The sequence below is a fragment of the Parviterribacter kavangonensis genome, from assembly GCF_056863335.1.
Genome location: NZ_JBXPJA010000001.1, coordinates 2,044,796 through 2,099,840, shown reverse-complemented (window position 1 = coordinate 2,099,840; position 55,045 = coordinate 2,044,796). Strand labels below are relative to the sequence as shown.

The 55,045-nt window shown below is 72.8% G+C and carries 57 protein-coding genes (2 of these 57 cut by a window edge); 37 read left to right on the top strand and 20 right to left on the bottom strand.

Annotated features, from left to right (window positions below):
- From AC1UE4_RS10765 to thrB, 3 genes are all read left to right on the top strand, one after another.
- Nucleotides 1-1,545, top strand: the 3' portion of a protein-coding gene (locus AC1UE4_RS10765; RefSeq protein WP_482917226.1) for an outer membrane protein assembly factor BamB family protein. The gene continues 321 nt to the left of window position 1, outside the view; only the last 1,545 of its 1,866 coding nucleotides appear in the window; its start codon lies off the left edge, out of view; the stop codon is at nt 1,543-1,545.
- Nucleotides 1,546-1,571: 26 nt separating this feature from the next.
- The gene (gene thrC / locus AC1UE4_RS10760) at nt 1,572-2,588 is read left to right on the top strand and encodes a threonine synthase (protein ID WP_482917225.1); all 1,017 of its coding nucleotides are present in this window, start codon (nt 1,572-1,574) and stop codon (nt 2,586-2,588) included.
- Nucleotides 2,589-2,684: 96 nt separating this feature from the next.
- Nucleotides 2,685-3,536 (top strand): homoserine kinase, encoded by an 852-nt coding sequence (gene thrB, locus AC1UE4_RS10755; protein ID WP_482917224.1) that lies wholly within the window; start codon nt 2,685-2,687, stop codon nt 3,534-3,536.
- A gap of 6 nt (nt 3,537-3,542) precedes the next feature.
- Here thrB and AC1UE4_RS10750 read toward each other — a convergent pair whose 3' ends face one another.
- Entirely contained in the window at nt 3,543-6,041 is a 2,499-nt protein-coding gene (locus AC1UE4_RS10750) for a hypothetical protein (protein ID WP_482917223.1), read from the bottom strand.
- 113 nt (nt 6,042-6,154) lie between these two features.
- Here AC1UE4_RS10750 and AC1UE4_RS10745 point away from each other — a divergent pair, with 113 nt between their 5' ends.
- Together AC1UE4_RS10745 and AC1UE4_RS10740 are read left to right on the top strand one after the other, a co-directional pair.
- Nucleotides 6,155-7,339, top strand: coding sequence for a hypothetical protein (locus tag AC1UE4_RS10745; RefSeq protein WP_482917222.1), 1,185 nt, complete (start codon nt 6,155-6,157; stop codon nt 7,337-7,339).
- A complete protein-coding gene (locus AC1UE4_RS10740; protein ID WP_482917221.1) occupies nt 7,323-8,387 on the top strand; it encodes a glycosyltransferase 87 family protein in 1,065 nt (354 codons plus the stop codon). Before AC1UE4_RS10745 ends, AC1UE4_RS10740 begins: the two co-directional genes overlap by 17 nt.
- Here AC1UE4_RS10740 and AC1UE4_RS10735 read toward each other — a convergent pair.
- Entirely contained in the window at nt 8,378-9,892 is a 1,515-nt protein-coding gene (locus tag AC1UE4_RS10735; protein WP_482917220.1) for a Clp protease/crotonase-like domain-containing protein, read from the bottom strand. The genes AC1UE4_RS10740 and AC1UE4_RS10735 overlap by 10 nt on opposite strands.
- 267 nt (nt 9,893-10,159) lie before the next feature.
- Here AC1UE4_RS10735 and AC1UE4_RS10730 point away from each other — a divergent pair, with 267 nt between their 5' ends.
- From AC1UE4_RS10730 to AC1UE4_RS10670, 13 genes are all read left to right on the top strand, one after another.
- Complete coding sequence (locus tag AC1UE4_RS10730; protein WP_482917219.1) at nt 10,160-10,345, top strand: Flp family type IVb pilin; 186 nt, start codon at nt 10,160-10,162, stop codon at nt 10,343-10,345.
- Nucleotides 10,346-10,424: 79 nt separating this feature from the next.
- Nucleotides 10,425-10,610 (top strand): Flp family type IVb pilin, encoded by a 186-nt coding sequence (locus tag AC1UE4_RS10725; RefSeq protein WP_482917218.1) that lies wholly within the window; start codon nt 10,425-10,427, stop codon nt 10,608-10,610.
- A gap of 79 nt (nt 10,611-10,689) precedes the next feature.
- Complete coding sequence (locus AC1UE4_RS10720) at nt 10,690-10,875, top strand: Flp family type IVb pilin (RefSeq protein ID WP_482917217.1); 186 nt, start codon at nt 10,690-10,692, stop codon at nt 10,873-10,875.
- Between the two features lie 23 nt (nt 10,876-10,898).
- A complete protein-coding gene (locus AC1UE4_RS10715; RefSeq protein ID WP_482917216.1) occupies nt 10,899-11,381 on the top strand; it encodes a TadE/TadG family type IV pilus assembly protein in 483 nt (160 codons plus the stop codon).
- Nucleotides 11,382-11,404: 23 nt separating this feature from the next.
- Nucleotides 11,405-13,732 (top strand): pilus assembly protein TadG-related protein, encoded by a 2,328-nt coding sequence (locus tag AC1UE4_RS10710; RefSeq protein WP_482917215.1) that lies wholly within the window; start codon nt 11,405-11,407, stop codon nt 13,730-13,732.
- A 63-nt stretch (nt 13,733-13,795) separates the two neighbouring features.
- The gene (gene cpaB / locus AC1UE4_RS10705; protein WP_482917214.1) at nt 13,796-14,542 is read left to right on the top strand and encodes a Flp pilus assembly protein CpaB; all 747 of its coding nucleotides are present in this window, start codon (nt 13,796-13,798) and stop codon (nt 14,540-14,542) included.
- Complete coding sequence (locus AC1UE4_RS10700; protein WP_482917213.1) at nt 14,542-15,744, top strand: CpaE/TadZ family protein; 1,203 nt, start codon at nt 14,542-14,544, stop codon at nt 15,742-15,744. The genes cpaB and AC1UE4_RS10700 overlap by 1 nt, the downstream gene beginning before the upstream one ends.
- Nucleotides 15,744-17,084: a TadA family conjugal transfer-associated ATPase gene (locus AC1UE4_RS10695; RefSeq protein WP_482917212.1), complete on the top strand. Its 1,341-nt coding sequence runs from the start codon at nt 15,744-15,746 to the stop codon at nt 17,082-17,084. The genes AC1UE4_RS10700 and AC1UE4_RS10695 overlap by 1 nt, the downstream gene beginning before the upstream one ends.
- Nucleotides 17,081-18,946 carry a VWA domain-containing protein gene (locus AC1UE4_RS10690; RefSeq protein WP_482917211.1) on the top strand — a complete coding sequence of 622 codons (1,866 nt, stop codon included), beginning with the start codon at nt 17,081-17,083 and terminating at the stop codon, nt 18,944-18,946. The genes AC1UE4_RS10695 and AC1UE4_RS10690 overlap by 4 nt, the downstream gene beginning before the upstream one ends.
- A 10-nt stretch (nt 18,947-18,956) precedes the next feature.
- Nucleotides 18,957-19,865: a type II secretion system F family protein gene (locus AC1UE4_RS10685; protein ID WP_482917210.1), complete on the top strand. Its 909-nt coding sequence runs from the start codon at nt 18,957-18,959 to the stop codon at nt 19,863-19,865.
- A gap of 8 nt (nt 19,866-19,873) precedes the next feature.
- Complete coding sequence (locus tag AC1UE4_RS10680) at nt 19,874-20,236, top strand: DUF192 domain-containing protein (protein ID WP_482917209.1); 363 nt, start codon at nt 19,874-19,876, stop codon at nt 20,234-20,236.
- Nucleotides 20,233-20,790: a prepilin peptidase gene (locus AC1UE4_RS10675; RefSeq protein ID WP_482917208.1), complete on the top strand. Its 558-nt coding sequence runs from the start codon at nt 20,233-20,235 to the stop codon at nt 20,788-20,790. The genes AC1UE4_RS10680 and AC1UE4_RS10675 overlap by 4 nt, the downstream gene beginning before the upstream one ends.
- Before the next feature lie 13 nt (nt 20,791-20,803).
- Nucleotides 20,804-21,160, top strand: a complete 357-nt coding sequence (locus tag AC1UE4_RS10670) for an STAS domain-containing protein (RefSeq protein ID WP_482917207.1) — start codon at nt 20,804-20,806, stop codon at nt 21,158-21,160.
- Here the strand turns inward: AC1UE4_RS10670 and AC1UE4_RS10665 are convergent.
- The 3 genes from AC1UE4_RS10665 to AC1UE4_RS10655 are packed head-to-tail and all read right to left on the bottom strand — an operon-like array spanning nt 21,157 to nt 23,301.
- Entirely contained in the window at nt 21,157-21,894 is a 738-nt protein-coding gene (locus AC1UE4_RS10665) for a L,D-transpeptidase (protein WP_482917206.1), read from the bottom strand. The genes AC1UE4_RS10670 and AC1UE4_RS10665 overlap by 4 nt on opposite strands.
- A 9-nt stretch (nt 21,895-21,903) precedes the next feature.
- Nucleotides 21,904-22,686 (bottom strand): ParA family protein, encoded by a 783-nt coding sequence (locus AC1UE4_RS10660; protein WP_482917205.1) that lies wholly within the window; start codon nt 22,684-22,686, stop codon nt 21,904-21,906.
- Nucleotides 22,687-22,722: 36 nt separating this feature from the next.
- Entirely contained in the window at nt 22,723-23,301 is a 579-nt protein-coding gene (locus AC1UE4_RS10655; RefSeq protein WP_482917204.1) for an FHA domain-containing protein, read from the bottom strand.
- A gap of 118 nt (nt 23,302-23,419) precedes the next feature.
- Between AC1UE4_RS10655 and AC1UE4_RS10650 the strand changes: the two genes are divergently transcribed.
- From AC1UE4_RS10650 to AC1UE4_RS10640, 3 genes are read left to right on the top strand one after another with little or no spacing between them, the layout of a single operon-like run.
- A complete protein-coding gene (locus AC1UE4_RS10650) occupies nt 23,420-23,677 on the top strand; it encodes a hypothetical protein (protein ID WP_482917203.1) in 258 nt (85 codons plus the stop codon).
- 20 nt (nt 23,678-23,697) lie between these two features.
- The gene (locus AC1UE4_RS10645) at nt 23,698-24,222 is read left to right on the top strand and encodes an SRPBCC family protein (protein ID WP_482917202.1); all 525 of its coding nucleotides are present in this window, start codon (nt 23,698-23,700) and stop codon (nt 24,220-24,222) included.
- A gap of 14 nt (nt 24,223-24,236) precedes the next feature.
- Nucleotides 24,237-24,812 (top strand): hypothetical protein, encoded by a 576-nt coding sequence (locus AC1UE4_RS10640; protein ID WP_482917201.1) that lies wholly within the window; start codon nt 24,237-24,239, stop codon nt 24,810-24,812.
- A 9-nt stretch (nt 24,813-24,821) separates the two neighbouring features.
- Here AC1UE4_RS10640 and AC1UE4_RS10635 read toward each other — a convergent pair whose 3' ends face one another.
- A complete protein-coding gene (locus AC1UE4_RS10635; RefSeq protein ID WP_482917200.1) occupies nt 24,822-26,492 on the bottom strand; it encodes a penicillin-binding transpeptidase domain-containing protein in 1,671 nt (556 codons plus the stop codon).
- Here AC1UE4_RS10635 and AC1UE4_RS10630 point away from each other — a divergent pair.
- The 5 genes from AC1UE4_RS10630 to AC1UE4_RS10610 all read left to right on the top strand — a co-directional run bounded on the left by AC1UE4_RS10630 (nt 26,422) and on the right by AC1UE4_RS10610 (nt 33,842).
- Nucleotides 26,422-27,684, top strand: coding sequence for a MarP family serine protease (locus AC1UE4_RS10630; protein ID WP_482917199.1), 1,263 nt, complete (start codon nt 26,422-26,424; stop codon nt 27,682-27,684). The genes AC1UE4_RS10635 and AC1UE4_RS10630 overlap by 71 nt on opposite strands.
- A 70-nt stretch (nt 27,685-27,754) precedes the next feature.
- The gene (locus AC1UE4_RS10625) at nt 27,755-29,980 is read left to right on the top strand and encodes a type IA DNA topoisomerase (RefSeq protein ID WP_482917198.1); all 2,226 of its coding nucleotides are present in this window, start codon (nt 27,755-27,757) and stop codon (nt 29,978-29,980) included.
- A gap of 318 nt (nt 29,981-30,298) precedes the next feature.
- Complete coding sequence (locus AC1UE4_RS10620) at nt 30,299-30,478, top strand: hypothetical protein (protein WP_482917197.1); 180 nt, start codon at nt 30,299-30,301, stop codon at nt 30,476-30,478.
- Nucleotides 30,479-30,487: 9 nt separating this feature from the next.
- Complete coding sequence (locus AC1UE4_RS10615) at nt 30,488-32,560, top strand: putative bifunctional diguanylate cyclase/phosphodiesterase (protein WP_482917196.1); 2,073 nt, start codon at nt 30,488-30,490, stop codon at nt 32,558-32,560.
- Nucleotides 32,553-33,842, top strand: a complete 1,290-nt coding sequence (locus AC1UE4_RS10610) for a S8 family serine peptidase (protein ID WP_482917195.1) — start codon at nt 32,553-32,555, stop codon at nt 33,840-33,842. Before AC1UE4_RS10615 ends, AC1UE4_RS10610 begins: the two co-directional genes overlap by 8 nt.
- Here the strand turns inward: AC1UE4_RS10610 and uvsE are convergent.
- Complete coding sequence (gene uvsE, locus AC1UE4_RS10605) at nt 33,839-34,852, bottom strand: UV DNA damage repair endonuclease UvsE (RefSeq protein ID WP_482917194.1); 1,014 nt, start codon at nt 34,850-34,852, stop codon at nt 33,839-33,841. The genes AC1UE4_RS10610 and uvsE overlap by 4 nt on opposite strands.
- A gap of 348 nt (nt 34,853-35,200) precedes the next feature.
- Between uvsE and AC1UE4_RS10600 the strand changes: the two genes are divergently transcribed.
- A complete protein-coding gene (locus tag AC1UE4_RS10600) occupies nt 35,201-35,911 on the top strand; it encodes a hypothetical protein (RefSeq protein ID WP_482917193.1) in 711 nt (236 codons plus the stop codon).
- Here AC1UE4_RS10600 and AC1UE4_RS10595 read toward each other — a convergent pair.
- Entirely contained in the window at nt 35,908-36,378 is a 471-nt protein-coding gene (locus tag AC1UE4_RS10595; RefSeq protein ID WP_482917192.1) for an SRPBCC family protein, read from the bottom strand. The genes AC1UE4_RS10600 and AC1UE4_RS10595 overlap by 4 nt on opposite strands.
- A 98-nt stretch (nt 36,379-36,476) precedes the next feature.
- Here AC1UE4_RS10595 and AC1UE4_RS10590 point away from each other — a divergent pair, with 98 nt between their 5' ends.
- Nucleotides 36,477-39,425: a PD-(D/E)XK nuclease family protein gene (locus AC1UE4_RS10590; RefSeq protein ID WP_482917191.1), complete on the top strand. Its 2,949-nt coding sequence runs from the start codon at nt 36,477-36,479 to the stop codon at nt 39,423-39,425.
- Nucleotides 39,410-42,961 (top strand): UvrD-helicase domain-containing protein, encoded by a 3,552-nt coding sequence (locus tag AC1UE4_RS10585; RefSeq protein WP_482917190.1) that lies wholly within the window; start codon nt 39,410-39,412, stop codon nt 42,959-42,961. The genes AC1UE4_RS10590 and AC1UE4_RS10585 overlap by 16 nt, the downstream gene beginning before the upstream one ends.
- 55 nt (nt 42,962-43,016) lie before the next feature.
- Here the strand turns inward: AC1UE4_RS10585 and AC1UE4_RS10580 are convergent, their stop codons facing one another.
- A complete protein-coding gene (locus AC1UE4_RS10580) occupies nt 43,017-43,283 on the bottom strand; it encodes a translation initiation factor (RefSeq protein ID WP_482917189.1) in 267 nt (88 codons plus the stop codon).
- Nucleotides 43,280-44,221, bottom strand: a complete 942-nt coding sequence (locus AC1UE4_RS10575) for a YihY/virulence factor BrkB family protein (protein WP_482917188.1) — start codon at nt 44,219-44,221, stop codon at nt 43,280-43,282. The genes AC1UE4_RS10580 and AC1UE4_RS10575 overlap by 4 nt, the downstream gene beginning before the upstream one ends.
- A gap of 262 nt (nt 44,222-44,483) precedes the next feature.
- Between AC1UE4_RS10575 and AC1UE4_RS10570 the strand changes: the two genes are divergently transcribed.
- Genes AC1UE4_RS10570 through AC1UE4_RS10560 form a run of 3 tightly spaced genes read left to right on the top strand, consistent with a single transcriptional unit; the run spans nt 44,484 to nt 46,075 of the window.
- On the top strand, nt 44,484-45,215 hold the full coding sequence (locus AC1UE4_RS10570) for a SigB/SigF/SigG family RNA polymerase sigma factor (RefSeq protein ID WP_482917187.1): 732 nt from the start codon (nt 44,484-44,486) through the stop codon (nt 45,213-45,215).
- Nucleotides 45,216-45,217: 2 nt separating this feature from the next.
- Nucleotides 45,218-45,871: an HAD family hydrolase gene (locus AC1UE4_RS10565; protein WP_482917186.1), complete on the top strand. Its 654-nt coding sequence runs from the start codon at nt 45,218-45,220 to the stop codon at nt 45,869-45,871.
- A 9-nt stretch (nt 45,872-45,880) separates the two neighbouring features.
- Nucleotides 45,881-46,075, top strand: a complete 195-nt coding sequence (locus AC1UE4_RS10560) for a hypothetical protein (RefSeq protein WP_482917185.1) — start codon at nt 45,881-45,883, stop codon at nt 46,073-46,075.
- Here AC1UE4_RS10560 and AC1UE4_RS10555 read toward each other — a convergent pair.
- Nucleotides 46,072-46,584 carry a ferritin-like domain-containing protein gene (locus AC1UE4_RS10555; RefSeq protein ID WP_482917184.1) on the bottom strand — a complete coding sequence of 171 codons (513 nt, stop codon included), beginning with the start codon at nt 46,582-46,584 and terminating at the stop codon, nt 46,072-46,074. The genes AC1UE4_RS10560 and AC1UE4_RS10555 overlap by 4 nt on opposite strands.
- Before the next feature lie 7 nt (nt 46,585-46,591).
- On the bottom strand, nt 46,592-47,536 hold the full coding sequence (locus AC1UE4_RS10550) for a GlxA family transcriptional regulator (protein ID WP_482917183.1): 945 nt from the start codon (nt 47,534-47,536) through the stop codon (nt 46,592-46,594).
- A gap of 62 nt (nt 47,537-47,598) precedes the next feature.
- On the opposite strand from AC1UE4_RS10550, the gene AC1UE4_RS10545 reads away from it, so the two are divergent.
- Both AC1UE4_RS10545 and AC1UE4_RS10540 read left to right on the top strand, forming a co-directional pair.
- Nucleotides 47,599-48,189 (top strand): DJ-1/PfpI family protein, encoded by a 591-nt coding sequence (locus AC1UE4_RS10545; protein ID WP_482917182.1) that lies wholly within the window; start codon nt 47,599-47,601, stop codon nt 48,187-48,189.
- Nucleotides 48,182-48,787 carry a type 1 glutamine amidotransferase domain-containing protein gene (locus AC1UE4_RS10540; protein WP_482917181.1) on the top strand — a complete coding sequence of 202 codons (606 nt, stop codon included), beginning with the start codon at nt 48,182-48,184 and terminating at the stop codon, nt 48,785-48,787. Before AC1UE4_RS10545 ends, AC1UE4_RS10540 begins: the two co-directional genes overlap by 8 nt.
- 47 nt (nt 48,788-48,834) lie before the next feature.
- On the opposite strand, the gene rsgA is transcribed toward AC1UE4_RS10540, so the two are convergent.
- The gene (gene rsgA / locus AC1UE4_RS10535) at nt 48,835-49,734 is read right to left on the bottom strand and encodes a GTPase RsgA (protein ID WP_482917180.1); all 900 of its coding nucleotides are present in this window, start codon (nt 49,732-49,734) and stop codon (nt 48,835-48,837) included.
- A 174-nt stretch (nt 49,735-49,908) separates the two neighbouring features.
- Nucleotides 49,909-50,130, bottom strand: a complete 222-nt coding sequence (locus AC1UE4_RS10530) for a hypothetical protein (protein WP_482917179.1) — start codon at nt 50,128-50,130, stop codon at nt 49,909-49,911.
- A 22-nt stretch (nt 50,131-50,152) separates the two neighbouring features.
- On the opposite strand from AC1UE4_RS10530, the gene AC1UE4_RS10525 reads away from it, so the two are divergent.
- Complete coding sequence (locus AC1UE4_RS10525) at nt 50,153-50,773, top strand: C40 family peptidase (RefSeq protein WP_482917178.1); 621 nt, start codon at nt 50,153-50,155, stop codon at nt 50,771-50,773.
- A 4-nt stretch (nt 50,774-50,777) separates the two neighbouring features.
- Here the strand turns inward: AC1UE4_RS10525 and AC1UE4_RS10520 are convergent, their stop codons facing one another.
- The gene (locus AC1UE4_RS10520) at nt 50,778-51,023 is read right to left on the bottom strand and encodes a hypothetical protein (protein WP_482917177.1); all 246 of its coding nucleotides are present in this window, start codon (nt 51,021-51,023) and stop codon (nt 50,778-50,780) included.
- 152 nt (nt 51,024-51,175) lie between these two features.
- Here AC1UE4_RS10520 and ku point away from each other — a divergent pair, with 152 nt between their 5' ends.
- Both ku and AC1UE4_RS10510 read left to right on the top strand, forming a co-directional pair.
- Nucleotides 51,176-52,033 (top strand): non-homologous end joining protein Ku, encoded by an 858-nt coding sequence (gene ku, locus AC1UE4_RS10515; protein ID WP_482917176.1) that lies wholly within the window; start codon nt 51,176-51,178, stop codon nt 52,031-52,033.
- A 12-nt stretch (nt 52,034-52,045) separates the two neighbouring features.
- Nucleotides 52,046-53,116: a DNA topoisomerase IB gene (locus AC1UE4_RS10510; protein ID WP_482917175.1), complete on the top strand. Its 1,071-nt coding sequence runs from the start codon at nt 52,046-52,048 to the stop codon at nt 53,114-53,116.
- On the opposite strand, the gene AC1UE4_RS10505 is transcribed toward AC1UE4_RS10510, so the two are convergent.
- From AC1UE4_RS10505 to AC1UE4_RS10485, 5 genes are all read right to left on the bottom strand, one after another.
- Nucleotides 53,113-53,472 carry an STAS domain-containing protein gene (locus tag AC1UE4_RS10505; protein ID WP_482917174.1) on the bottom strand — a complete coding sequence of 120 codons (360 nt, stop codon included), beginning with the start codon at nt 53,470-53,472 and terminating at the stop codon, nt 53,113-53,115. The two genes, AC1UE4_RS10510 and AC1UE4_RS10505, sit on opposite strands and share 4 nt — an antisense overlap.
- Nucleotides 53,473-53,486: 14 nt before the next feature.
- The gene (locus AC1UE4_RS10500) at nt 53,487-53,903 is read right to left on the bottom strand and encodes a VOC family protein (protein WP_482917173.1); all 417 of its coding nucleotides are present in this window, start codon (nt 53,901-53,903) and stop codon (nt 53,487-53,489) included.
- Nucleotides 53,900-54,292 (bottom strand): hypothetical protein, encoded by a 393-nt coding sequence (locus AC1UE4_RS10495; protein ID WP_482917172.1) that lies wholly within the window; start codon nt 54,290-54,292, stop codon nt 53,900-53,902. Before AC1UE4_RS10495 ends, AC1UE4_RS10500 begins: the two co-directional genes overlap by 4 nt.
- Entirely contained in the window at nt 54,289-54,699 is a 411-nt protein-coding gene (locus tag AC1UE4_RS10490; protein WP_482917171.1) for an ATP-binding protein, read from the bottom strand. Before AC1UE4_RS10490 ends, AC1UE4_RS10495 begins: the two co-directional genes overlap by 4 nt.
- Nucleotides 54,700-54,860: 161 nt before the next feature.
- A protein-coding gene (locus tag AC1UE4_RS10485) for an asparaginase (RefSeq protein ID WP_482917170.1) crosses the window boundary here: on the bottom strand, nt 54,861-55,045 show its 3' portion. The gene runs 802 nt beyond the window's last position; only the last 185 of its 987 coding nucleotides appear in the window; its start codon lies beyond the right edge, outside the window; it ends in the stop codon at nt 54,861-54,863.

Here is a 55,045-nt window from a genome sequence, read left to right as displayed (position 1 = left end):
GACGGTGGTCGGCTCTTCGTGCTCACGCCGGTGCGCGACGACTACCCGAGCGACGTGCGCGCGGTGGCGCTCGATCCCGCGACCGGCGCCGAGCTGTGGCACCGCGACCTGCCCGCGTCCTACGGCCCCGGCTCGGGGCCGGTCGCCGCGGGCGGCCAGCTGTTCTTCCTCGGCAACGCGCCGGGGACGCTGCTCTACGGCCTGCGCGCCTCCGACGGGGCGTCGCTGTGGCCGGCGAAGGACATCACGAGCGGGTCGGGCAGCACGCCCGCGTTGGACGGCTCGACGCTGTACGTGTCGGTCGCGGGTCAGCAGACCTACGCGATCGACCGCGCGACGGGGGCGGAGCGCTGGCACAGCGCCGGGTGCTGCACGGGCGGCGGCGGCGACACGCCCGCGCTGGCGGCCGGCCGGCTCTTCGCGTACGAGCAGCTCATCCACGACGCGGGCTCGGGCGCGGTGCTCGGGAACTGGCGCGGCGCGGTGGTGCCGACGCTCGTGGGCGACGGCGGCGTGCAGTGGGGCGAGTACAAGCTGCGCGCCTTCGGCCCGGCGTACGAGACGACGCGCTGGACGTTCAACCCGCCGGACGGGTACGTCCTCGGGCGGCCGCTCGTCGCCGGGCCGTTCGTCTACACGTCGGTCAGCGACTGGCAGTACAACGCCCGCGACGTCGTCGCGCTGTCTCTTGCCGACGGCTCCCCCGCGTGGTGCGTGCGACTCGACCTGCCGCCCGACACGCCGTCGGACTTCTCGGTGGCGCCGGTCGCGGCCGGCGAAGGCCTGCTCCTCGTCAACGCGGGCGGCGGCCTCGCGGCGTTCGAGAACGGCGGCAGCGGGTCGACGTGCTCGGCGACGTCCCCTGCGCCGGTGGCGCCGCCCACGGCGACGGCCCCGTCGACCACGACGCCGCCTCCGGTGGTCGCCGGGCCCACGTTGACCCTCCGGGCCGGGCGGCGGACGCTCGAGATCGGGAAGCGGACGCGGCTGAGCGGGACGCTGAGCGGGCTGCCCTCGGTGGTGGGGCGGACCGTGCGCATCGAGGCCGATCCGTGGCCGTTCGACGATCGCTGGCGCGCGGCGGAGAAGCTGGTGACGCGTGCGGGCGGGCGGTTCGCCGCGTGGCTGAAGCCGAAGCGCAACATCCGTGTCCGGGCGGTGCTCGTCCGCGACCCCGCGGTGGCCAGCGCGCCAGTGGACGTCTTCGCCGACTTCCCACTCGATGTCCGCGTGCTCGGCGCTCGCGGGCCCCGACCCCGGCTGCGGGTGACGATCGGCGCGCCGCGGACCGCGGCGGTGCGCAAGCGGGTCGTCCACGCCTACCTGGCGCGCGGGTCCGCGACGACGTGGCGCAAGGTCGACGGGCGGCGCTGGCAGGTGCAGCGCCGGCGGTTCGCCCGGGTGACGCTGCGTTATCCGCGTGGACGGCTGGGCCGCCGCGACCACTGGCTCGTCTGCACCCGCGAGACGGTGCCCGACGCGTTCGGGCGGCCGGCCGCGCTCGAGCCGCGCTGCGGCGCGCGGACGTTGCCACGCGGCCGCTGACCGCCGCTCGCGTAGGCTGCACCGCCGTGCCCGGCCTCATCGACCGCTTCCGCGACCGCCTGCCCTTCGACGAAGGGGACCCGATCGTCACCCTGGGCGAGGGCTCGACGCCGCTCGTGCACGCGCCGCACCTGTCCGAGCGCGTCGGGGCGGAGGTGTGGCTGAAGCTCGAGGGGGCGAACCCGACCGGGTCGTTCAAGGACCGCGGGATGACGAGCGCGGTGTCGGCCGCCGTGCGCGAGGGCGCGAAGGCGGTCATCTGCGCGTCGACGGGGAACACCGCCGCGTCGGCGGCCGCCTACGCCGCGAAGGCGGGGCTGACCGGCGCCGTCATCGTGCCCGAGGGGAAGATCGCGACCGGCAAGCTCGCCCAGGCGCTCATGCACGGCGCGCGCGTCATCGCGCTGCGCGGCAACTTCGACCAGGCGCTCGACCTGGTGCGCGAGCTCGTCACCCGGCACCCGATCGCGCTCGTCAACAGCGTCAACGAATTCCGGCTCGAGGGCCAGAAGACCGCGGCGTTCGAGCTGATCGAGGACCTCGGCGGCGGCGGGCCCCACGTGCTCTGCATCCCCGTCGGCAACGCGGGCAACGTGACCGCGTACTGGAAGGGGTTCGTCGAGGCGGGCGCCTCGCCGCGGCTCTTCGGCTTCCAGGCCGCGGGCGCGGCGCCGCTCGTGCATGGGCAGCGCGTCGAGAAGCCCGAGACGGTCGCGTCGGCGATCCGCATCGGCAACCCGGCGCGCTGGGAGGAGGCGATGGCGGCGATGACCGAGTCGCGCGGCCAGATCCGCGCGGTCACCGACGACCAGATCCTCGACGCGTACCGCTTCCTCGCCGCGCGCGAGGGGATCTTCTGCGAGCCCGCGTCGGCCGCATCCGTCGCCGGGCTGCTCGCCTACGGCGCCGACGGCGCCGAGCGCGTCGCCTGCGTGCTCACCGGCCACGGCCTGAAGGACCCCCAGACGGCGCTCGACCGCGCCGGCGCGGTGGTGCCCTGCGAGCCGGAGATCGCGGCGGTGGAGAGGGCCGTCCTCGGGTGACCCCCTCTCGATCGAAGATCGCGGCGGCGGAGAGGGCCGTCGTCGGGTGACACCCTCCCGATCGAAGATCGCGGCGGAGAGGGCCGTCGCCGGCTGATGCAGCGCCGGCGGCTCGTCCGGGTCCCCGCGTCTTCGGCCAACCTCGGCCCGGGGTTCGACGCCTTCGCGGCGGCGCTCGCGCTCCATCTCGAGGTCGAGGTGGAGGAGACCGGGGCGTTCGCCGTCGAGACCGAGCTCGACGTCCCGCGCGACCGCTCGAACCTCATCGTCCGCTCGTTCGAGCGGCTCCACCCGGCCGACGGCTTCACGTTCCGCGTCTCGTCGCAGATACCGCTCAACGGCGGGCTGGGCTCGAGCGCGTCGGCGATCGTCGCCGGCTTGGTGGCCGCCGACCACCTCTTCGAGCTCGACGCCGACCTCCTCGCGCTCGCCACCGAGATCGAGGGGCATCCGGACAACGTCGGCGCCGCGCTGTGCGGCGGGATCGTCGTCTGCGCCGATGGCCAGGCCGTGCGCGTCGACCCGCCGCCGGAGCTCGAGGCGGTCGTCGTCGTGCCGCACGAGCCCGTCCGCACCGAGGCCGCGCGCGCCGCGCTGCCCGCCGAGGTCCCGATGGGGGAGGCGGTGTTCAACGTCGCCCACGGCGCGCTGCTCATGCTCGGCCTCGCGCGCGGCGACTGGACGCTGCTGAGCCGCGGCCTCGCCGACCGCCTGCACCAGCCGCGCCGCGCGCACCTGTACCCGCGCTCGATGGAGCTCGTCCACCGGGCGACGGAGCTCGGCGCGCTCGGCGCCTCGATCTCGGGCGCCGGCCCGACCGTCCTGCTGTGGTCGCACTACGAGCGGACCGGCGGCCTCATGACCGCCGTCCGCCGCGAGTGCGAAGGCTGGGCGGACGTCGTGCGCGCACCGTTCGAGCCGATGGGCGCCGACGTCCGCGAGCTCTGAGCTCGCCTAGAGCTTCGGGCTCTTGCGCTTCTTCTTGTCGTTGGGCCGGCAGGTCCGGTACTTGCGGGTGCCGACCTGCTTCTTGCCGGACTTCGTCCGGGCGATGATCTTCACCACGTAGGTGCCCTTCGGCAGGCCGGTCAGCTTGACGGGAGCGGTGAGCCGCTTCCCCTTGATGACCTTGACCTGGCTGCCGTTGACGAGCACCTTCGCGCTCACCACCGGGTCCGCCTTGTGCGAGACGATCCGGATGTTGAACGAGCGCTTCGACTTGCAGCCGCACGACCGGTACGTCTGCGTCAGGGTCTTGCGCTTGAAGCCGCTGCCCGGCTTGTAGTCGACGACCGCCTTGAGCTTGTGCTTCTTGGTGTCGGTCAGCGACGGGCTGACGTCGAAGGTGAACTGGCCCTTCTTGTTGGCCACCTTCTGCGTCTTGCGCTTCTTGCCGTCGACGTAGAACGTCACCTTGGCGATCGAGCGGCCCTTGATGGCCACGCGGCGCTTGGTGTCGAGGCAGCCCTTGAGGGTGCGGGTGAACTTCGTCGTCGTGTCGACGACGCCGGTGTTCGTGCTCGAGCCCGTGCCCGTGGGCGTCCCGCCGGTGGTCGTCGTGCCGCCGTTGTTGGTCGTGTCGCCGCCGCCGGTGTTGTCACCGCCGCCGCCGGTGTTGTCGCCGCCACCGCCGGGACCCGCGGGCGCGGCCTTGAACGTCGCGCTGGCGGTGGAGGCCTGCGAGAAGACCTGCGTGGCCCCGGCCGTGCCGGCCGCGCTCACCTGGTTGGCGTAGGTGCCGAGCGGCGTGAAGCCGCCGGCCGCCGCCGTCTGCGAGCACGTCCACGTCCAGATGTCGCCGGCGTCGAAGCTGCCGTCGAGATCTGGCGTGGTGCCGTCGGCCTTCGTGCGCCGCGCGGGCGCCTTGAGCGTGCCGTCGGTGTCGTTGATCGAGCAGCCCGGCGTCTTCGTGGTGCCGGCGCTCGGCCCGCCCGCGTCCGGGTCGCTCGTGCCCACGTCGGAGAGCGCGAGGTTCGTCAGCGTCGCCGTGCCGGTGTTCGTCACCGCGATCTCGTAGAAGAGCGGCTGCGTCGCGTCGACGCCCGTCACGGGCCCGGCGGTGTACGGACCCGCCAGCGAGGTCGCGACCTTCTTGGCGACGGACAGCGAGGTCGTCGCTGCGTCGATGAACGTCGTCGTCGACGAGTCGCTCGCTGTGACGGTCGGCGTCTTGTCCGCATCCGCCACGCCGCTGAACGACGCGGTGTTCACGTAGCTCGAGCCCACGGCCGGATCCGGCGAGATCGCCTTGTCGCAGGTCCACGTCCACTGGTCGCCCGGATCGAACGTCGCCGGCGTCGCGTCGGCGTCGCCGTCCGAGTCGCGCTTGCCGCCGGCCTTCGGAGCGAGGTTGTCGCAGCCGGGATCGGCCATGGCCGGGCTCTTCAGCTCGACCGTGCCGGAGTTCGTCGCGGTGATCTCGTAGTAGAGGTGCGGCGATGCGGTCCCGGTCGACGTGTCGTTGGTGAACGGACCCGCCGCCGAGGTGGAGACCTTCTTGACGACCGTCGCCGAGCAGTTGCCCGTTGCCGGGATCTCCTTCGGCGCGACGTAGTCGTCCATCGACGCGGTGCCGGAGCTCGAGACGCGCGAGTGCATGAAGACGGAGCCGTAGGAGAAGCACCGCTGCGCCCCGCCGGCGCCGCCGAGCAGCTCGGTGAGGTTCAGGCCGACCTCGCCGAACGCGTTGGCGGCGATCGGGTCGCTGAAGCCGGCGAGGTAGCCGGGGTTGGCGAGCGCTCCGACGCCGGCGCGCCCGACTGCCGCGCCGGCCTTGAGCGCCGTGATGTTGGTGCAGTCGTCGCTGCCGCCGAGCTTCGTCCCGGTGGCGACGCCGTTTGCGTCGACCTGGTACCAGCCCGCGCCGCCGACCGACTTCCACTTGCAGATCCGGACCGAGCTGAGCTGGTCGTCGAACAGCACCAGGAGGTCGTCGTCCGAGCGGTTCGGGACCTTCTTGCCGAGACGCAGGACCGGCTGAAGCTTGTTGAGCTCGATGCTCATGTTGTTCGTGCCGTTCGTGCCGACACGCTCGAACGCGGCGTAGATGAAGACGTCGTTGCGACCCTTCGCCGCGTTCGGGACGAGGTCGCGGGCGAAGACGCCGGCGCGGAAGTCGTTGTTGGTGCCCGGGTTCGTGGTGAACGTCCACGTGTTCGGGTCCTGGTCCTCCTTCGTGCCGCCCGAGAGGGAGTCGTCGCTGGCGCCCGTGCCGTCGGTCAGCGTGACCTCGTACGGGACGGTGGCGTCCGAGGACGCCGTGCCCTGAACGTTCGACCAGTCCAGATGGCCCGAGCCGGCGACGAGATCGCCGTCTCCTGCCTCGAAGCAGCTGGGAGCGAGGGCGGTGCCCGTGCAGGGGGAGGAGCCCGACGCGACGGTCTGGCTGAGCGTGATGGCGGCGATGAGGAGGCCCAGAACGAGCCCTGACGCGCGCAGTCTCCGGGAGCGCATGCAGTTAGGGTCGGACATCGGTCCAACTTCTTCCACCGTCCATTCGTCCAGAGACCCCCACATCGGGCTCAAGTTCGGCCAGTCGAGCGGGAGCCGCCGGACTGGCTGCAGCGGTGGCGGCCGGCGTCGTCCTACGCCTGATCTGGGCGGGCGACATGGAGTACAAGGGCGACGAGGCCTACCTCTTCGAGCAGGCGACGGGCCCGGATCCCTGGCCCTGGACGGGGCAGACGTCGGGCGTCGGGACGCCCAACCCGGGCATGGGCATCTGGGTCTACTCCGTCCTCGCGCGGGCGATCGGGCTCGACGACCCGGTGTCGATGGTGCGCGGGGTCATGGTCCTCAACGCGCTGGCGGTGCTCGGCCTCGCCGCGTTCGCGCGGCGCGTGGTGCCCCGTGCGCAGCGCGAACCCTGGCTCTGGGCGACGGCCCTGCTCGCCGTCAACCCGCTCGCGATCCTCTTCAGCCGCAAGATCTGGATCCAGTCGGTCCTGCCGCCGTTCGTCCTCGCCGTCCTCGTCGCGTGGTGGTTCCGCACCCGGGCCGCCGCCGCGTTCGCCTGGGGGCTCGGCGGGGCGTGGCTCGGGCAGATCCACATGAGCGGGTTCTTCTTCGCCGCCGGGCTCGCGGGCTGGACGGCGCTCGCGGATCGCGGCGCCGTGCGCTGGCGCTGGTGGCTCGCCGGCTCCCTCCTCGGGGCCCTGACCCTCATCCCGTGGCTCGACGACGCGCTCGGCGACTCCCATCCGGCCGAGCGCAGCATCGCGAACACGCTCTCGCTCGGGTTCTGGCGGCTGTGGCTCACGTACCCGCTCGGCGTCGACCTCGTCGAGTCCGCCGGCTCCGACCTCGGCGCCTTCCTCGCGGCGCCGCGGATCGGCGGCGTCGAGACCCACCTCGTCGGCGTGACGTTCGCGGCGATCCTCGTCCTCGGCATCGCGCTCGCGGTCGAGGCGATCGCGATCGCGGTCTGGCCGCGGGTCCGGGCCCGGACCTTCCCGCTCGGCGGCGCCCGCGCGCCGAGCACGCTGGCGGTGCGGGGCGCTCTGTGGGGATACGGCATCCTCCTGACCCTCAGTGGCTTCCTCGTCTACCGCCACTACCTCATCGTCGCCTTCGTCCTGCCGTTCCTCGGGCTGGCGGCGGCCGCGCTGCTGCGGCCCGCGTTCGGGCGCCGCGTCCTCGTCGCGCTCGTGGTCGCGCAGGCCATCCTGTCGGTCTCGTTCCTCGCGTGGATCCACGCGCACGGCGGTGCGCCGGGGGGCGACTACGGCGTGAGCTATGGCGAGCAGCGCTGACGTCGCGCCGCAGGTCGCGCTGCGCCGGGCGGCCCGCAACGTGCTCACGGTGATCGCGTTCGCCGTCGTGCCGCTGCTGCTGTGGGCGCTCGCGTACCGGGGCGCGATCGACCGCGGCGCGGTCGCCGTCGACTACGACACGTACTGGCGCGACAGCAAGGCGCTGCTCGACGGGGCGGCGCGCTCGAGCGACTACCCGCCGCTCGCCGCCGTCCTCCTCGCGCCGCTGGCGATCCTGCCGCTCGGCGTGGCCGAGGTCGTCGCGACGATCCTCAGCCTCGTCTGCGCGGTCGCCACGCTGTGGGTGCTCGGGGTTCGCGATTGGCGCTGCTACGGAGCCGCGGCGCTGTGGTCGCCCGTGTACTCGGGCTTCCAGACCGCCAACGTCTCGCTCGCGCTGGCGCTCGGCGTGGCGGTGCTCTGGCGCCGCCGCGACTCGGAGCCCGTGGCGGCGGCCGTGACCGCGCTGACCGTCGCCGTCAAGCTCTTCCTCTGGCCGCTCGGCGTGTGGCTCGCCGCGACGCGGCGCTGGCGGGCGGCCGCGCTGACCGCCGTGGCCGCCCTGGTTGCCACCGCCGCCGCATGGGTGCTCGTCGACGTCGGCTCGGTCGGCGCGTTCGTCGACGCGCTGCAGGGCGCCATCGACCAGTACCGCGACAAGGCCTACACGCTGTCCGCGCTCGTCGCGGACCTCGGCGGCCCGGACGCGCTCGGGACGGCGCTGGTGTGGGGCGCAGGCGGCGCGCTGCTCGTCGCCGCGGCGGTCAACGGCTGGCGCGGCCGCGACGCCACGTCGCTGGTCCTCGTGCTCGGCGCCGCGCTCGTCGTGTCGCCGATCGTGTGGACGCACTTCCTCGTCGTGCTGCTCGTGCCCGTCGCCGTGCTGCACCGGACGCTGCACTGGACGTGGGTGCTGCCGGGCGTCCTGTGGCTCTGCCCCCCGGTCGACGGCAGCGCGGGGCAGAAGGCGCTCGTGCTCGCCATCCTCGGCGTGATGGTCGCCGCGCTCGCGGCGACCGCGATGCAGCGCGAGTCGCGTCAGCGGTAGGGCGGAGGCTGCGTGGTGCGGCGGGCCACGATCAGGTCCTTGCCACGGAACACCGGACGCGTCTGGCGCTGGCGCAGGAGCGCGTTCGTCGCCTCCTCGTGGCCGTTCGAGTCGAGGATCACGAGCTCGTAGCCGCGGACGGCCCGGTCGAAGTCGGGGCCGACGGTCGAGAGGTCGGACAGCGCCCGCAGCTGGCGCTTGCTCAGCAGCTCGAGGCGCGTGTCGTACGCGATCCGGCCGGCCAGCTGCGGCTCGTGCCACAGCAGCCAGTCGCCGAAGCGGCCGTCGGGGAAGATGACCAGGCGCGGGTCGCGGGCGGCGGCATCGGCGATGACGGGCAGCGCGCGCAGGTCGTAGCCCTGCTCGAACCACGACGCGGGCTTGAGGGCCACGGCGGCGGTCGCGATGACCAGGCACGCCGCGGAGGCGGCGGAGATCGCGAGGTTGAGCTGGCGCCGGCGGGGCGCCGGGTCCCGGCGGGCGAGCCCGTGCGCCATGACCGGCGGCAGGATCATGAGCGCGGCGGTGGCGAACCACACGACGTTGCGGACGGTGCTGATGCTCGCCGCCGCGAGCGCGAGCAGGACGAGCTGCTCGAACACGCCGGCGTGGGCACGGGCCCGGCCGAGCAGCCACATCGACCAGAACGCGAGCGCGAAGAACGGCACGGCGACGGGCGTCACCGTCGTGACGGGCCGCCACTCGCTGATGACCTCGCGGAACGTGTCGTTCGTCAGCGTGCCGCGGTAGTAGTCGAGCACGTCCAGTCCGTATGGCGTGATCAGGACGCAGACGAGCGGCAGCAGGCAGAAGGCGACGGGCCGCAGCAGCGCGCGCGGCGTGCGCTCGCCGGCGAGCAGCCGGCGGCCCAGCAGCACGAGCCCGTAGAGGCCCACGACCCCCATGCCGTGGACGACCGCGCCGTGGAGGTTCGCCCACAGCACGAGCAGCGGGAAGACGAGCCACGTCCGGCGCCGGCGCCCGTCGGGATCGGCGAGCAGCAGCCAGAGGACCGCGACGAAGAGGGGATAGGAGAAGCCCTGCGTGCGGATCTCGATGCCGACCGCGATGAACAGGAACGCGGCGATCGGCAGCAGCCAGATGACGTGCCGCTCCGTGCCGCCGCGAAGCCGCGCCGCCGCCAGCGCCGCGGCGAGGGCGCCGACGCAGAGCAGCAGGTAGAAGATCGAGACCAGTGCGAGGCCGCCGAGCTGGTGGAGCCCGTAGAAGATCAGCTGCGAGAGCCACTGCTGGTCGATCCAGTCGACGCCCTGCGCGTAGACGGTGAGGGGGTCCACGTCGGGGATCCCGTGGTGCGCGACCTCGCGCCCGCCGACGAGCGCCAGCCAGCCGTCCTGGTTGAGGTGGCGGTGCGATTGGCTGAGGATCACCGCGGCGACCGCGGTCACGCCGGCGACCAGCAGAGCGTGCTCCTCGAGCCACGGCACCAGCCGCGCTCGCGCGGTCGCGAGCACCCCCGGCGCCGGTCTCGTGGAGGCGTTCATCGCGCGGAGCGTAGGGACCGGCGACGGGCGCGTCGAGCAATCGGTGAAGCGTTGGCGGACGACTGGGGATGTTCCTCCTCAAGTTGACGCTCCTTCGCGTACCCAGCTTTGTGATCCGCGTCGAACATGTGTCCAAAAGCCCACGAAAAGGCTACAGACCGAAAATTGGGCACTTGATTTACGGTCCCGATGTTGCCGATAGTCGCCGTGCACCCAAACAGCGAGGCCGGCAGGTCGGCTCGCGTCACAGGAGGACTCAGAGCCGCCATGCTCGCTCTCTTCGTTGCACTTCAGAACACGGTCACGAACGCTCTCCGCCGGGAGGAGGGTCAGGGTCTGACGGAGTACTCCCTGATCCTGGTTTTCGTGGCCATCGTCGCGATCCTCGCGCTCACGCTGCTCGGCGGCCGGATCACGTCGGTCATCTCGAAGGTCGCCAACTCGATCACCTGATCTTGGGCCGGTGTGGGGGCGTCCGCCGCAACGCCCCCACACCTGGTCGGATCGCTCACCCCCCAGAAGGACGTCTCTCATGCTCGCTCTCTTCGTTGCACTTCAGAACACGGTCACGAACGCTCTCCGCCGGGAGGAGGGCCAGGGTCTGACGGAGTACTCGCTGATCCTCGTGTTCGTCGCGGTGGTCGCGATCCTCGCGCTGACGCTGCTCGGCGGCCGGATCACGTCGGTCATCTCGAAGGTCGCCAACTCGATCACCTGATCTTGGGCCGGTGTGGGGGCGTCCGCCGCAACGCCCCCACGCCTGGTCGGATCGCTCACCCCCCAGAAGGACGTCTCTCATGCTTGCTCTCTTCGTCGCCCTCCAGAACCGACTCACCGCCGCTTTCGACGATGAGCAGGGCCAGGGTCTCACCGAGTACTCGCTGATCCTCGTGTTCGTCGCGGTGGTTGCGATCCTCGCGCTCACGCTGCTCGGTGGCCAGATCACGTCCGTGATCTCCAAGGTCGCCAACTCCATCACCTGATAGACACGCGACCGGAGCGCGCTGTGGAGCAGGTACGCCGGCACAAGGCCCGACGCGAGTCGGGCCAAGCCCTCGTCGAAATGGCGCTGGTGCTCCCTGTCCTGGTTGCGCTGATCTTCGGGATCGTCGACCTGTCCAAGGCGTACAACTACTGGAACGACACCCAGCAGTTGGCCAACATGGGCGCGCGGTACGCCGCGGTCGGCCAGAACCCGACGTCGGTCCCCGGTCAGTCGCTGTCGGAGTACATCCGCCAGCAGGCCGACACGAGCGAGCTCAAGAACGGGGTCTCGAGCGGCTCTGGCTCCCAGGGCTCGCTCAAGGTCTGCATCACCGCGGACAGCGGGCCGCAGGTTGGCAAGCCGGTGAAGGTCGTCGTCCGGTCCGACTACAAGTTCATGAGCATCCCCGGCCTTGGTGGCATCACCCGGCCGATGAGCGGGACGGCGACGATGCGCCTCGAAGCCATCCCGCCCGCGGGCATGCTCACGGCAGCGTGCCCGTGACGGAGCAGGCACCCTCCCGTCCCGTGAGCCGGCGCTTGGCCGGCCGCGAGCGAGGCAGCGTCCTCGTGATCGTCGCGGGCGCGATGCCCGTCCTGGTCGTGCTCGCCGTGTTCGCCGTCGACATGGCGAACTGGTTCGTGCACAAGCGCCACCTCCAGACGCAGGCTGACGCGGCCGCGCTCGCGGCGATCAACGAGCTGCATGCCGTCGACTGCACGCCCGCCGTGGACAACGGCGTGACGAACATGGCGAAGATCTACGCCGGGATGATGGTCGACCCGTCGACCGGGCAGCGGTACAACGTCCAGGTCGGCGACCGGCAGAGCAACGTGTTCCTGGCCGGCAACACCGGCGACAAGATCAACCAGCCGACGTACTACCAGCAGTCGAACAAGCCGGATCCGGCTGACAGCGACCTGGGCAGCCCGTGCGAGACGAAGACCGTCGACGTGAAGCTGACGGAGACCGACTTGCCCTGGATGTTCCAGATCGGGTTCGTCAAGTACCTCAACGCCCGCGCACGCGCGGAGCTGAAGACGCGCGTCATCTCGAACGCGGGGATCACCCCGGTAGGGGTCGTGGACCCAACGCCGACGGAGGCCAGGGTCTGGATCGTCGACGAGGGGAAGACGGGCTGCGGCACGGCGGTGACCTCGAGCTGCGTGCTGCGCAACGCGGACGACCCCACGGGCACGACGCCGGCGACCGCTGTTCTCAAGCGCGGCTCCGACCAGAACGGCCTGTCGATGTGGACGAACGACCTCGGCACCCTACGGCCGCTGTTCAGCAAGACGGCCAGCCAGCGGACCAGCGCCGTGATCGCCCTCAGCTCGCGCAAGAGCAAGGACCTCAGCGCTGACCTCACGACCGCCTGCGCGCAGACCTTGGTCGTCTGCTACGAGCAGGGAACGGCTGCCGCGCCCAAGGGCGGCCTCGTCTTCATCCAGACGTACAAGCCGCCGGCCTCGACTGCGACCAACGCGGACATCACCGAGGCGGTGCCGCCGAAGGAGCCGATCGCGCGCGAGATCCGGATGACCAACCCGGCCTCCGCGGGCTGCAACGACCCCGACGTCTCGTTCTCGGCCCCGTGCGGGTCGGGCGCGCGCAAGGTCGACGTGACGGCCAAGGTCGACTTCGGGCCCGACGTCGCCGCTCCAGCGGGCTCGGACACCAAGGGCCGAGGGCTCTTCGCGACCTTCAGCACCACCGCCGGGAACAACGACGCGCCCAACATGGAGTACAAGGGCAACGGCGTCTGGTCGACGACCAGCCCCCTGACCGTGCCGACCGGAACCGGCCCTGCCGAGATCCGCTTCTTCTGGACGATCAGCACGCCGCAGGCCGACGGCGTCAAGATCAGCATCAACGGTGCGAACGCGGTGACGTGCACGACGGGCCAGAACAACAACCCGTGCAAGAACATCGCGCTACGGGACGGCGACGGAGGCGTGGCGGTTCAGCGCACGTTCACGCGCGGAGCGACGAGCAACCCGATCGAGCTGGCGCAGATCGGGCTGAACGGCTCGGACGTCTCGTTCCCTCGGTGCCGCGACGACGCCGCACCCGAGCCCGCCTGCTCGCCCAGCCTCTCGGTGACCATCGGGGTCACCGCCGGCCTGACCAACGACGAGGACATCACGGCTCCTCCGACCCGCCTGCGCGGCCCGACTGTGGGTTCGACGACCGGCACGGTGACCTGCGACCCCACGCAGAGCTCCCAACCGGAGGAGGATCTCGCCAAGGGCTGCCAGCGTCGCTACCGGGTGTTCACCGGGCAGGGGTCGCCGTGGAGCGGCGGCTGCGCCGGGCTGGTGCGGCAGGACTTCGCCGCTGCCGCCGAGCCCTGGCAGTGCGCTGCGGTCGGCACTGGCGCGACACCCCCCCAGATCGGCGCCGGCATCAACCGGCGCGTGTTCTGCGGAGGCGCGGCGTTCCCCCAGAACGGCGGCACGTGCACCGTTCCCAACACCTGCCCGGCGAACCGCCGCAACCAGTGGAAGGATCCGAACACGGGTGTGCTCAGCGGCAAGATCTCGTTGTCGGATCCGCGGGTCGTCGCGCTCTTCGTGGTGCCCTACGGCTCGTTCGACGACAACAAGCCGATCCCGGTGCGCGACTTCGGCTACTTCTACATCACCGGTTGGCAGGGCCAGGGCAACCAGCAGTCGATCAACCCTTGCCAGACGCCCGTCCCGGGCGACACGCTTCACGACGACGACATCGTCCAATCGGGCGAGGTCGTCGGCCACTACTTCAAGGCTCTCGACCCCGTGAACGACGGCGGCGGCGGGAGCGAGCAATGTGACTTCGATGCCTTCAGCGGCTGCGTTGCCGTGCTGACTCGATAAGGAGAACCCGGAATGGAAGCTTCGTCAGGCGGCGGCGGCCGCAAGCCCTTCGGAGGGGGTTCCATGCGCGACGTGATGTCGTCCCGCAACGGCTCGCTCTTCCTCGCCTTCGTCGCGGCGTTGATCGCCGGGATCCTGATCTTCCTCTTCATCGACAACAAGACGAAGGAGGGCGGCGGCGCCGGGACGCAGCGCGTGCTCGTCGCGAAGAGCCTCATCCCCAAGGGCACGTCGGGCGACGTCATCGCGGCGAACCGCCTCGGCGTGGTCACGGCCGTCGACACCGAGCAGGTCAAGGCGGGCGCGGTCAGCGACACGGCGGCGCTGCGCGGCCAGGTCGCGGCGGCCGACATCTACCCGGGCGAGCAGATCACCACCGCCTCGTTCGCGGGGTCGGACACGACGATCCAGGCGCGCCTCACCGGCTACGACCGCGCGATCTCCGTGCCCGTCGACGCCATCCATGGCCTCGTCGGCAACGTCCAGACGGGCGACCGCGTCGACGTGCTCGCGAGCATGGGCGGTGGCGGCGGCGGCTCCAGCGCGGCCGGCGGCATCATCAAGACGCTGGCCACGAACGTGCTGGTGCTGCAGGCGCCCTCCGCCGGTGGCGGCACCGGCGATTCGGGCGGCGGGAACATCATCCTGCGCGCCGACGACGACCAGGTCGGCAAGCTCGCCTGGCTCGCCGACAACGCGCGCGTGTGGATCGTCCTGCGGCCGGGCGCCGGCGCCAAGGACAGCGCGCGCCCGCCGACCACCGGCCTCACCGACGTGCAGCAGTCCGAGATCATCCGGGGGCGTCGCTGATGCGTGGCAACCCCCGGATCCTCCTCGTCCTCGACGAGGGCGTCGACCGCACCTGGGTCGAGTCGCACCTCCCCGACGAGTCGGGCGTCGAGATCGGCGACGTCGTCGACTCGATGAACCGCGGCTGGGAGCGCATCGACGACAAGACCGTCGACGTGCTCGTGCTGGCGATGGACCGCGAGTCCGAGACCGCGCTCGAGCTGGCTCGCGCGTCGGTCGTCGAGCTGCCCGACCGGCCGGTCATCCTGGTCAGCCACGGGCCTGCGAACGGCTACGTCCGTCGCGCGTTCGAGGCGGGCGCCGACGACCTCATCGTGCTCGACGACCCGCAGGACGGCCGCGCGCCCTCCGGCGACCTGGCCTTCGCGGTCCAGAAGGCGATCGCCCGGCGGGCCATGCCGATCGATCCCCGCGATCGCCCGCTCGCCACGATGGTGTGCGTGCTGGGCCCGAAGGGCGGCATCGGCAAGACGCTGACGTCGTGCAACCTGGCCGTCTCGCTGGCGGAGAGCGACGCGCGCGTTGCGCTCGTCGACCTCGACCTGCAGTTCGGCGACCTCGGGCTCTCGCTCGGCCTGGCGCCGGTCAAGACGAGCTTCGACCTCGCGACGTCGGGCGGGTCGCTCGACTCGGAGAAGATCGAGGCGTACATGGCGACCCACTCCTCGGGCGTCCACGTGCTGCTCGCGCCGAGCCGTCCCGACCAGGCGGGTGCGATCACGGTCTCGTTCCTCCAGGACCTCTACACGCTCCTGCGCGCGCACTACGACTACGTGATCGTCGACACGCCGCCCGGGTTCACGCCCGAGGTCATCGCGACGATCGACGCGTCGTCGCACGTCTGCATGGTGGGCATGCTCGACGCCCTGTCGCTGAAGAACACGCGGCTCGGGCTCGAGACGCTCGAGCTCATGGGCTACGAGCACGAGCGCATCCGCATCGTGCTCAACCGCGCCGACTCGAGCGTCGGCATCACGCACAACGACGTCGTGAAGGTCATCGGCCGGCCGCCGGACGTCCTCGTCCCGAGCCATCGCGACATCACGCGGTCGGTGAACGACGGGACGCCCATCGCGATGTCGAGCAAGCGTTCGGAGGCCGCCAAGGCGTTCCACTCGCTGGCCGACATCTACGCCGCTACCCGGCCCGGCGCCAAGCCGAAGCGCACCGGCCGCGGCCTCCTGATGAGGAGCAGGGGCTGATGGAGCTTCGCGAGCGACTGTCACGGTCGCGGCCCGACGTCGGGGCCGAAGAGCACGACCCGTTCGGCGAGGTCCGCGACCGCGTGCACGCGGCCGTCATCGCCGAGATCGGGCCGCAGCTCTACAACGCGGACACCGACGACGAGACGCTGCACAAGCTCGTCACGACCGACATCCGCCAGCGGCTGGCGACCGAGCGCGGGATCTCCATCGACGACCGCAACCGGCTGGCCGAGGAGATCGCCGACGACACGCTCGGCCACGGCCCGATCGAGCGTCTGCTCAACGACGACACGATCTCCGAGATCATGGTCAACGGGCCGAAGCAGGTCTGGATCGAGCGCGACGGCCGGCTGCATCCGACGAACGTGCGCTTCAGCGACGACGCGCACCTGCGGCGGATCATCAACAAGATCGTCGGCCAGATCGGCCGGCGCATCGACGAGTCCTCGCCGATGGTCGACGCCCGCCTGCCCGACGGCAGCCGCGTGAACGCGATCATCCCGCCGCTGTCCCTCTCGGGCCCGCTGCTGACGATCCGGAAGTTCTCGAAGGAGCGCCTCGACCTCAACGACCTCGTCCGGCTCGGGACGCTGACGCCGGAGTCCAAGGAGTTCCTCGAGTGCTGCCAGCGGGCGGAGCTCAACATGCTCATCTCGGGCGGCACGGGCACCGGCAAGACGACGCTGCTCAACGCGCTCTCGACGGCGATCCCCAACGAGGACCGGATCATCACGATCGAGGACGCCGCGGAGCTCCGGCTCAATCAGGAGCATGTGCTGCGGCTCGAGGCGCGCCCGCCGAACATCGAGCGCGAGGGCGAGATCCCGATCCGCGAGCTGGTGCGCAACGCGCTGCGCATGCGCCCCGACCGGATCATCGTGGGCGAGGTCCGCGGCGCCGAGGCGCTCGACATGCTCCAGGCGATGAACACGGGCCACGACGGGTCCGTCTCGACGGTCCACGCGAACTCGCCGCGCGACGCGCTCAGCCGCGTCGAGACCATGGTGCTCATGGCCGGGTTCGACCTGCCGGTCCGGGCCATCCGCCAGCAGATGGCCTCGGCGCTCGACCTCCTGGTCCACATCGACCGCATGCCCGACGGCTCGCGCAAGGTGACCGCCGTGACGGAGGTCCAGCGCATGGAGGCGGACGTCGTGACGCTGCAGGACCTCTTCGACCTCAAGGCGAACGGCTCGCACGTCCAGCTGAAGCAGACGGGCCTGCGCCCGACGTTCCTGCACAAGTTCGAGCGGCGGGACGTCCGGCTGCCGGCCTGGATGACCGCGGGGCATTCCGGCCTGGGCGCCAACGAGTACGCGGCGGGGCGGCTGCGGTGAGAAGGGCGATCGCGCTGGCGGGCGCGGTGCTGCTGCTTCTCCTCGCCGCCACATCGGCGTCCGCGGAGGGCCCCCGGCTGTCGCCGGTGGGCGGCGCCGAGTTCCCCGACCGAACCTTCCTGCTGACGCTGCCCGAGCGCGCGTCGCTCTCGCCCGAGCGGGTGCGCCTGCGCGAGAACGCCGACGTCGTCCAGGATCTGAGGATCGTCCCCGGCTCCAAGGTCGGCCAGCGCCAGTTCGGCACCGTCCTCGTGATCGACGCGAGCCGGTCGATGCACGGCAAGGCGATCGAGGGTGCGGTCGAGGCCGCGCGGACGTTCGCCGAGCAGCGCAACCCCGAGCAGCCGCTGGGCATCGTCGTCTTCAACGAGCAGCCCGTCGTCACGCTGCCGCTGACCACTGACGGCGCGCAGATCCGGACCGCCCTCGCGAGCACGCCGACGCTCGCCCGCGGGACGAACATCTACGACGCGACCGACGCGGCGCTCGGCATGCTCGAGCAGGGCGGCATCCGCGCCGGCTCGGTCATCGTCCTCTCGGACGGCGCCGACACGGGCAGCCGCGCGACGCTGGAGCAGGTCGCCAAGGAGGCGGACCGCACGCCGGCCCGCATCTACACCGTCGGGCTCCGCACCCGCGCGTACAGCTCCTCGACGCTCAAGGAGCTGGCCGGCGCGACGGGCGGCAGCTACACGGAGGCGACGTCGAGCGACCGGCTGCGCGAGATCTACCGCCGCATCGGCGCCGAGCTCTCGAACCAGTACGTGCTGCAGTACCGGTCCAACGCCTCGCTTGGCGACGAGGTCCGCGTCGCCGTCCGCGTCGAGGGCGTCCCGGGCGTCGCGCAGGCCACGTACCGCACGAAGCCCCTCTCGGAGGCGCCGGCCGCCCGCGACGAGGAAGCGGACTTCTTCAACTCGACACGCGGGGCGCTTGTCATCAGCGTCGTCGCGGCGCTGCTGCTCGGCATCGGCATCCTGGTCGCGCTGGCGCCGAACCGCAGTGTCCGGTCGCGCATCGACCGGTACATCACCGTGCCGGACCAGCACGACGAGAAGGCGTGGAGCGCGGCGCTCGTGTCGCGCGTCATCGGCGAGAACGCGCGCCAGCAGCGAACCGGCTTCTGGGCGCAGCTGACCGAGGACTTCGCGCTGGCCGGCATCCGGATGACGCCGGAGACGGCGGTGTTCTGGGTGCTGGTCGCGACGTTCCTGCTCGGCTGGCTGCTCGTCGCCGGCACCGGTTCCGCCGCCGCCGGCGTGCTCGCGCTGCTGCTGCCGGTCGGCGGCCTGCTGCTCGTGCGCGTCCGCGTCGACCGCCAGCGGGCGCTCTTCGGCGAGCAGCTGCCGGACAACCTCCAGGTGATCGCCTCCGCCATGCGAGCCGGGCACACGTTCGTGGGCGCCATGAACGTCGTCCTCGACGACACCCAGGAGCCGTCGCGCCGCGAGTTCCGGCGGATCCTGACCGATGAGCAGCTCGGCGTGCCGCTGCCGGAGGCGATGCGCCGCGTCGCCGAGCGGATGAAGAGCGTCGACTTCGAGCGCGTGGCGCTCATCACGACGCTCCAGCGCGAGACCGGCGGCAACACCGCCGAGGTCATGGACAGCCTGACCGAGACGATCAACGAGCGCGTGCAGGTGCGGCGCACGATCCGCACGCTGACCGCCCAGGGGCGGCTCACGCGGTGGATCGTGTCGGCGCTTCCGCCCGTCCTGCTCGTCGTCGTCACCCTGATCAACCCCGACTACATGAACCCGCTCTACACCACCACCGCCGGGATCCTGCTGCTCGTCGCGGCCGCGATCCTGCTCGTGGTCGGGTCGCTCATCATCAAGCGCATCGTGGAGATCGACGTATGAGGTGCCCGCGATGACCTTCGTGTTCCTGCTGGCGCTGCTGCTCGTCGGCGTCTCGGTCGTGCTCGTCGCGCGGGCCATGGCGGCGCCGCGCACGCGTGCGGCGGCCCGCCTCGGCGAGATCGAGGCCTACGGCTTCGGGGCCGACCAGATCATGCCGGGGCTTCCGACCCCGGATGCGCACCCGGGCGGCCTCGGCGAGCTCGTGCGCCGCCTCGGCGACCTCGTCGGCCGGCGCTTCGGCGGCATCCGCGAGAGCGACCTGCGCAACGAGCTCATGGCCGCGGGCATGTACCGCACGTCGACCGGCACGCTGCTGGGCTGGCGGGTGCTCTCGGGCTTCGGGCTCGGGCTGCTGACCTTCCTGGCGGCCACGGATCGCGGCGGTCCCTACTACCTGCTCGTGGTCCTGGCGGCCGGCTGCGGCTGGATGTTCCCGCTCGCCTACGTCCGCCGCCGCGCGCGGGCGCGGCACGACCGCATCGACCGCGAGCTGCCCGACCTCATCGACCTGATCGTGGTCACGGTCGAGGCGGGACTGAGCTTCACGGCGTCGCTGCGCGTCGCCGCGCGCGAGATGAGCGGCCCGCTGGCCGAGGAGCTGCGCTTCACCCTGCAGGAGCAGGCGATGGGACGCTCCACCAACGAGGCGCTCGCGAACCTGCTCATCCGCAGCGACACGCCGGCCATGCGCTCGTTCGTGCGGTCGGTCATCCAGGGCGAGACGCTCGGCGTCTCGACCGGCACGATCATGCGCAACCTCGCCAGCGAGATGCGCAAGCGCCGCCGTCAGCGCGCGGAGGAGAAGGCGCAGAAGGCGCCGATCAAGATCCTCTTCCCGCTGATCTTCCTGATCTTCCCGGTCATCTTCATCGTCCTCCTGTCGCCGTCGATCTGGCAGATCAAGGACGCCTTCAGCTGAGCCCGCCGGTGGTCAGCGTGGCCGGGCGGTCCGGCGACCGGCCGCCAACGGTCGTGTGCGAGCGCTGCCTGCTCGCGACGACGCCGTGGCGCCGGCTGCGCGGCCTCCTGGGCCGGCGCGAGCTGCCGCCGGGCGAGGGCATCGTGATCCGGCCGTCGAACTCGATCCACATGTTCTTCATGCGGTTCGCGATCGACGCCGTGTTCCTCGACGCCGACGACGTCGTGCTCGACGTCGCCCCGTCGGTTCGGCCGTGGCGCATCGCCGCCCGCAAGGGCGCCAAGTCGGTGCTCGAGCTGGCCGACGGCGAGGCGTCGCGGCGCGGCATCTCGGCCGGCATGCGGCTCAGCTTCGAGGGCGGTGCCGCGTGACGGCGACATCGGTGCCGGCCCGCGACCTCAGCGCCGGCCGGCGGCCGGTCACCCTCGCGGTCGCGGTCCTCGCCGCGGCTGCCGTGCTGATCGACCTGGGCTTCTCGGACCGTGGGATCGCCGGCGCGCTCCTGGCGGCGGTGCTCGTCGTGCTGGCCGCGATCGACCTCGACCAGCGGATCATCCCGAACGTCATCGTGCTGCCGGCGACGCTCGGCTTCCTGGTCCTCAACATCGCGCTGTCGCCGGAGGACGCGCTCGAGTACGTCATCGCTTCGATCGGCGCGGCGCTGTTCCTCGCGCTGCCGCTGATCCTGGTTCGCGGTGGCCTCGGCATGGGCGACATCAAGCTCGGGCTGATGCTCGGCGCCGCGCTGGGCGCGACGGTCATCGACGCGCTGTTCTACGCCGCGTGCGCCGGCGCCGTCTACGCGCTGTGGCTCGTGCTGCGTCATCGCGGCGCCGCGAAGGGGATGACGATGGCCTACGGGCCGTTCCTCGCGATCGGCGGGATCATCGCCGTCTTCACCGGCCACCATCTCGGCGCCAGCTGATAGAAACGCCTGCATGGCCATGAGCGTCGTGAAGCAGCTCCTCGTCGTCGACGACGACACCCGGCTCGTGCTGGTGGAGGGCGCGGTGGACACGGTGACCGCTCCCGAGCTCAACCAGACGATCGACGAGCTCGTCGACAGCGGCGTGCGCCACGTGGTGCTCGACCTGTCGGCCGTCGAGTTCATGGACTCCTCGGGCCTCGTCGTGCTGGTCACGGCCGCGAACCGGCTGCGGAAGCTCACGGGCGACCTGCGCGTGGCCGCGCCGTCCGAGCAGGTCCAGCGGCTCATCGGGCTCACGCGGATGGAGTCCGTGTTCGGGGTCTACGCGACCCGCGGCGAAGCGCTCGGGCAGCAGCCGGCCAGCTAGCGCCGGACCGTGACCCGCGTCCCGATCGGGACGCGCTTCATCAGCTTCACGAGGTCCGCGTGGCGGACGCGCACGCACCCCGAGCTCGACGCCGCGCCGACGCCGTCGTCGGGCGAGCCGTGCATCGCGACGCGGTCGCCGCCGTACCAGCCCTGTGGCAGGTAGTGCTGGCGGGCCGTGAGGGCCAGCGCGCAACAGCCGTAGACCGAGCCGGCGGGCATCGCGAGGCGGTCCGTCACGGCGTAGCGGCCGAGCGGCGTGGGGGAGGAGGCGCGGCCGACGCTCACCGGGAACTTCAGGACCGTCCGGCCGTACTTGCGCAGCCACGCCGTGCGGGCGGAGCGGTCGATGACGATCGTGTAGGGCTCGCGGACGAGGCGGATGTCGCGGAAGCGGATCCAGCCGACGCGGCCGTTCGGGCGCGACTCGTGCAGGACGCCGAGCCAGCCGGGGCGCGAGACGACGACCGAGAGGACCTGCGGGCCGCCGTAGGCGGTCTTCGTCGCGATCCGCGCGATCGGCCGCCGCGCACCCGGCAGCGCGTAGATCGTGGTCCGGCGCATGACGTGGGCGCCGACGTGCCGGCCGGCGTCCACCACCTGCCGGACGCCGCTGCTGTCGATCGCGTAGCGCAGGTGGACCGGCCGCAGGGCGGTGCCGAGCGCGTCGGCGCTCACCCCGGCACCCAACCCCGCGAGCGCGATGGCCGCGGTGCCGACGACGGCCCTGCGCATCGGACGCCTCTACGCGGCGGCGCGCAGCGATCCGAGTCGCCGCCGCGCGTCCTGCATGCCCAGCCGGGCGAGGACCTCGTCGGCCAGCGACACGTAGTCCTCGCCGAGGTCGGCGCGGTGATCGAGGATCGACAGCGCGCGCTCCGCCGACTCGGCGTACGCGATCGACTGCCGGATGGTCGTGTCGAAGAGCTTGTCGCCGAACTCGCCCTTGAGCGCCGTGTAGGCGTCGCGGGAGTGGACGGTGCGCATGTCGGCGATGTTGAACACGACCCCGAGCCAGTTCAGGTCCGGGTTGAGGCTGTCCTTGGCGAGGTCGATGACCTCGAGCGCCTGCTCGACGCCCTGCATCGCGAAGTACTGGGCCTCGGCGGTCAGCAGCGCGTGGTCGGCGGCGACCAGGGCGTTGACGGTGAGCAGGCCGAGCGTCGGCGGGCAGTCGAGGAGGATGACGTCGTAGTCGCGCTTGACGTCCTTCAGCGCGCGCTTGAGCGTCAGCTCGCGGCCCATCTTGCCCGCGAGCGCCAGCTCGGCCTCCGCCAGCGACAGGTTGGCGGGCAGGACGTCGTCGTGGATCGCCTGCTTGCCCTTCGCGCGGCCCGCGAGGACGTCGCCGACGGTCGGCGAGGCCTCCGGATCGATGTCGAAGTAGTCGCTGAGGTTGCCCTGGGGATCGAGATCGATCGCGAGCACGCGCAGGTCGATGCGGCGCAGGACGTCGGTCAGCGTCCGCACCGTCGTTGTCTTGCCCGTTCCCCCCTTCTGGGAGAGGACTGCGATCGTCTCGGCCACGGGCCCCGAAAGGTAGCGAGGTCCGTGGCGGGGGGATCAGGTGGTCGCTTCGAGCGTCGGGCCGGTCAGCCCGGCCGCGGTGCCGGCGACGTCGAGGAACGCCAGGCGGTAGCGGCCGACGACGATCTCGTCGCCGTCGCGCAGCTCGCGCCACTCGACGCGCTCCCCGTTGACGAACACGCCGTTCAGCGAGCGGTCGTCGAGGACGCGCACGCCGTCGGCCTGCCGGACGATGAGCGCGTGGCGGCGGCTGACGGTCGGGTCGTCGAAGCGGACGTCGGCGGCCAGGCTGCGGCCCACGCGGGTCCACTCGCGCTGGAGCTCGATCGTCTCGGTGCGGCCGTCGCGCTCGAACACGAGGAACTGGCCGGTGGTGCCGATGGTGCGGCGCGCCTCGTCGAGCCAGGCGGAACGCTCCTCGGGGGTGGGCTGACGGGCCGTCGTGCCGCGGGCGAACCGCGGCCCGCTGAAGAGCGAAGCGCGCGCGAAGCTGCGGCTGCCGCAGCCGGGGCACTGCGGAAGCGCGTCCTCAGCGGCGAGCGTCACGACGTATCCGCACTCCTCACAGCGGAACGAGCCCGTTCCGGCAAGCGTGCCAGACGTCAACGACTCCATGGTCCCTCTCATGCTCCTTCCGACGCCGGCGCGTCTTCGGTGCCTCCCCTTCGTGACGATACCAGCGGCCCCCCGCCGGTTGGAAGGGCTCATGGCGCTCACGGCGAAGGTTCGGGGCATGGCACGTTCGCTTCCGACCCTGCTCCCGGCGGACCTCGAGCTGCGGCTGTTCCGCAAGGGCGTTGGCGCGTTGGCAGCATCCCGCGAGGCCTGCGCCGACTGCGGGCGCACCCCGCTCACCGGCGAGCAGCTCCACTTCTACGGCACCACCGCGGTCTGCACGCTCTGCCGGGGGCGTCGCCGCGCCGCGCCGGACCACTCCGAGCGCGTCCAGCACGCCGAGCGCGGCCACACGGTGAAGCTCCGCGCCGCCTGAGGGACGTAGACTGCCCGGCCGTGGATCCGGTCAGCTCGAAGATCTTCATAGACAAGCGGCCCGCGGAGGTCTACGCGTACCTCCTCGACATCGCGAACCACGCCGAGTTCACCGACCACTACCTGAAGGACTTCAGGCTCACGCGCGAGGACTCGATCGGCGTGGGGGCGGGCGCCCGCTTCCGGGTCGACGCCCCGCTCAACCGCTTCAGCTGGGCGGACGTGACGATCATCGAGGCCGAGCGCGACCACCGCATCGTCCAGCGCGGGCGCACCGGCAAGTTCAACCGCATCCGCCTGATCTCCACGTACGAGCTCGAGGAGAACGCCGGCTCGACCGAGGTCACGCTGACCACCGAGACCGAGCCGCCGCGGCTGCTGTCGGACAAGATCATGGAGTCGATCGCCAAGGGCTGGTTCAAGCGCAAGCAGCGCAAGGCCCTCAAGCGGCTGCGCGACATCCTCGAGGAGGATCGGTCCCGCGGAACCCGCGCGTCGATCGCCGCCGGGGGCCCGCGGAAGCCCGCTTCGCAGTTCAGGTTGTAATCTCGCCGCCGCACATGCTTCGCCGCCTTCCGCTGATCCTCATCGCCATGCTCGCCCTCGTCGCCGCCTCGTGCGGCCAGGAGGAGGTCGACGAGGGCGGCTACCAGACCGAGAGCGCCCAGGTCGCCGAGACCGAGGGCATCTACCTCGACGTCGAGGGCCTGAAGTACCAGGTCCAGATCTCCAAGCAGCTCAACCCGGCCCTGCCCGACGACGGCCCGTACCTGCAGGGCGTCTTCGATCCCAGCGAGGACCTGGCGGACGACGAGGTCTGGTTCGCGGTGTTCATGCGCGTCGAGAACGACGGGGACGAGCCGGCCGAGATGGCCGACGACTTCGTCATCAAGGACACGCAGGAGAAGGAGTACCGGCCGGTGCAGATCGGCGAGTCGAACGTCTGGGCGTACAACCCCACGACGGTCGAGCCCAAGCACCTCTACCCGCTGCCGAACTCGCCCGCGGGCGAGCGCCAGCCGAACGGCGCGCTGCTGCTCTTCAAGGTCAAGCGCGCGTCGCTGGACAACCGCCCGCTCGAGCTGACGGTCACGGGCAAGCAGGGCCAGAAGGCCATCGTCGACCTCGACGTCTGAGCGCCGCGCTCAGCGCTTCAGGCCGGCGAGCAGGACCGTCCGGGCCGCCGGCGCGGCGGTGTCGCCGCCCGCGCCCGCGCTGACGAGCAGGACGCCGACCGCGATCCGCGGCTTGCCCGCGGGCGCGTAGCTCGCGAACCAGGCGTCGGTGTCCTCCGTCGTGTCCTCGGTCGGCACCGGCAGCGTGCCGTCGGGGCCGGGCTGGGTCGAGCGCAGCTCCGCCGTGCCCGTCTTGCCCGCGACCTTCACGCCGGGGATCTGGGCGGCCACGCCCGTGCCGTCGACCACGACCTGGCGCATCGCACGCCCGACCCGCGCGGCGATGCCCGGCGGGACGGCGCGCGTGCGCTGCGGCTCGTCGCCCATGTTGAGCGTCGGGCGCGGGCGCATGCCGCGCTCCCCGATGGTGGCCGCGACGATCGCCATCTGCAGCGCGGTGGCCTGCACGCGGCCCTGGCCGATCGCGGACGAGCCGACCGCGAGGTCGTCGCCGATCTCGTCCGCCGGCGGGATCGTGCTCGTCGCCGCGCCCTCGATGCCCGTCGGGCGGTTGAAGCCGAACTGCTCCGCGGTCTCGACGAGCCGTTTGGCGCCGAGCTTCGCGCCGAGCGGGCCGAACACCGAGTTGCACGAGTGGGCGAACGAGGCCACGAGCGAGCCGCCGCAGACCTCGTTGTTGGCGTTGGCGAGCTTGACGCCTTCGAGCGTCGCGTAGCTCACGGGCGCGAAGCTGTCCGACGGCTTGGCGACCTTCGCCTCCAGCGCGCCGGCCAGCGTGATGATCTTGAACGTGCTGCCGGGCGGCTGCAGGCCCGAGAAGCCGATCCCGGCGGCGGCGAGCACCCGCCCGGTGCGCGGGTGCATCGCGACGATGCCGCCGAGCCGGCCGGCGAGCGCCGTGACCGCGGCGCGCTGGACGCTCGGGACGATCGTCGACTTCACGGGGTCGGCGGGGTTCGCGGCGGAGCGGACGAGCTCCCGGCCCCCGGCGAGCAGGACGCCGCCGGGGCGGCCGCGGACGCGGTCGTCGAGGGCGCGCTCGAGCCCAGAGACGCCGACTTGGGCGTCGGCGGGGACGCCCTCGGCGCGCAGCGCGGCGGCGCGGTCCTCCGGGATCGGGCCCAGCGCGCCGAGGATCGAGCCGCTGACGTCGGGCGCGTCGGAGAGCCGGTCGGGGCCGGCGGCGAGCTTCGTCCCGTCGGCGGCGAGGATCGTCGCGCGCGTCGGCAGCGTGGTGCGGCGGGTGAGCCGCTCGCCCTTGCGGACGCCGGGGAACGCGAGCCGGCGCCCCCAGTCGACGCGCGCCTCCTCGCCTTCGCCGGTGAACGGGAGCTCGAGCGTCGTCGCGACCGTCCCGAACACCTTGGTGCTGATGGTCAACGGGACCTCGACGACGCCGTCGCGCGGCGAGCGGGCGCGGCCGGGGCGCAGCCGCAGCATCGTCGCGGTCGCCGCGTCCTCCCGGTAGGCCTGCTCGAACGCGCCGAGCGTCGTCCGGTCCTTGGCGCCGCCGGACAAGAGCGCGTACATCCCGGCGAGGTCGTTGCGCGCCCACGCCTGGACGAAGCGGTCGGCGGCGCGCTGCTCGCTCGGCTGGTGCCGGCCGCCCATGAAGGCCCCGACGGCGAACGCGACGACCCCGGCGAGAAGCAGCAGGAGACCGTGCTTGCGCAGCCGCATGCGCCGCGGCCCCGTGGCGCGCAGATATGTTCCCGCGCCTCTCATGACGGGCCTCGACTGGATCATCCTGGCCTTCGTTACCCTCCTCGCGCTCTTCGGGTACGGGCAGGGGTTCGTCGTTGGCGCGCTGTCTCTTGCCGGGTTCGCACTGGGCGCGTTCGCTGGCAGCCGGCTTGGTCCGGCCCTGCTGAGCGAAGGATCGCGCTCACCCTACGCGCCTCTGTTCGCCCTCGTGGGGGCCGTGATCCTCGGTGCGATCGTCGCGGTCGGCCTCGAGACGGTCGCCCGGCGGATCCGCGGGGTGATGCGCCTGCCCGGCTTGGGGATCGTCGACGGGCTGCTCGGCGCGCTGCTCAGCGCGTGCGTCGGGCTCGGCCTGGCGTGGCTGTTCGGCGCGGTCGCGCTCCAGACGCCGGGCGCGCGCGAGCTGCGCAAGTCGATCCAGCGGTCGGCGATCCTCTCGCGGCTGAACGACTGGCTGCCGCCGAGCGGGCCGATCCTCAACTCGCTCGCGCGTTTCGACCCGTTCCCCCAGATCAAGGGGCCGAGCGCCGACGTCGCAGCCCCTCGGGCCGCCGTGGCGCGCGACCCGGAGGTGCGTGCCGCGGCGCGCAGCGTCGTCCGGATCCGCGGCACCGCGTGCGGCCTCGGCGTCGAGGGCTCGGGCTGGGTCGTGCGGCCGGGGATCGTCGTCACGAACGCCCACGTGGTGGCGGGGCAGAGCGACACGACGGTCGAGATCGGCGGCCGGCCGCCCGCCCTGGACGCGCAGGCGATCGCGTTCGACTCGCGCAACGACATCGCCGTGCTGCGGGTCGATGGACTCGGCGCGCCGGCGCTCGAGTTCGCGTCGTCCCCCGAGGCGGGGGATGAGGGAGCGGTGCTCGGCTACCCCGAGAACGGGCCGTACGACGTGCGCGCCGCGCGGCTCGGGCCGACGCAGACGGTGCTCTCGCAGGACGCCTACGGGCGCGGTCCGCTGCGGCGGGCGATGACGTCGTTCCGCGGGGTCGTGCGGTCCGGCAACTCGGGCGGGCCGCTCGTCTCCGCCGACGGCGGGGTGCTGACGACGGTGTTCGCGGCGACGACCGGCACGCGCACGCGCGGCGGGTACGGCGTGCCGAACGCGGTGGTGCGGCGGATCGTGTCCGCAGCGCGCGGTCCGGTCGGGACCGGGCCGTGCGCGAGCTGAGCGCCTCTCGTCGCACACCCGGCACGAAGTTCACGGTTGCGTCCGGGGCGCCTCGCTAGGCTCCGCCGCCATGGCTCTGACCCTCGTCATCGCCGAGAAGCCCTCCGTCGGGCGCGACCTCGCGCGCGTCCTGCCCGGCCCGTTCCAGAAGCACGAGGGGTGGCTCGAGGGTCCCGACCACGTCATCACCTGGGCCGTCGGCCACCTCGTCCAGCTGGCCGAGCCCGACGAGTACGACGCCAAGTACAAGAAGTGGCGGATGGCGGACCTGCCGATCGTGCCCGACCGGTTCAAGCTCGTCGTGCGCGACGAGCGGTCCAAGAAGCAGATGTCCGTGGTGACGAAGCTGCTGCGCCGCGACGACGTGGACCTCGTCATCAACGCCTGCGACGCCGGCCGCGAGGGCGAGCTGATCTTCGCCTACCTCTACGAGAAGGCGGGCGCGAAGAAGCCGGTCAAGCGCCTGTGGCTGTCGTCGATGACCGATACGGCGATGCGCGAGGCGTTCGGCACGCTGCGCGACGCGGCGGAGCTGGCCGAGCTCGAGGCCGCGGCGCGGTCGCGATCCGAGGCCGACTGGATCGTCGGCATGAACGCGACGCGGGCGGCGACGATCCGGCTGCGCTCCTCGTTCGACGGCGCGGTGTCGCTCGGCCGCGTGCAGACGCCGACGCTCGCGATCCTCGCCCGCCGCGAGGACGAGATCCGCTCCTTCGAGCCCGAGCCGTACTGGCTCGTCGACGCGACGTTCGCCGCCAGCGGCGAGCGCGTCTACGAGGGCCGCTTCCACGCCGGCGCGCAGCCGCGGGTCAAGAGCGCCGACGAGGCCGCGGCGATCGTCGCGGCGGTCCGCGGCCAGCGTGGCGCGATCACGAAGCTCGAGAAGACGAAGCGGTCGGAGAAGGCGCCGCTCCTCTACGACCTCACCTCCCTGCAGCGCGATGCGAACACGCGCTTCGGCTTCTCCGCGCGGCGCACGCTCGCCGCCGCGCAGCGCCTGTACGAGGAGCACAAGGCGCTCACGTACCCGCGCACGAGCTCGCGCTTCCTGTCGAGCGACATGATCCCCGAGCTCAAGCCGATCGCCTCGCTCGTCGGCAAGCAGCGCGAGTACGCGAAGGCGGCGGCGTACGTGACGCGCCTCGACCGGCTGCCGCTCGGCCGCGTGGTCAGCAACGAGAAGGTCACCGACCACCACGCGATCATCCCGACCCGCGCCGAGCACAAGGTCGAGAAGATGAGCTCGGACGACCAGCGCATCTACGACCTCGTCGTCCGGCGGTACCTCGCGGTCTTCCATCCCGAGGCGGTCTTCGAGAACACGCGCGTGGAGACCACGGTCGCCGAGCACGTCTTCCGCACGCGCGGCAAGGTCCTGCTCGAGCCGGGCTGGCGCGGCGTCTACGGCGAGTCCGCCGACGCGGAGCGCGACGAGTCCGACGAAGGGCGCGAGCAGCAGCTGCCACGCCTCGAGAAGGGCGAGGACGTCGACACGCGCGACGTCGAGTCGCTGCAGCGCGAGACCAAGCCGCCGCGGCGCTACAGCGACGCGTCGCTGCTCGGGGTCATGGAGACCGCGGGCAAGCTCGTCGACGACGACGAGGCGCGCGAGGCGATGAAGGACTCGGGCATCGGCACGCCGGCGACCCGCGCGGCGATCATCGAGCGGCTCATCGACGTCGGGTACGTCGAGCGCGACGGCCGCGCTCTCGTCGTGACCGAGAAGGGCCTCGGCGTCGTCCGGCTGCTCGGCGAGCACCCGCTGACGTCGCCCAGCCTCACCGGCGACTGGGAGGCGCGGCTCGCGAAGATCGAGACGGGCGCGGACTCGCGCGACCGCTTCATGCGCGACATCGCCGGCTTCGCGGACTCGACGGTCAAGGAGCTCGACGCCAAGCTCAAGGACGTCAAGATCCCGCGCGCGCAGCTCGGGCCGTGCCCGGTCTGCGGCCGCACGATCTCCGAGAACCGCAAGGGCTACTCGTGCTGGTCGCGCGAGGACCCCGGCTGCGGGTTCGTCATCTGGAAGAGCAAGGCGGGCAAGACGCTGCCCATCGCCGTCGCCAAGGAGCTCATCGCCACTGGCCGGACGGCCAAGCAGGTGACTGGCTTCAAGGGCCGCTCGGGCAAGTCGTTCCGCGCGAAGCTCGCGCTCCAGCAGTCCGAGGACGGCAAGTGGCGCGTCGAGTTCGACGAGGCGTGGGCGAAGGAAGGCGCGAAGCCGCCGGACGAGGGCGAGGCCGAGAAGGTCCCCGCCGCCGAGGGCGCCACCGAGGCGACCTCCGCCGCCGCCTGACCCGCCTGAGCCGCCGTCTCCGCCCCGCGCGGTTGGGCTCGACCGGCCGACTCCGCTCCCGTCTTCCGTCCGGGCGGTGTGCATCTCGCCGCCTCCTTCCGGAGTGATGAGGAGAGATGGGAGCTTTGGCGCCTCCGACGGACGTCCAGTCCGTCAAACGCCCATGACGACGGCGCGCCAAGCGGCCGAAATGGACATGTGTTCGATGCGGTGAGCCAGGGATCCCGTCGATGCGGACGAAGTCTCAAGTCCGGAAGACGGCCTCGCGGGAGGTGGTCGACCGGGTCGTCACCGCACCCGCTTCCTGGAGCTTCCCCCATGGCTCGCAAGCTGCTTCTCGTCCCCGTCCTCGTCGTCGCGCTCTTCATCGCGGTGCTCGACGCCTCCGCCGGCAGCCGCAACGGCGGCGACGGCGTGCAGGCATCGCCCGGCTCGTCGTCGGTCGGGTACACCGACTTCCGCCCCGCCGGGGTGGGCGACGGCCGGCGGATCAAGTAACGACGCACCGTGGCGGGCTCGACCCCCACAGCAGGCGCCCTCGCGCAGGCGACCGCCGGACGGTCGCGGTCCCTGCGCGCACCGCGCTGGCCGCTCTTCGCGGCCGCGGTGATCGTCGCCGCCGTGGCGTCCGCCGTCGCGCTCGTTCCCTCCGCCTCGGCGGACAAGCTCGGCGAGCCCGCCTTCTGGGTCCTTGCCGCCGCGGTCATCGCGGGCGAGCTGCTGCCGATCCGGCTGCCGCGGCGCGACGTCCTCGAGGAGGTCGTGCTCTCGACGGCCTTCGCGTTCGCGCTCATGCTGTGGGCCGGTCCGCTGCCGGCCATCGCCGTCTACGCCACCGGCATCGTGCTGCGCGAGGTCCTCGACCGCACCGAGCCGCTCAAGGCCGCCTTCAACGCGTCGCAGGAGACCCTGTCGATCCTGGCGGGCGCCGGCGTGCTCACGCTCGCGGGCGCCGCTCCTCCCGGCAGCGCCTACATCGACGGAGACCTGCCGCTCGTGCTGGTCGCCGCCGCGATCACCTTCGGCGTCAACCAGCTCCTTGCCGGGACCGCGACCGCGCTCATCACCCGCGCGAACGTCCGGGAGATGGTTCTCGGCGACCTGCCGTTCCAAGCGTGGACGGGCGGGTTCCTGCTGACGCTCGCGCCGCTCGCGCTCGACGCGGCCGAGCACCACCTGGCGCTGCTGCCGCTGCTGTTCCTGCCGCTCATGGCGATCCGCATCGGCGGCTCGCAGGCCGTGATGAACGCCCACCGCGCCTGGCACGACGAGCTCACCGACCTGCCGAACCGGCCGCTCGTCCTGCAGCGGGCGCGCGACGCGATCGACCAGGGCTCGCGCCACGGCCACGGCGTGACGCTCGCGGTCATCGACCTCAACGACTTCAAGGCGGTCAACGACACGCTCGGCCATGAGCGCGGCGACGAGCTGCTGTGCGACGTCGGCCGCCGGCTGAGCGAGTCGCTCGGCGACGAGGCGACGTTCGCGCGCCTCGGCGGCGACGAGTTCGCCGTGCTGCTGCCGAAGCTGACGCTCGCGGAGGGGCGCATCGAGGTGCAACGGCTGATCGAGGAGCTCGAGGAGCCGTTCGACATCGACGGCCTCGCCGTGCAGGTCGAGGCGTCGGCCGGCGTCGCCGCGTTCCCGCAGCATGGCCGCACCGCCCACGAGCTGATGCGCCACGCCGACGTCGCGCTGTACGCGGCGAAGGCGAACCAGACGCAGGTGGAGGCGTACTCGCCCGACGACGACGAGCACTCGATCGACCGCCTCGCCCTCGCCGCCCAGCTGCGGCGCGGCCTGCAGCGCGGCGAGCTCGTCGTGCACTTCCAGCCGAAGCTCGCGCTCGCGTCGGGCCGCCCGCACGGCGTCGAGGCGCTCGTGCGGTGGAACCACCCGCAGCTCGGCCTCATCCACCCCGAGGGCTTCATCCCGCTCGCCGAGCAGAGCAGCCTGCTCAAGCCGCTGACGCTGCAGGTGCTCGAGGAGTCGCTGCGCCAGGCGCGGCTGTGGCGCGAGGAGGGGCTCGACCTGCGCGTCGCGGTCAACGTGTCCGCGCGCAGCCTGCTCGACCGCGAGCTGCCCGCCGACGTCGCGCGGCTGCTCGGCAAGTGGGGGCTCCCCGCGTCGACGCTGCAGCTCGAGATCACCGAGAGCCGGCTCGTCGCCGACTTCGGCCGGGCCGAGCACGTCCTCGACGGGCTCCGCGAGCTCGGCGTCGGGCTCGCCATCGACGACTTCGGCACCGGGTTCTCGTCGCTCGCCCAGCTGCAGCGGCTGCCCGTCCAGGAGATCAAGATCGACAAGTCGTTCGTGCTGAACATGGCCACGAGCGCCGACGATGCCGCCATCGTGCGGTCGACGATCGAGCTCGGGCGCACGCTCGCGCTCGATGTCACCGCGGAGGGCGTCGAGACGCCGGAGGCGTACGAGCAGCTCGTCGCCCTCGGCTGCCACTTCGCGCAGGGGTACCACGTCGGCCGCCCGTCGCCCGCCGCCGCGTGCGGCAGGGACATCCGCCGGTTCCTCCGGAACGGGGACTCGGCCACCGAGGAGGACCGGGTGGTGGCCGGTGCGTAAGGCGATCCTGGGCGGCGTCCTCGCCGCCGCCCTCGTCGTCGCCGCTCCGGCGGACGCGAAGCAGCCGGCCAACGGCGCCACCGAGCAGATCGTCCTGTTCCGCGACGGCGCGGTGGTCGCCCGCAAGGTCGACCGGGAGATCGCGCAGCGCGAGCGCTCGCTCGGGTTCGTCGCGCACCTGCGCTACAGCGCCGCGGTGAACGGGTTCTCCGCGCGGCTGACGGCCCGGCAGGTCGACCGCCTCGAGGCCGACCCGGACGTGCTGATGGTCGCGCCCGACGAGGAGGTCGTCGCGGACGGGCAGGAGGCTCTGGCTGCCGGCGAGGCCGTTCCTCCCGGCATCCGCCGCGTGGGCGCCGCGACCACGACGACCGCCGGGCTGGCCGCGAGCACGAACGTCGCGGTGCTCGACACGGGCATCGATCTAGCGAACCCCGACCTGAACGCGCGCCACGGCGTCAACTGCCTCTCGTCGACGGCGCAGGCCAACGACGACAACGGCCACGGGACGCACGTCGCGGGCACGATCGCCGCGCGCAACACCGGGACCGGCGTGGTCGGGATCGCGCCGGCCACGACGCTCTACGCGGTCAAGGTGCTCAACAACAAGGAGACCGGGACGCTCTCGTCGATCATCTGCGGCATCGACTGGGTCACGCGCAACGCGGCGGCGCTCGGCATCGGCGTGGTCAACATGTCGCTGAGCGGGTCGGGCAGGGACGACGGCAACTGCGGCCGCACGAACAAGGACCCCGAGCACGTCGCGATCTGCAACTCCGTCGCCGCGGGCGTCACGTACGTGGTGAGCGCGGGGAACGCGGGCAAGCCGATCGCCGGGTCCATCCCCGCCGCGTACCGCGAGGTGCTCACCGTGACGGCGATGAGCGACGCGGACGGGCTGCCCGGCGCGAAGGGCCTGATGACGACGCTCTGCAAGACGTCCGAGAAGGACGACCGCTACGCGGCGACCTCGAACTACGCGGCGACGGCGCTCGACGCCGGGCACGTCCTGGCCGCGCCGGGGACGTGCGTGGCGTCGACGAAGCGCGGCGGCGGGACGCTGCTCATGAGCGGCACGAGCATGGCCGCGCCGCACGTGACGGGCGCCGTCGCGCTGTGCCGCAGCGCGGGCGCCGCGTGCGAGGGCCTCCCGCCGGCGGCGACGATCACCACGATGCGCGACCTCGCCGCGGCGGCCGCGGCGGGCAACGGGTTCACCGGCGACCCGGCGTCGCCGATCACCGGCAAGACGTACGGCTGGCTCGTCAGCGCGCGGTTCTAGGCGCGCGTCTTCGCCCGCGGCGGGGCGGCCCCGTCGCCCGCGATCCCCACGCCGCGCCCCGTCCCGTCGCCCGCGATCTCCACGCCGCGCACCCTCAACTGCTCTCTCAGCCGCAGCAGCGCGAGGTCCTTCGCCTTCGCCTCGAGCATCACGTCGAAGTCGAGCCCGCGCGCGGTCTCGCAGATGAACGCCTCGAACGCGATGGGATCGATCATGTCGGCGTGGGCGCGGAGCTGGGGCAGGACGAGCGACCGCTCGACCCGCCGGCCGACCTTGCGGCGCTTCTCCTCCATCGCGGTCTTCGGGGTCGAGTAGTGGATCTTCGGCGTGACGCCGGGCGGCCAGGTGCCGAGGGCCAGCTCGAGGGCCTCGCGGTCCGGGATCCGCTCCGGGTCGTTGCAGTGGTGGTGCAGGATGTCCCACACCACCGGGCGGCCGATCCGCTCGCTCAGCTCGAGGACGTCGCGCAGCGCGAACGTGCGGTCGTCGTTCTCGATCACCAGCCTGCCGCGCGCTGCGTTCGACAGCGTCTCGAACCCCTCCTCGAAGCGGCGTAGCGCGGCGTCCTTGCCTCCGGCGGCGCCGCCGACGTGCAGCACCACGACGCTCTCGGGGCCGAGGCCCATGGCGTCCATGAGCTCGGCCTGCACCTCGAGCTCGATCGCCGCCAGCCGGCGCACCTCGGCGTCCTCGGAGTTCAGCACCGTGTACTGGCCCGGGTGCGACGAGAGGCGGATGCCGCGCTCGATCGCCGTCGCCCCGACCTCGGCGAGCCGGTCCGCGAAGCGCTGCGGCTGGTCGCGGAACTGCGTCAGATCGGGATGGCTGGCGTAGGGCGCCAGCCCGGTGGCCATCCTGTAGAAGCGGATGTCGTGGTCGTCGAGGTAGGCGAGGATCGCCTCGAGGTGGCCGAGCGAGACGCCGAGGCTCGGCTCCGACTGCCAGCGCCGCGTGTCGTGCGAGGGCAGACCGCCCCCGCCGAGCACCTTGACCGCGAATCCGAGACGCATGGGGTACGCGTACCCAAGAACATGCTCCCCGCGCGCCAGGCCCTCCTCGCCGCCACCGCGGTCGTGCCCCACACCGACGCCGACGGCCTCGCCGCCGGAGCGATCGCGCTCAGAGCCCGAGGAGAACCCGCATCCGCCGCGATCCTCCTCGGCCGCGGCGAGAACCCCTGGGGACAGTCCCTTCACATCGGAGGACAGAGCGCATCCCCACTTCTGGGGAGGGGACAGTCCCTTCACGTTGGGGGACAGACCCTTCATGTTGGGGGACAGTCCCTTCATGTTGGGCCGCTGGCGGTGCTGGATTGGGGCGTTCGGGCGCTTCCTCCGGGTCGGGAGGGGTCGGTCGTCGTGGATCACCACGCTCCCGAGGCCGACGCGATCGACGGCTCGATCGTCGTGAGCTCGTTCGGGGAGCAGCCGGAGGTGCCGACCGCGCCGCTCATGCGGCGGATCGTCCCCGAGGCGCCCGCGTGGCTGGCGGCGGTCGGAGGCGTGGGCGACGTGGGGGACAGAGCGTTCGCGCTGCCGGAGTGCGCCGGGGCCGGGCCGAAGACGGCCATCCGCAAGCTCGTCTCGCTCGTCAACGCGCCGCGCCGGCTGCCCGACGGGCCCGTCCGGACCGCGCTCGCCCTGCTGGTGGAGCACGACGACCCGAAGGCCGCCCTGGCCGACGCGCGCACGCAGGAGCTCGAGGAGGCCAAGCAGGCCTGGCGCGCCGAGCTCGACCGCGTCATCCGAACGGCGCCGCAGGCCGTCGGCGACGTCGTGATGCTCATCCGCTTCGCGTCCCCCGCCCAGGTCCACCCGCTCGTGGCCACGACCTGGTCACGCCGGCTGGCGCCCCGCGTCGTGCTCGCCGCCAACGACGGCTACCTCGGACCGGGGATCGTCAACTTCGCCGTCCGCGGCGGCCCGGACGGCACCGACCTCCGGCAGCTCCTCAAGCAGGCCCTGCCGGGCGCCGGCGGCGAGTTCGCCCACGGCCACCCGAGGGCCACCGGCGGCAGCCTCGCGACGGATGACTTCGCGAGGCTGCTCGCCGGCCTGGCCGCGAGCTAGCTGGTCGAGGTCTGCGAGACCTCGCCGCGCCAGGCGCCGGACTCGCCGCCCGCGCCCCGCGACTCGATGAGCTCCTTGAACCGCTCGAGGTCGCCCTTCACGCGCCGCTCGACGACGCCGAGGAGGTCGCCGATCTTCTCGGCCGGCCCCTCGGGCTCGTAGTCCATCTGCAGCATCACGCGCGTGACGCCCTCGTCGATGCGGTGGAACGTGACGACGCCCGCGTGCTCCGGGCCGTCCTGGCTGCGCCACGCGATGCGCTGATCAGGCGTCTGCTCGGTGATCTCGGCGTCGAACTCCTTCGTCCGCCCCGCGATCGACGTCTTCCAATGCGTGTGGGTGTCGTCGACCTGGCGGATCTGCTCGACACCCTCCATGAAGCGAGGGAACTCCTCGAACTGGGTCCACTGGTCGTAGGCGGTGCGGACCGGGACCTTGACGTCGATGCTTCGCTCGATGTTCGCCACGGAATCGTCTCCTTTCTGCGGAAGTTCCGGGGTCGTACCCATGAACGCGAGTGCGCCGGTGTCAGATCGTCCGGACCGCGCGCGACATTGGGGAGCCCGTGCCGCTCACCCTCGTCACCGGCCCCGCGAACGCCGAGAAGGCGGGCTTCGTGCTGGACCGGATGCGGGCGCTCGCCGACCGCGATCCGATCCTCGTCGTGCCCACGCGGCCGGACGTCGATCGCTACCGGACCGAGCTCGCCGAGACCGGCTTCGTCATGGGCGCGCGGGTCGAGACGTTCGAGCGGCTGCTGAGCGAGATCGCGCGCCGCACGAAGACCGGCGGACCGGTCCTCGGGCGCCTCGCGCGGGAACGCGTCGCCGCTGCGGCGGTCGAACGGGCGGCGCTGGAGCTGCTGCGGCCGTCCGCGCGGACCTCCGGGTTCGCGATCGCCGCCTGCCGGCTCTTCGACGAGCTGGGCGAGCAGCGGATCGACCCGGCGCGCTGGACCGTCGCCGTGCGGGCCTGGGCAGCCGACCAGCCGGCGCGTGCGCAGTACGCGGAGGAGCTGGCGGCGCTGTACCGGACGTACCGCGCGACGCTCGACCGGCTCGGGCGTACGGATGCCACGCTCGCCCGGGCCGCGGCCCTCGACGCGCTGAAGCGCGCGCCCGGGGCCTGGGGCTCGACCCCCGTGCTGCTGTACGGGTTCGACGACCTCTCGGTGCTGCAGCGCGACGCCGTGCTGGCGCTGGGCGCGACCGACGCCGAGGTCGTCGTCTCGCTGGCGTTCGAGCCGGGCCGCCACGCGTTCGCGGCGCGCGGCGAGACGTTCTACGAGCTGCTGCCGCACGCGCGGCACGTCGCGCTCGAGGCACGCGACACCTACTACGCGCCGTGGTCGCGCGAGGCGCTGCACCACCTCGAGCGCGGCCTGTTCGAGGACGCTCCCGCCGAGGAGGCGCCCGGGGCGGACGGCCCGTTGACGCTCTTCGACGACCTCGAGACACGGACGGCACGGCGGCCGTCCGGCGACGGCATCGTCCTGCTCGAAGGCGGTGGCGAGCGGGCGGAGATGGAGCTCGTCGCCGCCGAGGTGGCGCGGCTGATCCGCGACGAGGGCATCCCGCCCGAGGAGATCGCCGTCATCCTGCGCCGGCCCGAGGAGGCCGCGTCGCTCGTGACGCAGGTGTTCGGCGCGTACGGCGTGGCGATCGCGCTCGAGCAGCGGGTCGCCTTCGGGCACACGCCGCTCGGCCGCGGGCTCGTCGCGCTGCTGCGGGCCGCGACCGGCGGCGCCGCGGAGGACGTGATCGCGTGGCTGCGGACGCCGGGGCTCGTGCGGGTGCCGTCGCTCGTCGACCGGCTGGAGGCCGCGGTGCGGCGGACGGGCGCACGGACGGCGGCCGAGGCGCGCGCGCTGTGGGAGGAGCGGGTGCCCGACTTCCCGCTCGACGCGCTCGACCGGGTCGGCGACGCCGGGCAGCGCGGGCCGAAGGTGCTGCTCGAGCGGCTCGCCGACGAGCTGTCGCTGCTCTTCGCCGCGCCGCATCGCCGCGAGGCGCCCGTGCTGGACGGCGCCGAGGCGGCGGGAGCGCGGGTGGTCGCCGCGGGTCGGCGCGCGCTCGCCGACCTCGTCGACCTCGCCGAAGCGGACGCCGCGCTGGTGCCGCCCGCCGGCGAGCTCGCCTCCGTGCTGGCCGGCGTGGAGGTGATCGTCGGGGACCGGTCGGCGGCCGGAGCGGTGCTCGTCGCCGATCCGCTCTCGCTGCGCGCGCGACGCGTGCGCGCGTTGTTCGCCTGCCGCCTCCAGGAGGGGACCTTCCCCGCGCCCGCGCGGCCCGAGCCGTTCCTCGGCGACGACGACCGCCGCCGCCTCAACGCCGCCTCCGGTCTGCGGCTGCGCGCACACGAGGACGCGCTGGGCGCCGAGCGCTACCTCTTCTACGCCACCGTCAGCCGGCCCGAGGCGCGCCTGCATCTCAGCTGGCACGCCGCCGACGACGAGGCCGATCCGGTCGTGCGCAGCGCGTTCGTCGACGACGTGGAGCAGCTCTTCGACGGCCTCGAGCACCGCCGGCGCGACCTCGGCGCCGTCGGCTGGCCGGAGGGCACCGCGCCGACGGGGCGCGAGGCGAAGCGCGGCGCCGCCCACGAAGCGCCGCGCGTGGTCGAGCCGGTCGCCGCGCCGCTTGCTCATCCCGACGTGCTCGAGTCGTTGCGCACGCGGCCCGCGTGGTCGGCGTCCGGGCTCGAGGTGTGGGCCGGGTGCCCGACGAAGTGGTTCGTCGAGCGGATGCTCACGCCCGACGGGCTCGAGCCGGATCCCGAGGCGATGGTGCGCGGCACGCTCGCGCATGCGGTGCTCGAGCGGGCGCTGCGGCAGCTCGTCAACGGCGGCGGGCTGACGACCGCGCACCTCGGCGAGGCGCGGGCGGCGGTGCGTGCGGCGCTGGAGGAGCTCGCCGGGCGGTTCCCGATGTCGGTCGACCCGTCGCGGCGGCTGGCGCTGCGGCGGCGGCTCGAGGCCGATCTCCTGCGCTACGTGGACAGCGCGGCGCGGTCGGGGACGGCGTTCGACCCGGACGGCTTCGAGGTGGAGTTCGAGGGGCTCGACCTCGGCGACGGCATCCGCGTCAACGGCAAGATCGACCGCGTCGACGTCCGCCGCGGAACGCGCGAGGCGATCGTCTACGACTACAAGGGCAAGACCGCCTACGCGGGGGCGAAGTGGGTCGAGGAGCACCGGTTCCAGCTCGCCGTGTACGCGCTGGCGGCCCGCAAGCTGCTCGACCTCGAGCCGGTCGGCGCGCTCTACCAGCCGCTTGGCGCGGCCGACCAGCGGCCGCGCGGCGCGCTGCGGCGCGACGCCGACCCGGACCTCGCGCTCGTCGCGACCGACCGGTTCGACGACGACGAGTTCGACGCGCTCGTGTCCGAGGCCGTCGCCGCGGCGGCCGCGGCGGCGCGTGAGGCGCGGACGGGCGCGCTGCGGGCGCAGCCGGAGACGTGCGCGTGGGGCGGCGGCTGCGCGTACCCGACGATCTGCCGGTGCGAGGACGCGTGATCGCCGAGCGCGCACGTCAGTTCACCGACGAGCAGGCCCGGGCGATCGCCGACGACGCCGGCGACCTGCTGCTGAGCGCGGCTGCCGGCAGCGGCAAGACGTCCGTGCTCGTCGAGCGGTTCGCCGGCCACGTCGCGGGCGGGATCTCGCCGGGGCGGATCCTCGCGATCACGTTCACCGAGAAGGCGGCGGGCGAGCTGAAGGCGCGCGTGCGCAAGCGGCTGCTCGAGCTCGGGCAGCGCGACGCCGCGCGCGAGGCCGAGGGCGCGTGGATCTCGACGATCCATGGGTTCTGCGCGCGGGTGCTGCGGTCGCATGCGGTGGCGGCCGGGATCGATCCGCGGTTCGCGGTGCTCGACGAGCCGGCCGCGCGGGCGCTGCGTGACGAGGCGTGGGACGTTGCCTTCGGGCGCTGGCTGGACGCGCGCGGCGACGCGGCGCTGGACGTCGCGGCGTCGTTCACCACCGACCGGCTGCGGCTCGCGATCGTCGACGTCCACGATGCGCTGCGGTCGTCCGGGATGACCCGTCCGCGGCTGCCCGTGCCGGACGCTCCCGCCGCTCCCGACGCCGCCGCGCTGCTGCGGGCGCGCGACGAGGCGGCGGCGTCGCTGACGGGGGCGCAGAACGGCAAGACGCTCGAGCGGGCGCTCGCCGCGCTGGAGCGCTGCCGCGAGCTCTTCGCGGACGGCGCGCTGCCCGGCGCCGCGGCGCTGGGGGACGCCGCGTTCAAGGCGGGGAACACGCGGGCGCTCAAGACGCCGCCGTGCGAGGCGTACCTCGCGGCGCACACGGCGTACGTGCAGGCGCTCGTCGACGCGCGCGCCGTGGAAGCCGCCGTCGAGCTCGACGAGCTGCTCGCCGCCTACGCGGACGCCTACGCGACGGCGAAGCGCGCCCGGTCGGGGCTCGACTTCGACGACCTCGAGCTCCTCACCCGCGACCTCCTCCGCGATCTGCCGGGCGTCCGTGCGGCCTACCACGAGCGGTTCGAGCGCATCCTCGTCGACGAGTTCCAGGACTCCAACCCGCTCCAGCTCGAGCTCTTCGACCTCCTCGGGGGAACGCCGCCCGGGCGCGAGGGTACCCCTGCGGGCGTCGACGGCGCCACCCCCGTGTTCCTGGTCGGCGACGAGCTGCAGTCGATCTACGGGTTCCGGCATGCGGACGTCGAGGTCTTCCGGCGGCGGCGCGACATGCTCGAGGCCGACGGCCGCGCGCTGGCGCTGCGCCGGAACTTCCGCTCGCACCCGGCCGTGCTCGACGTCGTCAACGCGGTCTTCCCCGACCGGCCGCTCGTGGCGGGGCGGAAGGCGGGCGGCGGAGGGTCGCGGGTGGAGCTGCTGGTCACGGCGTCCACCGGCTGGGACGACGCGGAGATCGATCTCGGCGAGCTGCCGCGCGCGTCGCGGTGGCGCCACGCGGAGGCGCGGCTCATCGCCCAGCGCGTGCGCGACCTCGTCGACAGCGGCGAGCACGGCCCCGAGGACGTCGTCGTCCTCGTCCGCGCGACCGGCGACCTGCCGGTGTTCGAGCGCGCGCTCGAGGACGCCGGCCTCCAGACCCTCGCGTCCGGCGGCCGCGGCTACTGGGGTCGCCAGGTCGTCCGCGACCTCTGCGCGTGGCTCGCCGCCCTCGCGAACCCGCGCGACGAGCTCGCCCTCTTCGGCGCCCTCGCCTCCCCGCTCGTCGGAGCTTCCACCGACGCCCTCGCGCTCATCGCCGCCGCGGGAAGAGGGAACGCGTGGCGCACGATCGACGAAGCCTTCGGGCCCGCCGGAGACGACGCCCCGCCTCCGCGCGTCTCCGCTGCCGCCGCGACCCTGCGCGCGCGGCTCTCGGCCGACGATCGCGAGCGGGTCGCCGCGTTCCGGGATCGGTTCGCGCGGGAGCGGGAGCTGGCTCCGCGGTTCCCTCTGGACGAGCTGCTGCGGCGGGCGGTCGAGGCGACGGACTACGACCTGCACGTGCTGCGGCTGCCGGGCGGGGCGCGGCGGCTCGCGAACGTCCACAAGCTGCTGCGGCTCGCCGCGGACCACGAGCGCGCGAACGGCCGTGACGTGCGGAGCCTCGTCGATCGCGCCACGGCGGAGCTGGAGGCCGACGCGCGCGAGACCGACGCGCCGGTCGAGCTCGGCGACGCGAAGGCCGTGCGGCTCATGACGATCCATGCGGCGAAGGGGCTCGAGTTCCCGGTCGTCGTGGTGGCCGATCTCGGGCGGCGGACCTCAGTCGACGTGCCGGCGGTGCTGGTCGACGGCGGCCGGCTCGGGATCCGGCTGCCGCACCTCGACGGCTCGGCCGACCGCGCGCTCGACTTCGACGTCCTGCGCGATCGCCGTCGCGACGCCGAGAGCGCCGAGGAGCGCCGCATCATGTACGTCGCGCTCACCCGCGCGGAGGAGCGCCTGATCCTCAGCGGCGGCGTCGACGTCGCGAAGTGGCCCGGCGAGGGCCTCGGCGCGCCGCCGCTGGCCTGGCTCGGCCCGGCTCTCCTCGGCGCCGGTTGCGCCCGCCTCCCGACCGAGGACGACCCCGACCGCACCATCGGCGTCGACGGCCCGCCGAGCCGCGCGGAGGGAGACCTCCTCGCCGCCGGCGATGCCGGGCGGCTTCGCGTCCTCCTCAACACGCCCGCGACGGTGGGGCGGGTGCTGCGGGCGGACTCGGTGGCTCCGGCGGGGGCGGTCCTGCCTCCGGCTCCGGCTCCTCCGGCGCGGGGGCCGTTGCCGGTCGCTCCGGGGCCGCGGCCGGCCGTGCGGTCGCTGTCGTACAGCTCGATGAGCCAGTGGAAGCAGTGCGGGTACCGGTTCTACCTCGAGCGGGTGCTGCGGCTGCCGCAGGAGGAGGGCGGGGCGCGCGTGGAGGCGAGGACGCCGCAGGGCGGGCTCGATCCGCGGGTGCGGGGGACGCTCGTGCACGAGGCGCTCGAGCTCGGCGGGCCGGCCGAGGAGGCGATCGCCGACGCCGCTCGCCGCCATGGCGTCTCGCTGACCGGCGAGGAGCGGGCGGACCTCGAGGCGCTCGTGACCGGGTTCGACGCGACGCCGCTCGCGCGCAGGATCGAGGAGGCGCAGCGGGTGAGGCGCGAGCAGCCGTTCGCGTTCCCGCTCGGCGACGCGCTGCTCAACGGCGTCATCGACGTGCTTGCGATCGAGCCCGGCGGCGGTGCGCTCGTCGTCGACTACAAGACCGATCGCCTCGCGCCCGGCGCCGACCTGCCGGAGCTGATCCAGCGCGACTACGGCGTGCAGCGGCGGGTCTACGCGCTCGCTGCGCTGCGCGACGGCGCCCCGCACGTCGACGTCGCTTACGCGTTCCTCGAGCGCGGGGACGAGCCCGCGATCACCCGGTTCGCCGCCGAGGACGCCCCGCGCCTGGAGGAGGAGCTGCGCGAGCTCGCCGCCGGCGTCCTCACCGGCTCCTTCGAGGTCGCCGCGACGCCGCACATCGGCCTCTGCGCCGGCTGCCCCGGCCGCCGCGCGCTGTGCCGCCACGACGAGGAGATGACCGGCCGCGAGCTGCCGCTCGCGTAGAAGGTGGCGGCGAAGACGAGGAGGGGGCGGCCCGAAGAGGTGGCGTGGGGCGCGTTCAGCCGCCGGCCAGCACGACGTCGTAGCCCTCGCTGCGCAGCACCTCGACGACGACGTCGCGGTGGTCGCCCTGGAGCTCGATGACGCCGTCCTTGACCGATCCGCCGACGCCGCAGCGCTTCTTCAGTCGCCCGGCGAGCGCCTTGAGCTCGTCGTCGCGCAGGGGCACGCCGTAGACCGCGGTGACGCCCTTGCCGCGGCGGCCGGCCGTCTCGCGGCGGACGCGGACGCGGTCGCCTCCGCCCGACGGAGCGGTGCGCTTCATGACGGCCCGCGGGTCGCTTCGGCCGCGTCGCGCGCCGCGGACGGCGCGACGGCGGGCGGCGCGGGCGCGCCCGGCATGGGCGGCGGCGTGGGGGGCGGGGGGCCGCCGCGGCCGGCGATCTGGGCCCGCTCGATCTCGCCGTTGAGCTCCGCCCCGAGCAGGAACGCGTTGCTCGTCAGGTACAGCCACAGCAGCAGCACGATCGCCGTCGCGAACGCGCCGTAGGTCGCGCCGTAGTTGTTGAAGTTCTTCACGTAGAAGAAGAACAGCGCCGACCCGAGGATCCAGATGATCACGCCGAGCACGGCGCCGGGGGAGATCCAGCGGAAGCGCATGTGCTCGACGTCGGGGGCGAACGCGTAGATCACGGCGAAGATGACCATCATCGCCACGAGCGCGACGAGCCAGCGCGCGTAGGTCCACACCGTGCCGGCGGTCTCGCCCAGCCCGATCGTCCCGAAGAGGTCCTTCGCCACCTGGCCGCCGAGGAACACGGACACCAGCGCGATGAGCGACAGGACGATGACGATGAGCGTCCAGCCGATGTCGTTGACCTTGCGCCGCACGAACCCGCGGTCCTCGTTGACGGCGTAGACCCGGTTCAGGGCACGCCCGGCGGCGCCGAATGCGCTCGATGCCGAGTTCAGCCCCAGCGCCACGCCGATCACCAGCGCGAACCCGGCCTTCGCCGACGACGAGTTGACGAGGGCATCCAGCGATTTGGCGACCGCGTCGACCGCCTCCGCGGGCGCGCCCGCGTCGCGCAGGTACTCCACGGCGTCGCCGACGAGCGACTGCTGGCCGAACAGCCCGAGCAGCGAGATGAAGACGAGCAGCCCCGGGAAGAGAGACATGACGAGGTAGTACGTGAGCGACGCCGCCCAATCGCTCATGCCGTGAGCCTGGTAGGACTTCACCGCACGCTTCAACGACGCCATCACCGGCGGATTCGGCGCCGGGTCGACGTCCTCGGCGGCGCGCGCGGCACGCGACGGCGGCTGCGGGGCAGCCGTAGTGGGATCCGATCGACCGGTCCGATGCGCCACGCGCAGGGGAGGGTTCCCTCACCGACGGAGGTTCAACCCCATGCGCAGATGGGAACCAGCTACAGGGATGTCGGGGGGACCGAGCCCAGTCAACCGCCGCAGCGCGGCAGCATCGAGTGGACCCGAACGCGATTCCGAGGATCGCGCTCTGTTCGTGCGCCTGAAGGCGGGCGACACCGCGGCGCGCGACCAGCTCGCCGAGCGGTTCCTGCCGCTGGCCCGCCAGCTCGCCCGCCGCTACCAGCGCGCGGATGAGCCCCTCGACGACCTCATCCAGGTCGCCTCGCTCGGCCTGATCAAGGCGATCGACCGCTTCGATCCCGCGCGCGAGGTCGCGTTCTCCAGCTACGCGGTCCCGACGATCCTCGGAGAGCTCAAGCGCCACTTCCGCGACCGCACGTGGTCGGTGCGCGTGCCGCGCGACCTGCAGGAGCTCGCGCTGCGCGTCGACAAGGCGGTGGCGACGCTCAACCGCGACCTGCGCCGCTCGCCGAGCGTCCCCGAGATCGCCGAGGCGGTCGGGGCCAACGAGGAGCAGGTGCTCGAGGCGCTCGAGGCCGCGGGCGCGTACCGCGCGACGTCGTTCGACGCGCCGCGGTCAACGGAGGACGACGGTGGCGACAGCCTCGCTGACGCGTTGGGGAGCGACGAGGGCGGGTTCGGACTGGCCGAGGACCGGGCAACGCTCGAGCGTCTCATGGCCGCCATCACCCCCCGCGAACGCGAGGTGCTCCGTCTGCGCTTCGTCGAGGATCTCACCCAGGCCGAGATCGGCGCGCAGATCGGCGTCTCGCAGATGCAGGTCTCGCGGCTCATCCGCCAGTCGCTCGCCCGCCTGCGCACCGCAGCGCTGGCGGCCGAACGCCAAGCCTCGCGCGACCGCTGACCATGGCGAAGCAGGTCGCGATCCTCGACATCGACGGCACGCTCGTCGACACGAACTACCAGCACGCGATCGCGTGGTACCACGCGTTCCGCCAGCACGACTGCATCGTCCCGATCTGGCGGATCCACCGCGCGATCGGCATGGGCGGCGACCAGCTCGTCCCGCACCTCATCGGCGAGGAGAAGGCCGAGGAGCTGGGCGACGACATCCGCGCGGCCGAGAAGCCGCTCTACCTCTCGATGATCGAGCAGGTCGAGCCCTTCAAGGGCGCCCGCGACCTCGTCGTCGACCTCAAGGAGGCCGGCCACACGGTCGTGCTCGCCAGCTCGGCGAAGGGCAACGAGCTCGAGCACTACCTCGACCTGCTCGACGTCCGCGATCTCGCCGACGACTGGACGATGTCCGACGACGTCGAGGAGACGAAGCCGTCCCCCGACCTCGTCCACGCCGCGATGAAGAAGGCCGGCAGCGGCGACGCCGTCATGGTCGGCGACACGAACTGGGACATCGAGGCGGCCAAGCGCGCCGACACCCCGACGATCGCCGTGATGACCGGCGGGTTCGGCCGCGACGAGCTGGTCGAGGCCGGGGCCGTGGCGGTGTTCGACTCGCTGCAGGAGCTGCGGCGCCGCATCGCCGAGACGCCGCTCGGGTAGCGCCGGGGCATGGCCCCCGTCATGGAAGTCCCGCAGCCGGTCGAGCCGGCGCAGCCCGCCGTCCCCGAGACGCCGACGATCCCGACCGAGCCGGTCGAGCCGTCGACCCCGTCGGAGCCGGTGACCCCCGCGGTCCCCGAGACCCCGACGGTGCCGAGCGATCCCGTGCCGGGCCCGGAGGTCGAGCCCGACCCGGCGGACTAGGCCAGCCCCTCCGCCTCGAACTCGCGCAGGAAGCCCTCGAACAGCCGGCGATGGCCCTCCTCGTCGCGGAGGATGGCGATCACCATGTCGTTCGTGACCGGGTCGACGCCCTCGGTCGCCTCGATGATCGCGTTGTAGTGGTCGATCGCGCCGGTCTCGGCCTCGATCACGCCCTTGATGACGTGGACGATGTCGGTCTGGTGCTCGGGCGGCTGGAGGAACGTCTGCTCGGCCGAGAACTCGAGCGAGCCGGGGACGACGCCGTAGAGCTCCTTGATGCGCTTGGCGAACTCCTGCGCATGACCGAGCTCCTCCTGGATGTCGGTCTGCAGCGACTCGATGACCTCCTGGGCGCGCAGCCCGTCGGGGTTCGTCGAGTTGGCGATGTAGCTCATCACCGTCTCGATCTCCATCCAGTACGCCTTCGTGAGCATCGCGATGATCTGCTCACGCTGCTCGCGCTGCTCCTCGCTGAGGATGCCGCGGTGATGTGTCGGTGTGGAAGCCATACGAGGATCATCTTCCCCCGAACGCGCGCCGGTACGCGGTTGGCGTCGTCGCGGTCACGCGGCGGAGGTGCTGCCGCAGCGAGGTCGCGGTCCCGAACCCGCAGCGCGTCGCTACGGCCTCGACCGGGAGGTCCGTCTCCTCGAGCAGCCGCCGCGCGTGCGCGATCCGCTGGGCGTGCAGCCAGCGCAGCGGGCTCGTCCCGGTCTCGGCACCGAAACGACGCAGGAACGAGCGCTCGCTGAGGTAGGCATGGCGCGCGAGGTCGCGCACGGTGAGCGGCTCCTGCAGGCGCTCGAGCGCCCACGTGCGCGTCGGCTCGAGCGAGCGGCCGTCGTCGGGCGGCAGCGGGCGGTCGACGAACTGCGCCTGGCCGCCGGCGCGGTGCGGCGCGACGACGATCCGGCGCGCGACGCGGTTCGCGTGCTCGGCGCCCTGGTCGAGGCGCATGATGTGCAGGCAGAGGTCGATGCCCGCCGCGACGCCCGCGCTCGTCAGCACTCGGCCGTCGTCGACGTAGAGCACGTCGGGGTCGACGGCGACCGCCGGATGGCTGCGGGCGAGCGCGTCCGCGTCGTTCCAGTGCGTCGTCACGCGCCGGCCGTCGAGGACGCCGGCGGCGGCGAGCACGAACGCGCCGGTGCAGATCGAGACCATCCGGGCGCCGCGGGCGTCCGCGCGGCGCAACGCGTCGAGCGCGCGCTCGTCGAACGCCGCGCCGGTGCGCCAGACGCCGGGGACGACGACGGTCTGCGCCCGGTCGATCGCCTCGAGTCCGTGGTCGGCGACGATCGCGAACCCGGTCGAGCTGTCGACCGGGCCGGGCTCGGGGGAGCAGACCCGCAGCTCGTAGCGCGAGCGCTCGGTGGGATGGCCGAACACCTGCGCCGGGATCGCCAGGTCGAACGCGACGACCGGGGGAAGAGCGAGGACGGCGATGCGATGTGGCGGCATCCTTTCGAAGAGTGGCATTCCCGCCACTGGCGCGCAACAACGGGGTCGGGCACCGTGCGTGCATGCACCGGATCGACATCGTCCTCTACGACGGCTTCGACGAGCTCGACGCGATCGGGCCGTTCGAGGTCCTGCGCAACGCCAGGTTCGACGCCACGCTCGTGACCCTCGAGGGCGCGCGCGAGGTGACCGGCTCGCACGGCCTCGTCGTCCGCGCCGAGCGCGGGCTCGACCCCGGCGCCGACGCCGTGCTCGTGCCCGGTGGCGGCTGGAACGACCGCTCCGAGGTGGGCGCCTGGGGCGAGGCGCGCCGCGGCGCGCTGCCCGCGCGGCTGAAGCAGCTCGCGGACGCCGGCGTCGCCATGACGTCGGTCTGCACGGGCGGGATGCTGCTCGCCGCGGCGGGCATCACCGAGGGCCGCCCGGCCGTCACGCACCACGGCTCGATCGACCAGCTGCGCGAGTCCGGGGCGCTCGTCGTCGACGAGCGCGTCGTCGACGACGGCGACCTCATCACCTCCGGCGGCGTGACGTCCGGCATCGACATGGCGCTGTGGATCGTCGAGCGCGAGAAGGGCGCCGAGGTCGCGCAGCTGGTCGCGAAGGAGATGGAGTTCGAACGCCGCGGCCGGGTACGCCAGGTGCATGGCTGACAAGACGCTCGAAGGCAAGACCATCGCGACCCTGGCCACCGACGGCGTCGAGCAGGTCGAGCTCGTCGAACCGCGCAAGGCGCTGGAGGAGGCCGGCGCGAAGACCGAGCTGATCTCGCTCGAGGAGGGCAAGATCCGGGGCTTCGACCACCTCGATCACGCGGACGAGCTCGACGTCGACAAGACCGTCAAGCAGGCCAGCGCGGACGACTACGACGGGATCGTCATCCCCGGCGGCGTCGCGAACGGCGACTTCCTGCGCGCCGACGCCGACGCCTGCGAGTTCGTGGCGGCGTTCGCGACGGCGAAGAAGCCGATCGCCTCGATCTGCCACGGCCCGTGGATCCTCGTGGAGACCGGCATCGTCAAGGGCCGCACGATCACCTCGTGGCCGTCGCTGAAGACCGACGTCGAGAACGCCGGGGGCACGTGGGTCGACGAGGAGGTCCACGTCGACAGCGGCCTGACGACCTCGCGCAAGCCGGACGACCTCCCCGCGTTCAACGCGAAGATCATCGAGGAGTTCGCCGAGGGCCGGCACGACGACCTCCCGCAGCCCGAGGGCCGCTTCGAGCGGGAGGGCGCGACCGCGTCGTGAGCCGCCGGCGCATGCATGGGGTCCGACCCCATGCATGCGCGGTGCTCTCACTCGGGGGCCTTCTCACCGGCCGCGCGGCGCGCGTCCATGTCCTTGCGCGCCTCGCGGTGGATGGCCTTCCACCGCTCCTTGCGCTCGCGGGCCGCGGCGGCCTTGTCGATGAGCGGGACCTCCGCCTCGACGTCCTCGACCGGCGCGACGAGCCGCAGGCCCGGCGTGTCGACGAGCAGCGCCCCGCCGGGCAGCCCGACGAGCTCGCGGCGGACCGTCGTGTGCCGCCCGCGGTCGTCGCCGGTGCGGATCGGCTTCGTCGCCTGACGCTCCTCGCCGAGCAGCGCGTTGAGCAACGTCGACTTGCCGACGCCCGACGTGCCGAGCAGGACGGCGGTCAGCCGCGGCGCGAGCAGCGCCCGGACCCCGTCGAGGCCCTCGCCGGCGAGGACGCTGACCGGGACCACCTCCGCCTCCGCGCGCGTGCGGACGTCGACGGCGAATGCGGCCGGGTCGCCCACCAGGTCGGTCTTGGTGAGCACGATCACCGCGCGCACGCCGCCGCGCGCGGTCACGGCGAGGAACCGGGCGAGCCGGCGCGGGTTGAGATCGCGGTTCGCCGACGTCGCCAGCAGCGCGAGGTCGACGTTCGCGGCCAGCACCTGGGTGCCCCCGCGCTCCTTGCGGCGGGCGATGACGCCCCGGCGGGGGAGGACCGCGCGCACCGGCCCGTCCGGCAGCACCGCGGCGAAGTCGCCGGTGGCGGGCATCGCCGAGGCCCGGCGCAGGCGGCCGGCGAGCGGCGCGCTCCACGTCCGCGCGCCGTCGTCGACGACCGCGCGCCCGCGGTCGACGGCGATGACGCGCGCGGGCACGAGCGACTGGTCGCCGAGCGCGTCGAGGTGGGTCTGCAGCTCGGGGCGCCAACCGAGGCGCCCGAGGGGATGATCGAACAACTGAGGACTCCTTGACGTGCCGCGCGATGGGCGCGGCGGAATGAACCGAACGCGAAGCGCGGCGCGACCGCGGTGCGGTCGGCGCCGCCTAGCGGCGGTCGGTCGTCAGGAGGTGTGAAGTCGTCCGAAGCAGAGCGGCCAGCCTACGGGGTGGCGGCGGCGCGCGCAAGAGCCTCAGGCGGTGGGCGGAGAGCCGCCTTCGGCGGCTGTCGACCCGCCCTCGGTGGCAGACGCTGCGCGCTGCGCGGCGGCGAGGCGCTCGCGCAGCCGGGCGCGCAGCTCGTCGGAATCGACGTCCTGGCGGGCGGCGCGCCGGCGGCGGGCGACGACGGCTCCGGTCGCGGCGACGCCGGCCAGCCCCGCGAGCCCGATGTACTTCCACGGTGGACGACGCATCGGCCCGGGTAGCTTACGGCCGGTGCCGCCCGCCGCCGCCCTCGCGCTCGACGACGCCTGCGCGCTGGCCGCGACGGGCGACGTGCTGCTCTTCCGCGGCCGCTCGCTCGCCGACCACGCGATCCGCGCACTGACGAACGCGCCGGTCAACCACGTCGGCATGGTCGTCGCGCTGGATGACCTGCCGCCGCTCATCTGGCACGCCGAGCTCGGCCGCTCGCTGCCCGACGTCTGGACCGGCGAGCGACAGCGCGGCGTGCAGCTGCACCTCCTCCGCGACGCGATCGTCACCTGGCACGACCGGTACCGCCAGCGGGCGTGGCTGCGGCAGCTCGAGGGCACGGTCGGGCGCGAGCACGAGGACCGGCTCATGGAGGCCATCGACCGCTTCGACGGCCGGCCGTTCCCGACGACGCTCGGGCTCGCGCGCTCGTGGGCGACCGGCCGCGTGCGCCGCCGCGAGTCCACCCGCGAGGCGATCTACTGCGCCGAGCTCGTCGCGACGACCTACCAGCACATGGGGCTGCTGCCCAAGCGCCGGCCCGCGAGCTGGTACGACCCCGGCAAGTTCTGGAGCGGCGACCGCATCGGGCTCGAGCCGCCGTACGCGCTCGGCGGCGAGATCCCGATCCGGATGCCGTGACGCGCTACTGGTGGTAGTTGCGCAGCCCGTCCCAGCTGCGCCCGCCCGACCAGCGCGAGAACCGCGCGCAGCCGGCGACGACCATCACGAGCAGGACGACGTACCCGGCGAGCCCGCCCAGCGTCCCGGCGAGCGTGAGGCACCACGCCACGAACGCCACCCACGCGAACGGCTCGACCGGCACGTGGGGGAGCCGGCGCCGCGGGCGCTCGGGCCGCTCGGGCCGGCGATCGTCGATCAGCAGCAGCACGTCGCGCACGCTACGCCTCGCCGGGCGCGAGTCAAGAGAAGAGGCGCGGAGGACCGGGGAGAGGCGCGGAGGCGGGGGAGAGGCGCGGCGGCGCGCAAGGTCGCGTGCGGCGAGGAGGGCGATGGGCGCTCGCGGGGTACCTTGGCTGGACGATGCCCCGCTCGATCTGGACCGGCGCGATCTCGTTCGGCCTTGTCAACGTGCCGGTGAAGCTCTACTCCGCCGTGCAGCGCAAGGCCGTGCGCTTCAACCAGCTCGACGCCGAGGGGAACGTGCGCATCGCGATGAAGCGCACGAACCCGGTGACGGGCGAGGAGGTGCCCTACGAACGCATCGTCAAGGGCTACGAGATCGCCCCGGACCAGTACGTGGTGATCGAGCCCGAGGAGCTCGACGCGCTCGAGCCGCACCGCACGCGGACCATCGACATCGTCGACTTCGTCGAGCTGAAGGACATCGACCCGATCTTCTACGACCACCCGTACTACCTCGCGCCGGGGGCGGGCGGGTCGAAGCCGTACAAGCTGCTGCTCGACGCGATGCGGGAGACCGGCAAGGTCGCGATCGCCAAGGTCGTGATCCGCAACAAGGAAGCGCTCGTCGCCGTCCGGCCCGCCAAGAACCTGCTGCAGATGGACACGCTCATCTACTTCGACGAGATCGTCCCGCAGGACCGCCTCGACGACCTGCCCGACGACTCGATCGAGACGACCGACCGCGAGCTGGCGATGGCCAAGCAGCTCGTGGAGTCGCTCGCCACGACGTGGGACCCGTCGCAGTACAAGGACGAGCACCGCGAGAAGGTGCTGGAGATGATCGAGCAGAAGGCCGCCGGCGAGGAGGTCGCCGTGCAGCCCGCGGTCGACGACGGCGCCCCCGTGCCCGACCTCATGGCGGCGCTGAAGGCGAGCCTCGACGCGGTCCGGAAGGACGACGCGCCCGCGCGCAAGCCGGCGCCGAAGAAGAAGCCGGCGGCGGCGCGGCGCAAGTCCACTGCCAAGAGCGGGTAAGGCCACGCGGGCATGCCGCCCGCGATCCGCCTCCGCCGCTCCGACGTCAGCGCTCCCGGGATCCGGCGGCGCCGCCGCGGCAAGGGCTTCCAGTACCTCAACCCGGACGGCACCACCGTCGACGACGCCGAGGTGCTGGGCCGCATCAACGAGCTGGTCATCCCGCCCGCCTGGGAGGAGGTCTGGATCTCGCCCTACCCGGGCGGCCACATCCAGGCGACCGGCATCGACCAGCGCGGGCGCAAGCAGTACCTCTACCACCCGAAGTGGCGCCAGCGCCGCGACCAGGAGAAGTTCGACGACATGGTGCGGTTCGCCCGCGCGCTGCCGGACATGCGCACCGCGGTCGCGCGCGACCTCGAGAGCGAGCCGCTCGGCCGCGAGCAGGTGCTGGCGTGCGCGGTGCGCCTGCTCGACAAGGGCTTCTTCCGCATCGGCAGCGAGGACTACGCGGTCACGAACGAGACGTACGGCCTGGCGACGATGCACAAGGCCCACGTCACGCTGGTCGATGACGCGACGCTGCTCTTCGACTACCCCGCCAAGCACGGCAAGCGGCGCGTGCAGTCCGTCGTCGACTCGGACGTGGCGGCGATCATCAAGCGGCTGAAGGCGCGGCGCGGCGGGACGCCCGAGCTGCTCGCGTACAAGCGCAGCCGCCGCTGGGTCGACGTCCGCTCGCCCGACATCAACCAGTACCTGAAGGACATCACGGGCCTCGACGTCTCCGCCAAGGACTTCCGCACGTGGAACGCGACGGTGCTGGCGGCCGTCGCGCTGTCGACGAGCTTCCTCGCGCACGGCAGCAAGACCGGGCGCAAGCGGGCGATCGCCCGCGCGGTGAAGGAGGTCGCGCACTACCTCGGCAACACGCCGGCGGTCGCGCGCGCGTCCTACATCGACCCGCGGATCTTCGACCGCTTCTGCGACGGCACGACGATCGACCCGGCGATCGCCGTCGGCGAGGACGACGAGCCGGCGATCCAGGGTGCGGTGGAGGAGGCGGTGCTCGATCTCATCGCCGACGACGAGGACGCCGACGGCGTGACGGAGATCGAGGAGCTCGAGGCGCTGGTGGCCTAGGCGGCCTGGCCGAGCGCCTCGACGGCCGCGTCGCGCGTCTCGAGGATCGTGAAGATCTGGTCGAGGCCCGTGATCTCGAACGTCTTGGCGATGTTCGCGTCGGTGTTGACGATCACCAGCTGGCCGTCGCGCGAGCGCAGGCGCTTGACCGCGCCGATCAGCACGCCGAGCGCGGTGGAGTCGAGGAACGTCGTCTCCGACAGGTCCACCACGACCCGGGTCGCGCCGTTCTCGATGGCGTCGGCGAGCATCTTCTTGAGCTCCGGGGCGGTGAACAGGTCGATCTCGCCGCGCACGGCGACGACGTGACGGCCCTCACCGAGGTTGTCCTCGGACAGCGCGAACTCAGCAGGCATTGGTCCTCATTCAATCAATCCTCCTTCGCGAGCGCGTCTGTGCCCGCCCGTGCTCCCTCGCCGCGCTCGAAGAAGTCCCAGACCTCCACGACGTTGCCCTCGGGATCCTCGATGTAGATGCTGCGGTCGCCGCCGGGGTGCTCGACGGGGCCCTTGAGCTCGCCGCCCGCGGCGCGGATCCGCTCGGCGAGCGCGTCGAGCGTGCCCGGCTCCGCGCTGAACGCGTAGTGCACGTGGGCGCCGCCCTGATCGCCGAACTCCTTCTCGCCCGGCAGCCACAGGCCCAGCCGCGCGCTCTTGCCGGCGGCGAGCCACACGCGGTCGTCCTCGCGCTTGAGCACGCGCAGTCCGAAGACGTCGACGTACCAGCGCTCGAGTCGTTCCTTGTCGTGGACCCGGAGCGTCAGCTCCGCGAAGCCGGAGACCGTCACGCCCCGAAGCCGAGGCGGATGTAGACCTCTTCGCCGTCGGCGCCCTGGCGGACCTCGACGGCGTCGGCGACGCGCTCCAGGACGTTCCCCACGCCGGGCAGCGCCGCGTCGCTGACGAGCGCGTCCCCGCCCTTGGGCTCAAGCTGGCCGATGGTCATCTCGAGCGATCCCCGCTCGGCCTTCAGGTCGACGATCACGGTGCCGTTGAGCGCGTGGTCGGGGCTGACGGCCGCGACGGTGTCCGCGACGAGCAGGGCATCGTCGAGCCGGTCGATCGGGCACTGGGCGCGAGCGGCGAGCATGCCGATGACGCGGGTCAGCACCGGCCCGAGCAGCGGGCCGTTGCGGACGACCATCGTCGCCTCGTTGCTGGGGTTCGGCGTGCTCACGCGGGCGGCCCCTCGCCGGCGCCGTGGAGCCGGAAGGTCATGCGGACCTCGGTGCGGTCGTCGTCGGAGCGGCCGAGCTCGAGCGTCTCGGCCAGCGTCGCGATGAGCGGGAGGCCGAGGCCGAGGCCGGGGCTGTCGGCGCGCGGCAGCATGCCGCGGCCCTCGTCGCGGATGGCGAGGGCGAGCCGGTCGTCGCGCAGCGCGGCGGCGATCTCCATGGGGCCCTCGCCGCCCGGGTAGGCGTGGACGACGATGTTGGTGCAGGCCTCCGTCACCGCGAGCTTGACGTCGGCCAGGACCTGGTCGTCGACGTCGAGGGCGTCGCCGAGCCCGCCGATGGCATGGCGCACCACGGCGACGTTCTCTGCGCGCGCTGGGAGAGTGAGGACGAGATCGGGCGCAGCCATCACGTCCGGCGGATCCGAGGCACTGGCCTCCTGGCTTGGTTGGGTCGACCCTTCGTGCTGCGCCATTGTCCCTTCCCTTCGGATCGCACGACCATGCGCGGTCCGTGGGGCGGCGGGGAGCATACGTCCCTCCGGATCCAGGTACGAGCCCCGACTCGCAGTCAGCCGAGGTCCGCCAGCGCCGACGCCAGCGCGTCGCCGGACAGCCCGGCGCCGAGCGCGGCGAGCAGGCGGATCCGCACCGCCTGCGGCGATGCGGTCGCCGCCGGCAGCACGCCCGCGGCGCGCAGGTCGTCCTCGGCACCCTCGAACCCGTAGGTGGCGCGCAGGAACGCGCCGCGCTCGG

What these genes read in the sequence shown, in the direction of transcription:
- AC1UE4_RS10490 (WP_482917171.1), bottom strand. Translation starts at nt 54,699, where the DNA reads ATGGCTGCGCCCGATCTCGTCCTCACTCTCCCAGCGCGCGCAGAGAAC.
- cpaB (WP_482917214.1), top strand. Translation starts at nt 13,796, where the DNA reads ATGCGCGACGTGATGTCGTCCCGCAACGGCTCGCTCTTCCTCGCCTTC.
- ku (WP_482917176.1), top strand. Translation starts at nt 51,176, where the DNA reads ATGCCCCGCTCGATCTGGACCGGCGCGATCTCGTTCGGCCTTGTCAAC.
- AC1UE4_RS10560 (WP_482917185.1), top strand. Translation starts at nt 45,881, where the DNA reads ATGGCCCCCGTCATGGAAGTCCCGCAGCCGGTCGAGCCGGCGCAGCCC.
- AC1UE4_RS10505 (WP_482917174.1), bottom strand. Translation starts at nt 53,472, where the DNA reads ATGCCTGCTGAGTTCGCGCTGTCCGAGGACAACCTCGGTGAGGGCCGT.
- uvsE (WP_482917194.1), bottom strand. Translation starts at nt 34,852, where the DNA reads ATGCGTCTCGGATTCGCGGTCAAGGTGCTCGGCGGGGGCGGTCTGCCC.
- AC1UE4_RS10575 (WP_482917188.1), bottom strand. Translation starts at nt 44,221, where the DNA reads ATGGCGTCGTTGAAGCGTGCGGTGAAGTCCTACCAGGCTCACGGCATG.
- AC1UE4_RS10655 (WP_482917204.1), bottom strand. Translation starts at nt 23,301, where the DNA reads ATGGAGTCGTTGACGTCTGGCACGCTTGCCGGAACGGGCTCGTTCCGC.
- AC1UE4_RS10640 (WP_482917201.1), top strand. Translation starts at nt 24,237, where the DNA reads ATGCTTCGCCGCCTTCCGCTGATCCTCATCGCCATGCTCGCCCTCGTC.
- AC1UE4_RS10720 (WP_482917217.1), top strand. Translation starts at nt 10,690, where the DNA reads ATGCTTGCTCTCTTCGTCGCCCTCCAGAACCGACTCACCGCCGCTTTC.
- AC1UE4_RS10725 (WP_482917218.1), top strand. Translation starts at nt 10,425, where the DNA reads ATGCTCGCTCTCTTCGTTGCACTTCAGAACACGGTCACGAACGCTCTC.
- AC1UE4_RS10545 (WP_482917182.1), top strand. Translation starts at nt 47,599, where the DNA reads ATGCACCGGATCGACATCGTCCTCTACGACGGCTTCGACGAGCTCGAC.
- AC1UE4_RS10550 (WP_482917183.1), bottom strand. Translation starts at nt 47,536, where the DNA reads ATGCCGCCACATCGCATCGCCGTCCTCGCTCTTCCCCCGGTCGTCGCG.
- AC1UE4_RS10530 (WP_482917179.1), bottom strand. Translation starts at nt 50,130, where the DNA reads ATGCGTCGTCCACCGTGGAAGTACATCGGGCTCGCGGGGCTGGCCGGC.
- AC1UE4_RS10730 (WP_482917219.1), top strand. Translation starts at nt 10,160, where the DNA reads ATGCTCGCTCTCTTCGTTGCACTTCAGAACACGGTCACGAACGCTCTC.
- AC1UE4_RS10565 (WP_482917186.1), top strand. Translation starts at nt 45,218, where the DNA reads ATGGCGAAGCAGGTCGCGATCCTCGACATCGACGGCACGCTCGTCGAC.
- AC1UE4_RS10735 (WP_482917220.1), bottom strand. Translation starts at nt 9,892, where the DNA reads ATGAACGCCTCCACGAGACCGGCGCCGGGGGTGCTCGCGACCGCGCGA.
- AC1UE4_RS10580 (WP_482917189.1), bottom strand. Translation starts at nt 43,283, where the DNA reads ATGAAGCGCACCGCTCCGTCGGGCGGAGGCGACCGCGTCCGCGTCCGC.
- AC1UE4_RS10650 (WP_482917203.1), top strand. Translation starts at nt 23,420, where the DNA reads ATGGCACGTTCGCTTCCGACCCTGCTCCCGGCGGACCTCGAGCTGCGG.
- AC1UE4_RS10740 (WP_482917221.1), top strand. Translation starts at nt 7,323, where the DNA reads ATGGCGAGCAGCGCTGACGTCGCGCCGCAGGTCGCGCTGCGCCGGGCG.
- AC1UE4_RS10630 (WP_482917199.1), top strand. Translation starts at nt 26,422, where the DNA reads ATGAAGGCCCCGACGGCGAACGCGACGACCCCGGCGAGAAGCAGCAGG.
- AC1UE4_RS10625 (WP_482917198.1), top strand. Translation starts at nt 27,755, where the DNA reads ATGGCTCTGACCCTCGTCATCGCCGAGAAGCCCTCCGTCGGGCGCGAC.
- AC1UE4_RS10510 (WP_482917175.1), top strand. Translation starts at nt 52,046, where the DNA reads ATGCCGCCCGCGATCCGCCTCCGCCGCTCCGACGTCAGCGCTCCCGGG.
- AC1UE4_RS10685 (WP_482917210.1), top strand. Translation starts at nt 18,957, where the DNA reads ATGACCTTCGTGTTCCTGCTGGCGCTGCTGCTCGTCGGCGTCTCGGTC.
- AC1UE4_RS10750 (WP_482917223.1), bottom strand. Translation starts at nt 6,041, where the DNA reads ATGCGCTCCCGGAGACTGCGCGCGTCAGGGCTCGTTCTGGGCCTCCTC.
- AC1UE4_RS10665 (WP_482917206.1), bottom strand. Translation starts at nt 21,894, where the DNA reads ATGCGCAGGGCCGTCGTCGGCACCGCGGCCATCGCGCTCGCGGGGTTG.
- AC1UE4_RS10695 (WP_482917212.1), top strand. Translation starts at nt 15,744, where the DNA reads ATGGAGCTTCGCGAGCGACTGTCACGGTCGCGGCCCGACGTCGGGGCC.
- AC1UE4_RS10700 (WP_482917213.1), top strand. Translation starts at nt 14,542, where the DNA reads ATGCGTGGCAACCCCCGGATCCTCCTCGTCCTCGACGAGGGCGTCGAC.
- AC1UE4_RS10635 (WP_482917200.1), bottom strand. Translation starts at nt 26,492, where the DNA reads ATGCGGCTGCGCAAGCACGGTCTCCTGCTGCTTCTCGCCGGGGTCGTC.
- thrB (WP_482917224.1), top strand. Translation starts at nt 2,685, where the DNA reads ATGCAGCGCCGGCGGCTCGTCCGGGTCCCCGCGTCTTCGGCCAACCTC.
- AC1UE4_RS10620 (WP_482917197.1), top strand. Translation starts at nt 30,299, where the DNA reads ATGGCTCGCAAGCTGCTTCTCGTCCCCGTCCTCGTCGTCGCGCTCTTC.
- AC1UE4_RS10670 (WP_482917207.1), top strand. Translation starts at nt 20,804, where the DNA reads ATGGCCATGAGCGTCGTGAAGCAGCTCCTCGTCGTCGACGACGACACC.
- AC1UE4_RS10540 (WP_482917181.1), top strand. Translation starts at nt 48,182, where the DNA reads ATGGCTGACAAGACGCTCGAAGGCAAGACCATCGCGACCCTGGCCACC.
- AC1UE4_RS10555 (WP_482917184.1), bottom strand. Translation starts at nt 46,584, where the DNA reads ATGGCTTCCACACCGACACATCACCGCGGCATCCTCAGCGAGGAGCAG.